Source organism: uncultured Sphingomonas sp., from assembly GCF_913777625.1.
In the GTDB taxonomy this organism is placed as follows: Bacteria; Pseudomonadota; Alphaproteobacteria; order Sphingomonadales; family Sphingomonadaceae; genus Sphingomonas.
Map to the genome: position 1 here is coordinate 1 of NZ_CAJYTI010000022.1, position 56,007 is coordinate 56,007.

Below are 56,007 nucleotides of genomic sequence, written 5' to 3' on the forward strand. Positions count from 1 at the left end.
CTAGGGCCTGTCTGCATTTAGCGGAGCCAGATCCTGGCGCATGCGAGATGGACGAATCCCATGAAGGCGGAGATCGTCTTCTCGCAGCGCAGGGCAATGCGGCGGAAGCGTTTGAGTTTGTTGAAGAAGCACTCGATCTGGTGGCGCTCTTTGTAGAGCTGCCAGTCGATTGTCGGCTTTCGGGTCCGGCTGGAATTGGCCTTGATCTGCGCCGTTGCGCCGAGATCATCGGCAATGAAGATGCGCAGCGGATCGGCATCATAGGCAGCATCTGCGATGACGTGACCAATGCCACGCAGGCCTTTCAAGAGATCGTGCGCCTGTGGAGCGGCGCCACGTTGCCCCGGCGTCGGGTGGATACGGATCGGCAGTCCGATGGCATCGACGGCCGCGTGTAGCTTGGTCGTCAGTCCGCCACGCGAACGGCCGATTGCGGTAGCTTCAGCCCCCCTTTTGCGCCGCTTGCGTCGGCGTGAACCTTCGAGATCGTGCTGTCGATCAGGACATATTCGAAGTCCGGCGTGTCGGCCATCGCATGGAACAGCTTCTCCCAAACGCCAGCGTGCGACCAACGGCGGAACCGCGCATGGACCCCGCTCCATTTGCCGAACACCTCCGGCAGATCACGCCAGCGCGCTGCATTGCCCGCCATCCACAAAATGGCATCCACGAACAGCCAATTATCGACCCCGCTGCGCCCACGCAGCCCATCCCGCCCAGGAAGATGTTCCGCAATCCGCTCCCTTTGCTCGTCCGTCAGCGTGCGTCTGCTCATGACCTGGCTCCTTCACCAGCCTTGAATCAGAACGCACCGGTCATGGGAATCCTCAAATGCAGACACAGCCTAGGCGGTCAGCACGCGGTCGTCGAACAAGCCGAAGGCCAGGGTGGAGGCATAGAACGTCACCGCACGGTCGCGCGGCATGGTGCTTGCCCATTTGCGCATGTCGAACGCGGCATTCTGCAAGGCCATCACCGCCTGGCTCGCAACCAGAGGGTCGATCGGGCGGATCGTGCCTTCGGCGATGCCGTCGGAGAGCATGCCGGCAAAGCGACGGGCGATCCGGTTCGAGCGATCGAGCATGGTGTTGCGCACCGCCACCGGCAGGCCCGACAGCGCCGTGGTGCGCAGCAGCGGCCCGCGCTCGGAAAACTGATAGTCGAGCAGCGTCGCGATGGTGCTTTCCAGCCGCGCCCATTGGGTGCCGGCATGGCGCTCCGCCAGGCGCTGGGCATCGGCGAGAATGTCGAAGCTGCGCTTGTAACAGGCGATCACCAGATCGTCCTTGGCGTCCAGATGGTGGTAGAAGCTGCCCTTGGTGACGTTCAGTTCCGATGCGATCCGCTGCACCGAGGCGCCGCGATAGCCGAGTTCGTTGATCAATCGGGTGGCCGCCAGCAGGAAGGCCTCGCGGCCGGGCTCCGGTTCCTCATGGACAAGGTCGAACAGCGCCGGCGCCCAGCGCTGCCCGGGGGCCGCAATGCCATGGCGGAACACATCCATCAGCCGCGCCTCGACGCGCGGATATTCGTCGATCTCGTAGCGCGACATCCAGGCGTTCAGCCAGAAGCTGTTCTCCAGCAGCACATGGGCGCGCGCGCCGCGCAGATCGGTCTCGGCGCGGCTGCCCTCATTGCCCCACAGGCTGCGGGTCTTGCGGAAGATGTTGCGCCACCCGGCAAGCAGCTTGCCCTTGAGCGGCTCCTCCATCGCCCGCAGGTCCGAAAGGATCGCGACCGCCTGCTCCTCGCCGCGTCCGATCCGGGCCAGCCGCTCCATGTTGATCGCCAGGAAGCGTGCGACGCGCGCCTCCGGCGTCGGTTCGGCAAGCGCCTGGTCGAGGATGGCATCGAGCCAGGCCAGCGTCTGCTCGAACGCGGCTGCGGCCAGATCTTCCTTGCGCTTGAAATAATAGGTGACCGAGGTGGTGTTGAGCCCCACCCGCCGTGCGACGTCGGCGAAGGTCATGCCCTTCGCGCTCTGTTCGTTGATCGCGGCGGCGGCGGCGGCCAGGATGGCGTCGCGCTTGGCCTGGAACCGCTTCGTGTTGGTGGTCTCGATCGGGGTGGGCGATTGCATGGCGCGAGCTTAGCCGTTTCCGCCCCGCGCCAAAACGATTTTTTGAAGCTGGCGTGTGGTCAATTTGCTTCGGCGCGGGCCTTTACCGAATATCGGGTACGGTATAGGCTCGCCCCAACGACAAGCAGGAGAGCGATGCCATGGACTTCACGCTGAACGCGCGCGAGACCCATTACCGCGATCGGGTGAAGGCCTTTATCGACGCTGAGATCCGTCCGCGCGAGGGCGACTATCGCGCTGCGGCGGCAGCCGCGGACCGCTGGTCGGTCAACCCGGTGCTGGAGGACGTGAAGAGCCGCGCCAAGGCTGCGGGCTTGTGGAATTTCTTCATGCCGCCGCATTCCGGCCAGTCCCATGTCGACGACAGCTTCGTGTTCGAGGGCGAGCAACTCACCAATCTGGAATATGCGCTGTGCGCCGAGGAAATGGGCCGGGTTGGCTGGGCGTCGGAGGTATTCAACTGTTCGGCGCCCGACACCGGCAACATGGAGGTGCTGCACCGTTACGGCACGCGGGCGCAGAAGGATGCGTGGCTGGCGCCGCTGATGCGAGGCGAGATCCGATCCGCCTTCCTGATGACCGAGCCGGCGGTCGCCTCGTCGGACGCCACCAATATCGAGACGCGGATCGAACGCGACGGCGATCATTATGTGATCAACGGCCGGAAATGGTGGTCCTCCGGCGCGGGCGATCCGCGGTGCAAGATCGCCATCCTGATGGGCAAGACCGATGTCGGTGCCGCCAAACACGCCCAGCAAAGCATGATCCTGGTGCCGCTGGACACTCCCGGCGTCACCATCGAGCGCATGCTTTCGGTTTTCGGGTATGATCATGCACCGCATGGCCATGCCGAGATCGTGCTTCGCGACGTGCGGGTGCCGGCGAACCATCTGCTGCTCGGCGAAGGGCGCGGGTTCGAGATCGCGCAAGGGCGTCTGGGGCCGGGGCGCATCCATCACTGCATGCGCACGATCGGGGTCGCGGAAGAAGCGATCGCCGCCATGGCGAAGCGCCTCGTTGCGCGGGTCGCATTCGGCAAGCGCATCGCCGATCACTCGATCTGGGAGCAGCGTATCGCCCGCGCCCGGATCGACATCGAGATGACCCGGCTGCTCTGCCTCAAGGCCGCCGACATGATGGACAAGGCCGGCAACAAGGCGGCGCAGCTCGAGATCGCGATGATCAAGGTGCAGGCGCCGGCGATGGCGCTGCAGATCCTCGACGACGCGATCCAGGCGCATGGCGGGGCAGGGGTGAGCGACGATTTCGACCTCGCGCACAACTGGGGCAGCGTGCGCACGCTGCGGCTGGCCGACGGACCGGACGAGGTCCATGCCCGCGCCATCGCCCGCGCCGAATTCGGCAAATATGCCGCACAGAAGAGCGACCGGGCCAGTTCCGGCGATCTCGGCGTCAGCCGGTAAGGCGCGGGCACATGAAAGCCGCCGTCCTGTTCGAGGCCAAGACGCCGCTCCAGATCGAGGAGGTGCAGGTTTCCAAGCCGGGCCCCCGCGAAGTGCTGATCCGCACTGCGGCGGTAGGGGTCTGCCGGTCCGACCTTCATTTCGTCGACGGTGCCTTCTCGCATCCGGTGCCGACCGTGCCGGGCCATGAAGCGGCAGGCATTGTCGAGGCCGTTGGCTCGGACGTGGCCCGGCTGCGTCCCGGCGACCATGTCATCACCTTCCTCACTGCCTTTTGCGGGTCGTGCGAAATGTGCGTGAGCGGCCGCCCCTCGTTGTGCATCGATCCCTCGACGCGGCGGCCGGCGGATGCCGAACCGCGACTGAAGCTCGCCAGCGGTGCGCCGCTCGCGCCGTTCCTCAATCTCTCCGCCTTTGCCGAGATGATGCTGGTGCACGAAAATGCCTGCGTTGCGATCAACAAGGACATGCCGCTCGACCGTGCCGCGCTGCTCGGCTGCGCGGTGATCACCGGCGCGGGAGCGGTCTTCAACGACAGTCGCGTGCGCCCTGGCGAAAGCGTGGCGGTGATCGGGGCAGGCGGCATCGGGCTGGCGGCAATCAATGCCGCGAAGATCGCCGGTGCGGGGCAGATCCTCGCGCTCGACCCGGTCGAGGAAAAGCGTGCGCTGGCGAAGAAGATGGGGGCCACCCACGTCTTCGATCCCGCGGCGGAAAACATCGTCAAGCAGGTGCTCGCGCTGACCGATGGCGGCGTGCATTACGCGATCGAGGCCGTTGGGCGTCCCGCCACCGCCGAGCTCGCCTGGCAGATCCTGCGCCGGGGAGGCACCGCCACGATCCTCGGCATGATCGCGCCGGGTCAGAGCGTCACCCTGCCGGGCCCCAGCTTCCTTACCGGCAAGAAGATCCAGGGGTCACTGCTCGGCAGCACGCGTTTCCCAATCGACATGCCACGGCTGGTCCAGCTCTATCTCGACGGGGTGCTCGATCTCGACACGTTGGTCGCCGAGCGGATCGGCCTGCCGCAGGTGAACGATGCGCTGGAGAAGCTGCGCCAAGGCACCAGCGTCCGCTCGGTGATCGCGTTCGCATGAGCGACCTGGATGAAATCCGCCTCGCCGCCTGGGGCGCCGCGAACGTCCCCGGTTTTGCTGGACCGCTAACCGTGGCAAAGTTCCCAGGCGGACAGAGCAACCCAACCTATCGTGTTGATTCTAGATCCGGAAGCTATGTGCTTCGGCGCAAGCCCTTCGGGACGATCCTGCCCTCGGCCCATGCGGTGGAGCGCGAATATCGGCTGATCGCCGCGCTGCACCCGGCGGGCTTTCCGGTCGCACGGCCCTATGCGCTGTGCGAGGACCGCCAGGTGATCGGCGCGCCTTTCTACCTGATGGAAATGGTCGAGGGGCGCACGCTGTGGGACGGCTCGCTGCCCGGCATGTCGCCGCCGGAGCGGACCGCCATCTACCACGCGATCGTCGACACGCTCGCCGCGTTGCACCGCATCGATCCGGAGACGGTCGGGTTGGGCGACTATGGCAAGCCCGGCAATTATTTCGCCCGCCAGGTCGAGCGCTGGACCCGCCAGTACCGCGCCAGCCAGACCGACGATCTGCCCGAGATGGAACGGCTGATCGAATTCCTGCCGCGCACCGTGCCCCCGCAGACGCGCACCAGCATCGTCCATGGCGACTATCGGATCGACAACATGATCTTCGCGGCCGACCGGCCCGAGGTGCTGGCGGTGCTCGACTGGGAGTTGTCGACGCTCGGCGATCCGCTGGCGGACTTCTCCTATTTCCTGATGAACTGGGTGACCGAACCCGAGGGGCGCTCGGGCGTCAAAGGCCTGGCGGGGCCGGCGACGGGGATCCCGACGATCGAGGAGATGGTCGCCCGCTACTGTGCCGCCACCGGATCCGACGGCGTGCCGGATCTCGACTGGTACTTCGCGTACAACCTGTTCCGCCTCACCGGCATCGTCCAGGGTATCAAGAAGCGGATGATCGACGGCAATGCCTCGAGCGCGCAGGCGGCGGCGACCGTCGAGCGGCTGCCGGGGCTGGCGTCGGCGGCGTGGCATTTCGCACAAAGGGCAGGGGCATGAACTTCGCGGGCAAGGTAGCGGTGGTGACCGGCGCTGCCTCGGGCATCGGCCGGGCTACGGTCCGCGCCTTTGCGGCGGCCGGGGCGCAGGTGGTCGCGGCGGATCGCTCGGCTACGGTTACCGATACGATCACCGGGCTGCCGGACGCGCTGGCGGTGGAGATGGACGCGGGCGACGAGAGCGACGTCCAGCGGCTGGTAGAGGGCGCGTGCGCCCATTTTGGCGGCATCGATATCTTCTACGCCAACGCCGGGATCAGCGGCGGCACGGCAGGCATTTTCGACGCAGATATAGCGCTTTGGACCGAAGTCCTGCGGGTCAATCTGATCGGGACGGCGCTTGCGATCAAGCACGCCGCGCCACGCATCGTCGCGCGCGGCGGCGGCGCGATCCTGTGCACTGCGAGCGTCGCCGGGCTGCGATCGGGGGCGGGGGGCACGCCCTATTCGGCTTCCAAGGCCGGGGTGATCAACCTGGTGCAGACCGCAGCGCAGCAGCTCGCTACGTCCGGCGTGCGGGTCAACGCGATCTGCCCGGGCCTGATCGAGACCGGCATGACGCAACGCGCCTTCGACTATGCACGCGAGCGAGGCAAGGAAGACAAGCTCGGCCATCTCAATCCCTTGCGTCGCGCCGGTCGACCGGAAGAAATCGCGCAGGTGGCGCTGTTCCTCGCCTCCGACGCGGCAAGCTATGTCAACGGGCAGGCCATCGCGGTGGACGGCGGGCTTTCTGCCAGCCATCCGGTCACGCGTCAGGAATTCGGCCGCGCGGCCTTCTGATCCTTCGCTGTTTTTCGCTTCCACGCTTGTCTTGTCCCTCCCGTACAGGCAAGGTGGTAGCGCTAACGTGAATGGGATCGGGAGAGGTACATGCGAACGGCTGTTGCGACGCTCGCCTTGGCGGGCGCGCTATTGGGCGCCACGTCGGCACCAGCGCAGGACCGCACGATCCGGATCGATGCCACCAAGCCGCTGGGACCCGTCGATCGCTTCTTCGATCTGTCGATCGGCTCGGATTTTCCCGGCACCTTGGCGCGGCCGGATAGCCAGGCGCAGCTTGCGACCGCCGTGCCCGAACTCGGGTTCCGCTATATCCGCTTCCACGCCATCTTCCACGACGTGCTGAAGACGGTGCAGCGGCAGGGCGACAGGATCGTCTATGACTGGTCGGGCATCGACAAACTCTATGACGACCTGCTCGCCAAGAAGATCAAGCCGTTCGTCGAACTGGGCTTCACGCCGGAGGCGCTGAAGACGTCGGACAACAGCATCTTCTACTGGAAGGGCAACACCTCGCACCCGCAACTGGAGGGCTGGCGCACCCTGATCGACGCCTTCGCCCGCCACCTGCTCCAGCGCTATGGCCAGCAGGAAGTGCGCAGCTGGTATTTCGAGGTGTGGAACGAACCGAACCTCGATGGCTTCTGGGAAAAGGCGGACCAAAGGGCCTATTTCGAGCTGTACGACGTCACCGCCCGCACGCTGAAGGCAGTGGACCCGGCACTGCGCGTTGGCGGGCCGTCGACCGCAGGGGCCGCCTGGGTGCCGGAATTCCTCGCGCATGTCGCCGCGAGCAAGGCGCCGGTCGATTTCGTGACCACGCACACCTACGGCGTCGACGGCGGCTTTCTCGACGAAAAGGGGCAGCAGGACACCAAGCTTTCGGCCAGCAAGGACGCGATCATCGGCGACGTGCTGAAGGTCCGCAAGGAAATCGCCGCCTCCGCCTTTCCCGCGCTGCCGCTCTATTTTACCGAGTGGAGCACCAGCTACACCCCGCGCGACGCGGTGCACGACAGCTATGTCAGTGCGCCGTATATCCTCACCAAGCTGAAGGGCGTGGCCGGGGCGGTGCAGGGCATGAGCTACTGGACCTATACCGACCTGTTCGAGGAGCCGGGGCCGCCGCCCACGCCCTTCCATGGCGGCTTCGGGCTGATGAACCGTGAGGGCATCCGCAAGCCCGCCTGGTTCGCCTACAAATATCTGAACGCCGTGCGCGGCCAGGCGCTCGCCACGGGCGACGGCTACAGCCTGGCCGCAAAGGATGGCAACAGCGTGGTGGCGCTGGTGTGGGACTGGCACCAGCCCGAACAGAAGGTCAGCAATCGGCCCTTCTACACCCGGATCGTACCCGCCAAGGCCGAGGCACCCGCCGAACTTACGGTGACGGGTCTGGTGCCGGGCAGCTATCGGCTGCGCGTGCAGCGCACCGGCTACCGCCATAACGATGCCTATTCGGCCTATCTCGATCTCGGCATGCCTAAGGCGCTCTCGACTGCGCAGATCGCGCAACTCCAGGCGCTCACGCGGGATGTGCCGGAGGAGACGAAGGTCACGGTTGGCCGTACCGGTCGACTCTCCTACCGCCTGCCGCTGAACACGAACGACATCGCATTGGTGACGATTTCGCCCGCACGTTGAGGAAAGCTTAGGCGGGCAGGGCTAGGATAGCCCCCTTGATGTCTGACCAATCCTGCCAGACTTGACAGAAGTGGCTGGATTGGTCAGGCCGGTTGCAACGCTCAGCCTCGCAGGGATAGCTCCATGAAGATCGTTTCGGCCAAGGTTATCGTAACCTGCCCCGGCCGCAATTTTGTAACCCTGAAGATCCATACCGACCAGGGCGTGTACGGCATCGGCGACGGCACGCTGAACGGCCGTGAGCTTTCGGTCGTTTCCTATCTCGAGGATCACGTGATCCCCTGCCTGATCGGCATGGATCCGCGCCGGATCGAGGACATCTGGCAGTATCTCTATCGCGGGGCCTATTGGCGTCGCGGCCCGGTGACGATGCGCGCGATCGCGGCCGTCGACATGGCGTTGTGGGACATCAAGGGCAAGATGGCCGGCATGCCGGTGTACCAGCTGCTCGGTGGCCGCAGCCGCGACGGCGTGATGGTCTATGGTCATGCCAATGGCAGCGACATCGACGAGACCGTCGATGCCGTCGGCCAGTATATCGACATGGGCTACAAGGCGATCCGCGCCCAGACCGGCGTGCCGGGCATCAAGGATGCGTACGGCGTCGGCCGCGGCAAGCTCTATTACGAACCCGCCGATGCGGCGCTGCCTTCGGTCACCGGCTGGGATACCCGCAAGGCGCTCAACTATGTGCCCAAGCTGTTCGAGAAGCTGCGCGCCACCTATGGCTTCGACCATCATCTGCTGCACGACGGCCACCACCGCTACACGCCGCAGGAAGCCGCCAACCTCGGCAAGATGCTCGAGCCCTATCAGCTCTTCTGGCTGGAGGACGTGACCCCGGCCGAGAACCAGGAGGCGTTCAAGCTGATCCGCCAGCACACCGTCACGCCGCTGGCGGTGGGCGAGATCTTCAACACGATCTGGGACGCCAAGGACCTGATCCAGAACCAGCTGATCGACTATCTGCGCGCGACGGTGGTCGGCGCCGGCGGCCTGACCCATCTGCGTCGCCTCGCCGATCTGGCCAGCCTCTACCAGATCCGCACCGGCTGCCATGGTGCGACCGATCTGTCGCCGGTGACGATGGGCTGCGCGCTGCACTTCGACACCTGGGTCCCGAATTTCGGCATCCAGGAATATATGCGCCATTCCGAAGAGACCGATGCGGTGTTCCCGCACGATTACCATTTCGACAAGGGCTATCTGTTCTGCGGTGAGGCGCCGGGCCACGGTGTCGACATCGACGAGGATCTGGCGGCAAAATATCCGTACAAGCCGGCCTATCTGCCGGTCGCCCGCCTCGAAGACGGGACGATGTGGAACTGGTGATCCGCGACGGGGCGGCCCTGGCCGCCCCGCTCATCGAAAAAAAAGGCGGCCATGGAATGCCATGGCCGCCTTTCTTGTTTCTGATGGCGAAGGTTCAGTCCTTCCACGCCCACCAGAGCTGGGCCGGCGGGATGTTCCACCATTCCATCTCGTGTTCGATATGGTCCCAGTGCGGGGTCAGGAAGTTCCGGACGTTCGGGTTGTACTGGTAGACCAGGAACGCGCCGCCGGGCCGCAGGATCTCGCGGGTCGCCTGGGCGATCGCGTCGCCCACGCCGTCGGGCAACGTCGAGAAGGGCAGGCCCGAAGCGATATAATCGGCCTGCGCGAAGCCATTGTCGCGCACGATCTTCTGCACATCGGCCGCCGAGCCGAGCACCGCGACGAAACGCGGATCGTCGATCGACTGGCGCAGATAGCGGATGAAATCGGGGTTGGTGTCGATCACGATCAGCTTGCCGTCGGGCGCGAGGCGCTCGAGGATCGGGCGGCTGAAGGTGCCGACGCCCGGGCCATATTCGACGAACAATTTGGTGTTCGCCCAGTCGACCTTGCTCAGCATCCGGCGAATCAGACGGCCCGAGGACTGGGCGACCGCACCGACCATCACCGGGCGCTTGAGGAACTGCTGCAGGAAGAACATCGTCGGCGAGGGCACACCGGCGGGGCGGCTGCGGCGGGTGCTGCGGCGCTTGGCGGTGGCGGTCGAAGGGGGCATGGGCTTCCTTACGAAAATATTACGCTTCAGAGACATCGCCTGCGCAAAATCTTTCCAACATGCAAGCGATGGCGTCGCAAATCGGTCCCGATCCTGGCCAGGAGACAACGCGGCGCGGCGGCTTTGTTGCCCTGTACCCCGGCTGTTCGCACGATACTCTAGGAAAAGCGCGGTCGGGCGGCTACACCTGTACGCATGACATCGCTCGATAAGCCCCCGGTCGGTACCTCGACGGTGAAGTGGCGTTTTCCCGATATCCACCCCGAAGGCCGCAAATATGTGCTGATCGCCGCAGCGATCGCGCTGGCAAGCCTTTGGGTATGGGACGTCCTCACCTGGCCGCTGCTGTTCCTGACGCTGGGCGTCGCTGCCTTTTTCCGCGATCCCGTCCGGGTGACGCCGGTCGTGGAAGGCGCGCTTGTTTCCCCTGCTGATGGCCTCGTCACGATGATCCAGCGCGTGCCGCTGCCGCCGGAACTGACGGGCCCGCACGCGCTCGGCAACGCACCGATGGTCCGCGTGTCGATTTTCATGAGCGTGTTCGACGTCCATGTGAACCGCACGCCGATTACCGGTACGATCCGCCACGTCATCTATATCTCGGGCAAGTTCCTCAACGCCGACCTCGACAAGGCGAGCGAAGAAAATGAGCGCCAGCACCTCGTCGTCGAGGATCGCGACGGGCTGCGCATCGGCTTCACTCAGATCGCCGGCCTGGTTGCGCGCCGCATCGTCGCCTTCGTCAAGCCGGGCGACATGGTCGTTGCCGGCCAGCGCATCGGCCTCATTCGCTTCGGCAGCCGCGTCGACATCTTCCTGCCCGAGGAATATGGCGCGCAGGTCGTTCTCGGCCAACGCACCATCGCCGGCGAGACGATCATCGCCCGCCGCAACGTCGCAAGTGCAACCGGGGTGGCGCAATGAGCGACGAAACCCCGCGCGTCCGGCGCGGGCTGGCCCGGCGCTCTGCTCAGGGGCGTCCGCCGGGGCGCCGCCCGGGGCTCCCTCGCGGCATTCCGCTGCGCGCCGTGCTGCCGAACGCTGTCACTGCGCTCGCCCTGTGCTCGGGCCTCACCGGCATCCGTTTCGCGATCCTCGGCAACTGGGAAGCCGCGGTACTGATGGTGCTCGCCGCGGCGGTCCTCGACGGGATCGACGGGCGCATTGCCCGCCTGGTTCGCGCCGAGAGCCGTTTCGGTGCGGAACTCGACAGCCTGTCGGACGCCATTTCGTTCGGCGTCGCGCCGGCGCTGATTCTGTACCTCTGGTCGCTTCAGTCCCTCGGCCGATTTGGCTGGCTGGTCGCACTCCTCCACGCGCTCTTCTGCGCACTGCGGCTCGCGCGCTTCAACGCGCAGATCGACCTTGCCGAACAGCCACACAAATCTGCCGGTTTCCTCACAGGCGTGCCAGCCCCTGCCGGGGCCGCGCTGGCGCTGACGCCGCTCTATCTCTGGCTATGGACCGGCGAACCGCTGACCCGCGCACCGATAGCGATCGCGATTTGGACGGCGTTCATCGCCGTGCTGATGGTCTCCAGCGTCGCGACCTTCGGTCCCAAAATCCGGCTGCGCCAAAATGTCCGCTTCGAAGCGATCGCCGTGCTGGTCGCGCTGGCGGCTGCGCTGGTCTCGGCCCCCTGGACGACGCTGGCGATCGTGGCGATCGCCTACCTCGCCAGCATCCCGTTCAGCATCCGCGCCTATCGCCGGATCAGGCGACTGCGCACTGCGGACGAAGACGCGGCATCCGTGCCGGAGCAGACCGCACCCTGACCCGCGACAGCCGCGGCGAGGGGGCGGGAAGTGCTACCGGCCCTGCCACGCCGAACAATTCGGCAAAGCGATGCAACTGCGGACGAATGCTTGCATACAGCGTCCAGCATGCGGCCGCAAACGCGGCGCTGAACAGAAGAAAGACAGCGAATCCAGTCATTACCCGGCTCCTGATCTTCAACGCCGATCCCAGCGGAACCCAAGACCCTCGAACCGCCGAGAGTCCTGCCTGTTCCATCAATCGCGTTCTGATCGCTGTATGTTCCATTCATGTTCCGCCGTCAAGCGATGTTCTGATAATGTTCCAGCTTGTGCCGGGGCGCGCAATCGACTAAGCGGCCCGCCTCAACCCCGCATGGGAAGCATCATAACCCGGTGTTCGGAGCCTCTCCGAATTCCCGCTTCCCAGAGGACCAACCGGAAGGAGTTATCCCTATGGCGGCACCTGTCGTCTCCATGCAGCAGCTGCTCGAGTCGGGCGCACACTTCGGTCACCAGACCCACCGCTGGAACCCGAAGATGAAGCCCTACATCTTCGGTGAGCGCAACGGCGTTCACATCATCGACCTGTCGCAGACCGTTCCGCTTTTCGCACGCGCGCTCGAGTTCGTTAGCTCGACCGTCGCCGCCGGCGGCAAGGTGCTGTTCGTCGGTACCAAGCGCCAGGCGCAGGAGCCGATCGCCGAGGCAGCGCGTCGTGCGGGCCAGCACTTCGTCAACCACCGCTGGCTGGGCGGCATGCTCACCAACTGGAAGACCATCAGCAACTCGATCAAGCGCCTCAAGACGCTCGAAGAGCAGCTGTCGGGCGACACGCACGGCCTCACCAAGAAGGAAGTGCTCCAGCTCACCCGCGAGCGCGACAAGCTCGAGCTCTCGCTCGGCGGCATCCGCGACATGGGCGGCATCCCCGACATCATGTTCGTGATCGACGCGAACAAGGAAGAGCTGGCGATCAAGGAAGCCAACACGCTCGGCATCCCCGTCGTCGCCGTGCTCGACTCGAACGTTTCGCCGGACGGCATCGCGTTCCCGGTTCCGGGCAACGACGACGCCAGCCGTGCCATCCGCCTTTACTGCGAAGCCATTGCCATCGCCGCGACCCGCGGCGGCCGCGAGGCGCTGATGCAGCAGGGCTATGACTTCGGTGCTGCCGAGCAGCCGCCGGTCGAGGAAGCCGTCGAAGGCTGATCGCCCGCGTCATCGAACCGTAATCGGGGCGGGGCAGGGCAACGCGCACTGCTCCGCCCGACTTTTAACTGAGGAATAGAGACATGGCCGAGATCACTGCAGCCGCCGTCAAGGAACTCCGCGAAAAGAGCGGCGCCGGCATGATGGATTGCAAGAAGGCGCTCTCCGAGACCAACGGTGACATGGAAGCCGCGGCCGACTGGCTGCGCGCCAAGGGCCTCGCCGCTGCCGCCAAGAAGTCGAGCCGCACCGCCGCCGAAGGCCTGGTCGGCCTGGCGGTTGCCGGCACCAAGGGTGTCGCCGTCGAGGTGAACTCGCAGACCGACTTCGTCGCCAAGAACGAGATCTTCCAGAACTTCGTCCGCGAGACCACCACCCTGGCGCTGGAAGCCGGCGACGACATCACGACCATCAAGGGCGCGAAGATGGAGTCGGGCCAGACCGTCGACGAGACGCTGACCGCCAACATCGCCACGATCGGCGAGAACCAGGTGCTGCGTCGCGCCAAGAAGGTCGAAGTCGCCAAGGGCGCGGTGATCCCGTACGTCCACAATGCGGCGGCCCCGGGCCTCGGCAAGATCGGCGTTCTCGTCGCGCTGGAATCGGAAGCCGGTGTCGACGTGCTCGAGCCGCTCGGCAAGCAGCTGGCTATGCACATCGCCGCCGCCTTCCCGCTGGCGCTCGACGAGAGCGGCCTGGACCAGGACGTGCTCGCCCGCGAGCGTGCGATCGCGGCCGAGAAGGCCTCCGAGAGCGGCAAGCCGGCCGAGATCATCGAGAAGATGGTCGACGGCGCGGTGAAGAAGTTCGCCAAGGAAAACGCCCTGCTCAGCCAGCTGTTCGTGATGGACGGCAAGACCCCGGTGTCCGACGTCATCGCCAAGGCGGCGAAGGATTCGGGCTCGGCGATCGTGCTGAAGGACTATGTCCGCTTCCAGCTCGGCGAAGGCATCGAGAAGGAAGAGAGCGACTTCGCTGCCGAAGTGGCGGCGACGGCCGGTCTCACCAAGTAATCAGGCGCGCCGGGAAGGGCCGTTTCGGCGGCCTTTCTCCGGCATCCCCGCTTGTTCGCGCGGCGCGGCTCCTCTAGGGTCCGCGCCGCTTCGCTGTCCGCTTCTCAAGATTTCAGGAACCCCATGACTGCTCCGACCTTCCGCCGCATCCTTCTCAAGCTGTCGGGGGAGGTCCTGATGGGCCAGGGCCAGTTCGGCATCGATCCGGAGACCTGCGAGCGCGTCGCGCTCGAGGTGAAGGAGGCCAAGGAAAGCGGCCTGGAAATCTGCATGACCGTCGGCGGCGGCAACATCTTCCGCGGCATTGCGGGCGCGGCGCAGGGCTTCGACCGCGCCAGCGCCGATTACATGGGCATGCTCGCCACCGTGATGAACGCGCTCGCCATGCAGAACGCGCTGGAGAAGGTGGGCGTCGAGACCCGCGTCCAGTCCGCCATCCCGATGGCCAGCGTCTGCGAGCCCTATATCCGCCGCCGCGCCGAGCGGCACATGGAGAAGGGCCGCGTCGTGCTGTTCGCGGCCGGCACCGGCCTGCCGTTCTTCACCACCGACACGACGGCGGCGCTGCGGGCGGCCGAGATGAAGTGCGATGCGCTGTTCAAGGGCACCTCGGTCGACGGCGTGTACGATGCCGATCCCAAGAAGGTGCCGACCGCGACGCGCTACGAGACGCTCAGCTACGACCGCGTCCTCGCCGACAATCTGAAGGTGATGGACGCCTCTGCCGTCGCGCTGTGCCGCGACAACCATATTCCGATCGTGGTGTTCAACATCCGCGGCGAGGGCAATCTCGCCTCGGTGCTCCGGGGCGAGGGGACTTCCACCATCGTCCAGGATGCGAACGCCGCGTAACCCGTACCACAAGCTTCAAGGAGAGCCGAAATGGCCGCTTACGACAAGGCAGACCTCGAGCGCCGCATGGCCGGCGCAGTGGAATCGCTCAAGCACGATCTGACCGGTCTGCGCACCGGCCGCGCCTCGACCACCTTGCTCGATCCGGTTACCGTCGAGGTCTATGGCTCGCACATGCCGATCACCCAGGTGGCGACCGTCTCGGCCCCCGAGCCGCGCCTGCTTTCGGTGCAGGTGTGGGACAAGTCGAACGTCGGCCCGGTCGACAAGGCGATCCGCTCGGCCGGTCTCGGCCTCAACCCGATCGTCGATGGCCAGACCCTCCGCCTGCCGATCCCGGACCTGACCGAGGAGCGCCGCAAGGAACTCGCCAAGCTGGCGAACCAGTATGCGGAAAAGGCCCGCATCGCCGCACGCAACGTGCGCCGCGACGGCATGGACAGCCTGAAGACCGACGAGAAGAAGGGCGTGTTCGGCGAGGACGAGCGCAAGCGCCACGAAACCGACGTCCAGAAGCTGACCGACGCGACGATCGCCGATATCGACGCGGCGGCGGCGGCCAAGGAAAAGGAAATCCTGGGCAAGTGATCCGCCCCGGGGTTTCTGGTGCGGCCGGAAGGGCAGGGCGCGGTGGCCGTTAAGCTGGCTTCCGCTTCGGGCGGCGAGACGCCGCCGCCCCGCCATGTCGCGATCATCATGGACGGAAACGGCCGCTGGGCGAAGAAGCGGCTGCTGCCACGCATCGCCGGGCATCGGCAGGGCGTGGAGGCAGTCCGCCGTGTCGCGCGCGCGGCCCGCACGCTCGGCATCGAGGTGCTGACGCTCTACGCCTTCTCGTCCGAGAACTGGCGACGCCCCGAGGAGGAAGTCGGCGCGCTGATGGGACTGCTGCGGCAGTTCCTGGCGAGCGAACTCGACGAGCTGATCGCCGAGGGCGTGCAGCTCAAGGTGATCGGAGACTGGCGCAGCCTCTCGCCCGATCTCGTGGCGATGATCGAGGGCGCGGTTGCGCGTACGGCCGGCAACCCGGGGCCGACGTTGGTGATCGCGCTCAATTATGGCGCGCAGGCGGAAATCCTCGCAGCGACCCGGCGGCTCGCCGAGCAGGTGCGCGACGGCACGCTCGATCCCGCCGCGATCGACGAGGCCTGCTTCGACGGCGAGCTCGAGACGGCGGGGCTGCCGCCGCTCGACCTGCTGATCCGCACCTCGGGTGAGCAGCGGCTTTCCAATTTCCTGCTGTGGCAGGCTGCCTATGCCGAGCTGCTGTTCGTCGACACGCTCTGGCCGGATTTCGACGAAAAGACCCTCGCCGACGCACTCTGCGCGTTCGGGCGGCGGCAACGCCGGTTCGGTGGCCTGTGAGCAAGAATTCCGACCTCCCCAAACGCGCCGTGGTGGGCCTAGCCCTGATCGGGCTGGCACTTGCCGCCTTATGGGCCGGCGGCTGGGGGTTCTGGCTGGTCATCACCGTGATGGCGGTGCTGATGATCGGCGAGTGGACGCTGCTCGCCGGCGACACGGCCAAACGCCGGTTTTCCCAATATGTGCTGATGGTGCCGCTGGCGATCCTGAGCCCCGGGGCTGCGGGACCTGGTTTCCTCGCGCTCGGCCTGGTGTTCGGCGCCTTCTTCTTCGTCGCGATCGTGACGCGGAGCGGCAAGCTGGGTCTCGGCCAGATCTATGTCGGACTGCCGGTGCTTGCGCTGCTGCTGCTGCGGGATCACCCGCAGGGCTTTGCCGCGACCCTTTGGACGATGGCGATCGTCTGGGTATGCGACAGCGGCGCCTATTTTGCCGGGCGCGCGATCGGTGGTCCGAAGCTGGCGCCGGGCATCAGCCCCAACAAGACCTGGGCGGGCTTCATCGGCGGCCTGGTCGCGTCCGTCGGCTTTACCGCCGCGTTCGTCGCGCTGGCGCCGGGTGTAGCGATCGGGTGGTGGATGGTGCTCGTCTCGCCGATCGTCGCCGTCGCGTCGCAGGTCGGCGATCTTTATGAAAGCCATTTGAAGCGCGTGGCGGGCGTGAAGGATTCGGGCACGCTGCTGCCGGGCCATGGTGGTATCCTCGACCGGCTCGACGGCCTCGTCTTTGCCGCGCCGGTCGCGGCCCTGTTTTTTGCGGTCCATCATCAGGTGGCGCTGGGAGGTTTCTGGTGGTGAAGCGCGTTACGGTGCTGGGGGCGACCGGATCGGTCGGCACCTCGACGCTCGACCTGATCGAACGCAACGCCGATGCATTCGAAGTCGTGGCGCTGACTGCCAATTGCGATGTCGAGAAGCTTGCGGCCGCGGCGATCCGTACCCGCGCGCGCTACGCGGTGGTTGCCGACGAAACCTGCCTGCCGGCCCTGCGCGAGCGCCTTGCCGGAAGCGGCACCGAGGCGCTGGGCGGGGCGCATGCGGTGTGCGACGTCGCGCGAATGGGCTCCGACTGGACGATGGCGGCGATCGTCGGCACCGCCGGCCTCAAGCCGGTGATGGCAGCGCTCGAAGGCGGCGGGACGGTCGCGCTCGCCAACAAGGAGTCGCTGGTCTCGGCGGGCGAGGTGATGATGGCGGCCGCCCGCGCGCACGGCACCACGCTGCTGCCGGTCGACTCGGAGCACAATGCGGTGTTCCAGTGCCTCGATCGCACCGCGCCCAAGGGCGTGCGCCGGATCATCCTCACGGCGAGCGGCGGCCCGTTCCGCGCAACGCCGAAGGAAGCGATGCGCGGCATCACGCCGGCGCAGGCGGTGGCGCACCCCAACTGGTCGATGGGTGCGAAGATCTCGGTCGATTCGGCGACGATGATGAACAAGGGTCTTGAGCTGATCGAGGCCTTCCACCTGTTCCCCGTTGCCGCCGAGCAGCTGACGGTGCTGGTGCACGCCCAGTCGGTGGTCCACTCGATGGTCGAATATGTCGACGGCTCGGTGCTGGCGCAGCTCGGCACGCCCGACATGCGCACGCCGATCGCCTATGCGCTGGCCTGGCCCGAGCGGATGGAGACGCCCTGCGCGCCGCTGGACCTTGCCGCAGTAGGCCGGCTCGACTTCGAAAATCCCGATCTCGATCGCTTCCCGGCGCTGGCGCTGGCGATCGAGGCGCTGAAGGCGGGCGGTGCGCGCCCGGCGATCCTCAACGCCGCCAACGAAGTCGCGGTCGCGGCCTTTCTTGCCGGGCGGATCGGATTTCTTGAAATTGCCGCAATCTCTGCCGATACGCTTAGCCGCTATGACCCGGCCGCTCCGGAAACGCTCGACGCCGTGCTGGCAATCGACGAAGAGGCGCGGACTTTTGCGGCTGAGCGAGTGAAGGACTGCGTCGCTTGATCCAATCCCCCGGCATCCTGCTCACCATTCTGGCGTTCGCGCTGGTGATCGGGCCGCTCGTGTTTCTGCACGAGCTGGGACATTATCTGGCCGGCCGCCTCTTCGGGGTGAAGGCCGAGGAGTTCTCGATCGGCTTCGGCCGCGAGATCGCCGGCATCACCGATCGCCGCGGCACGCGCTGGAAGTTCAGCCTGTTGCCGCTGGGCGGCTATGTCCGCTTCGCTGGCGACATGAACCCGGCGAGCCAGCCCTCGCCCGAGTGGCTGCAGCTGCCAGCGAGCGAGCGCGCCAAGACCTTCCAGGCCAAGCCGCTTTGGCAGCGCGCGATCATTGTCGCGGCGGGTCCGATCGCCAACTTCGTGGTGGCGATCGTCATCCTCTCTGCCTTCGCCTTCATGTTCGGCGAGAACCGCACGCCGTCGGTGGTGGGAACGGTGCTTCCGGGCAGCGCCGCTGCGCACGCAGGCCTGCAGCCGGGCGACCGCATCACCGGGCTCGATGGACGCTCTGTCGCGACCTACGCCGATCTCGCGCAGTTCACGCAGTTGCGGCCAAACGAGCAGGTACGCGTCGATTTCATTCGTGGCGGCGCCGCGCGCAGCGTCGACGCGACGATCGGCACCCGGCTGGAGCGCGATCGCTTCGGCAACGAGTTTCGCATCGGCCAGCTCGGCATCGGCGCCGCGGGATCGGTCCAGGTACCGGTAAGCCTGATCGAGGCGCCGCTGGTCGGTCTGCGCAACACCGCCGACATCGTCCGCATGACGGTGGACGGGCTGGGACAGATCATAACCGGCCGTCGTTCCGTTGCGGAACTCGGCGGTCCGCTGAAGATCGCGCAGGTCTCGGGCGAACGACTTTCCATGGGGCCGATCGAGTTCGCGTTCCTGATCGCGCTCGTCTCTATTAATCTGGGATTCATCAACCTGTTGCCAGTCCCGGTGCTGGATGGTGGTCATCTCCTGTTCTACGCCGTGGAAGCGGTCCGCCGGCGCCCGGTGGAGCCGCAGGTGATGGAATGGGCGTTCCGGGGCGGCATGCTCGCGATCCTCGCGCTGATGCTGTTCGTGACGCTCAACGATTTGGGTGCATTCGGTGTGTGGAGACATCTGGCCGGCTTGATCGGCTGAGGGGGTTCGTGCAGGGCGGCAAGGTGCCGCGCGCGTTCCGGTAATATTTGGATTCCGACTGGGGTGGGATGGTGACTGCGATCAAGGCAAGCAATTTGGGCGCGCGGGCGACGGCTACGCTGTTGGCAGGGACGATCCTGTCGGGCGTGGTAGCGCCGGCAGAGGCGCAGACCGCGGCCAAGCCCGCGGCGCCGGCGACCCAGCCTCAGGCTGCGCCGGCACCGGCGACTCCGGCAGTGGTCCGGACGATCAAGTCGCTGCGAGTGGAAGGCTCGCAGCGCATCGAGCCGGAAACGGTGCTCAGCTACACCCGCCTGCGGGTGGGTGACAGCTACACCAACGAGACGGTCGACCAGGCGATCCGCGATCTCTACGCGTCCGAACTGCTCGCCGACGTGCAGATCGAGGGCGTCGAGACCGGCAATCTGGTGATCCGCATCCGCGAGAACCCGGTGATCAACCGCGTCGTCTTCGAAGGCAACAAGCGGCTGAAGCAGGACAAGATCGACAAGGAGATCAAGCTCAAGCCGCGCCAGATCTTCACGCGCACCGCGGTGCGTGCGGACATTGCGCGGATCATCGAGCTGTATCGCCGCCAGGGCCGATTCGCCGCGCGCATCGAGCCGAAGATGGTCAGTCTCGACCAGAACCGCGTCGACGTCATCTTCGAGATCCACGAGGGTGCGAAGTCGAAGGTCCGCCAGATCAACATCATCGGCAACGAGGTGTTCGGCGACAAGAAGCTGCGCGCGCAGATGGCCACCAAGGTCGCAAGCTTCTCGCACTTCCTCAGCTCGAACACGTCGTACGACCAGGATCGCCTGGCCTATGACCAGCAGAAGCTGCGCCAGTTCTACCTGACCAACGGCTATGCCGACTTCCGCGTGATCTCGGCGGTGGCCGAGCTGACGCCGGACAAGAAGGACTTCATCATCACCTACGTGGTGGAGGAAGGCCCGCGCTACAAATTCGGCCCGGTGACGGTCGACAGTGCGATCCGCGACTTCGACGACAAGAAGCTCGCCGCCGCGCTGCCGATCAAGGAAGGCCAGTGGTACAACGCCAAGACGGTTGAAGACACGATCGAGCAGTTGAGCGAGACCGCCGGCCTGTTCGGCTACGCCTTTGCCGATGTTCGCCCCGATTATCAGCGCAACAAGGATGCGCTGACGATGACGATCAACTTCCACATCGGCGAGGCGAACCGCACCTATATCGAGCGCGTCGACATCACCGGCAACCGCCAGACGCAGGACAAGGTGATCCGCCGCGAACTTCGCGTCGCGGAAGGCGATGCGTTCAACACTTTCCTGGTCAAGCGCTCGCAGGACCGCATCAACAGCCTCGGCTATTTCCAGGACAAGTTCGAGATCGAGCGCAAGGAAGGCTCCGCCCCCGACCGCATCGTGCTCGGCGCGAACGTGGAAGAGAAGCCGAACGGCGAGCTGACGCTGTCCGCCGGTTTCTCGAGCCTCGAGCGCTTCATCCTCCAGGCCTCGATCCGCCAGCGCAATTTCCGCGGCATGGGCCAGACGGCGAGCATCTCGGCCGATTATTCGAGCTATTCGAAGTCGGTCGAACTGGGCTTCACCGAGCCCTATCTGTTCGACAGCAACATCGCGCTGGGTGCCACGATCTTCCGCCGCGACTATAACGCGTTCAACTATCTCGGCACCAACCGAAACACCACCTATCGCCAGGTCTCGACCGGCTTCCAGCTGGTGGCGGGCCTGCCGCTCACCGAATATTGGACGTTGTCCGGGCGCTATTATCTGGCCAAGGACAATGTGACGCTCGATCAGAGCACCTTCTATACCAACGGCAAGTGCGATCCGTTCAAGGCCGGCCGCTATTATTGCGAAGCGGTGGGCAATCGCCTGACCTCGCTGGTCGGCATGTCGCTGATCTACGACAGCCTCAACAGCCGCCTGCGGCCGACGCGCGGCCATCGTGTGTCGCTGGGCGTCGACGTGGCGGGTCTGGGCGGTGACGTCCGGTATGTCCGCGGCAAGATCGACGGCGCCAAATATTGGGGCCTCGGCAGCGGCTTCGTCTTCTCGCTGACCGGCGAGGGCGGGGTGATCAAGAGCCTCGATGGCAGCGAGATCCGCATCACCGATCGCTTCTATCTGGGCGAGCCGCAGTTCCGCGGCTTCGACATTCGCGGTGTCGGCCCGCGCGTGCAGCGCTATTATTACAACGGCACGCCGACCAACGATCCGCAGACGAATACCCAGCTGCTCAACACGGCGAAGGACCAGATCGTCGACGACGCGCTGGGCGGCAAGGCCTATTACCTGACCAAGGCGGAGCTCGAGCTCCCGCTGGGCTCCGGGGCAGCCGAGCTGGGTCTGCGGCCGTCGATCTACGTCATGGCCGGCTCGCTCTTCTCGATCCGCCGGCCGTCGACGAACACCTATTTCGAGCAGGCAAAGTCGGGGAACACCCTGCTGTACAACAAGGATGGATCGCCGACGCTGCTGCCGCTCAACACGCCAGTCTTCGATTCGTCGGGCAATGCGATCTACACCGTCAGCAGCGGTACCAATCAGGGCCTGTCGACGACGTGCAACATCGGCTACGCTGCCACCGCGGGCGCGCCGTGTGTGGGCACCTCCGTCAATGCGCAGGCGGTGACGACGACGCAGCCATTCTACGAAATCTATCGTGGCAGCACGGCGTCGCCGCGCATCTCCGTGGGCTTCGGCGTGAACTGGAATTCGCCGTTCGGTCCGCTGCGGATCGACGTCGCAAAGGCACTCGTCAGCCAGCCGGGTGACGACAAGAAGCTTGTTACTTTCAACGTAGGGACTCAGTTCTAATGATGAAGCACCGTGTTCTCGCAGCGGCCCTTGCCGCTTCGGCGGCGTTCGTCGCGGCCGTGCCGGCCTCGGCGCAGGTTGCCGGTATCGCCACCGTCAACACGATGGAGGTGATCACCAAGGCCAAGGCGTTCACCACGGCCGAAACCCAGCTCGACACCACGTTCAAGCCGGTGCGCGATCAGATCCAGGCCCGTCAGGCCAAGTTCCAGGCCGACGCGCGCGCGCTGATCTCGACGATCGACACGAACAAGGACGGCCAGGTTTCGGAAGCCGAGGAGCAGGCTGCAGCCGCGCGCAAGGATCCGAACTACACCCAGCTGATGACCCTGCAGAACCAGGCGAACGAGGACATCCAGAAGCTGCAGCTTCCGTCGATCGTCGCGGAGCTGTTCGCGTTCGAGAAGATCCTGCAGCTGTATGATGCGGCCCAGATTTCGGTCGTCAACGCCCGCAAGGTCAACGTCATCCTGTCGCCGGAGGCGATCGTCTACGCGCCCGACGCGGTCGACATCAGCGACGCGATCGTCGCCGAGATCGACAAGACGCCGACCGTCTCGATCACCCCGCCGGCCAACTGGCAGCCGCAGCAGCGCACCGTGCAGTTCCAGCAGCAGGTGACCGAGCTGAAGCGTCGCGCCTATCAGCTCGCCGCCGCACGCCAGCAGCAGCAACAGCAGCAGGGCGCCGCTGCGGCCCCGGGTGCGACCGCTCCGGCAGCCCGTCCGGCAGCCGGCACCAAGCCGGCCAAGCCCGAACCGCGGTGAGCGGGGAAGCCCAGGGGGGCAGCAACATCGGTCCGCTCGATATCGGGCGGGTGATGGCAGCGCTGCCCCACCGCTTTCCGATGCTGCTGGTCGACCGTGTCGAGGAGCTGATCCTCGACCAGTCGATCGTGGCGGTGAAGGCGGTGACGATCAACGAGTCCTTCTTCCAGGGCCATTTCCCCGGCCGCCCGATCATGCCGGGCGTGCTCACCGTCGAGGCACTCGCCCAGGCGGCGGGCGTGCTGGCGGTGGAGTCGCTGGGGCTCGCCGGCTCGGGCAAGCTCGTCTACTTCATGGCGATCGACAACGTGAAGTTCCGCAAGCCGGTGGAGCCGGGCGTGCTGCTCAAGCTCCATGTCGAATTCGTGCAGAAGCGCTCGCGGGTCTGCAAGTTCGCGGGCAAGGCGCTGATCGACGGCGAACTGGCGGCCGAATGCGAATTCACCGCGATGATCGCCGATCCGCCCAGCGCCTGAGCGGGGCAGGGGCCGCACCATGGACGCACTGACCTGGTTCGGCCTGTTCGCGGTGACGGCGATGCTGGTCACCTATGCGCTGGAGGCGCGCTCGACCGGGTGGGTGCTCGGCTTTGCCGGGGCCTGCCTGCTCGGCTCGGCCTATGGCTTCCTCCAGGGGGCCTGGCCGTTCGGGCTGGTCGAGGCGGTCTGGTCGCTGGTCGCACTCCGCCGATGGTGGGGATTGCGGCAATAAACTTGCGTCGATGCCTGGGCTCTGCTAGGCGCGCGCGTCCGCTGCCGGTCGGAAACCGGCGGCTTTCATGCAAGGAATTCGCTGTGAAGCAGAACACCCATCCCGATTACCACTTCATCAAGGTGCAGATGACCGACGGCACCGTGTTCGAGACCCGCTCCACTTGGGGCAAGGAAGGCGACACGATGCAGCTCGACATCGATCCGCTGGCGCACCCGGCCTGGACCGGCGGCTCGCAGCGCCTGCTCGATCAGGGTGGCCAGGTCGCGCGCTTCAACAAGCGCTTCGGCGGTCTCACGCTCGGCAAGAAGTAAGCGCGCGCGCCGGGCGGTTCCGCCCGGCAGCCGCCTCGAAAGGGCTCCCCCGCATCCCTGCGGCGGGAGCCTTTTTCGTGGGCGCTGCTGCGCGGCACGGACCGGCTATACGGGGTTGAGGGCGAGTGTGATCGCCTGCGTCGGATCCTTCCGCGAATAGTCCCAGGTACGGCCGGTGGACCGCCCGGCGGCTGCCTGTACTTCGTCGGCGATGTGGAGCAGCGGCAGGACCCCGCCGCTCGGGGCGCGCTGGAAGCGCATGTTCACCGCAGCTGGCGGGGTTACGACGCCGTACGGGGACCAGGAGTTGACGATGTGCACGATCAGCGTATTCGCGCGCGTCGTCGCCACGCTCGGCGTCGTCGGATTGACGCCCCCGGCATAGGACAGCTTCGGGAAGACCGCGACGGCATTGGCCGCGATGGGTAGCGCGGGATCGACGCCACGATACGCCAGCATGGCCCAGTTCCAAGCGCGGGTAGGCGCGGTGGTGCAGGTCTGCTTTCCCGCCCAGGTGCCGGAAGCGGCGGCGGCAACATCGGCCGCCCCCGCAATCTTCCAGTAAATCACCAAATCGGTCTGATTTCCCGTCGCCGCATTGTTGCGATAGCGGTTCAACTTCGTCCAGGCTCCGCCATAGGCGTCGGTCGGCAAGGCAAAGCCATGGTCGACATCGGCGCCGCTCGCATCCAGCCCGTGGACGAACAACAGCATCAGATCGCCCGCCGCCAGGGTGTTGCCGCCCAGATGCACGGGCAGGCCGGCGGTGGCAGGATTGGGAAGATTGGCATGTGGGTCGCGGCCGGAGTCGGCGGTCCAGACCAGGCCGGCCCGTCCTGCCTGCAGCCCGGAAGGCCCGAAGCCGGCATTGGCAAGATAGGGTGCCGTTCCGATCACCGTCAGGTTGCCCTTGCTGCCCGCGATGCCCTTGTTGACGAGGAACGACGTGCGGTCGCCATGCCAGAAGAACTGCGGCTGAAATCCCAGCGGTACGGCGCCAGTGGTACCGTAGTCGACGGGACCGGCATTGTAGAACCGGGCGACGATCGCCGGGTCGATGTCACAAAAGTCGCCGCTGGGCGCACGGACGATCGAGGTCGTGATGTCGAGCAGGACCTGCCCATAATCGGCGGACCCGCCGTTGATGGCGATGTAATTGTCGCCCCAATAGTTGAACTGCCAACCCTTGGCGGAATTGATTTTGGGAAAGAACGGGTTGGCAAGCGTGCCGATCTCTCTGCCGGCATAGAGAATTTTCTGGTTCACGCCGTTGATATAGAGCGCCTGGCGCTTGGCGCCCGCCGCGCCGCGGCCGTCCCAGGCGAACAGATAATGGACCCAGGCGCTGTTCTGGTTCGCGATCGCGCTATAGGCGACGTTTTCCCAGCTATGGTTGGTCTTTCCCGCGCCGGCGACCGACCCGGCGTCCGCAAGGTTCAGACGCAAGCTGCCGCGCGTCGTTGAGCGGTCCTTGGCGGCGTTGTCGATGATGATGTTGAGCCCAGCCGAGCCCTCGCTATTGCCCCCCGCGTCGCTGCTGTCATTGCCCATGATCATGGCGATCGTCTCGGCATAATTCGTGCCGGTCAGCGCGTCGGCGGTGTCGCTGCTGGTCGAGCAGCGCAGCCAAAACGAAAGGACGCCGTGGGGCGTCTCCGTCACGCCCAGTGCGCCGCTCGTCCGCAAGCCGCCCCACCGGCTGAGCGATACGGATGCATCCAGTCGAAAGCTGCCGCTTGGATTCGCTAACATGGCATTGCTTGCCGGGGCAGCGGGCAGGGGCGGCGGCACGGAATCGACCAAGGGACTCGGCGCAGGGTCCGTCGCGCCCTCCGGCGCGGCCCTGTCCGAGGTTAGAAGCGTCGCGGCAGCGGCCAGCGAAATGGCAGTCGCCGCTACCTCCATGCCGTCGAGGACGGCATGGCTTTCGATATCCCCGTCCGGGGTCGGTGGGTCGACATCAGGCATGTCCGCAAGTCTCCTTGCCCTGGGGAATGGGATACGCGGTCGGCAAAGCTTCTGCGCCGAAACTGTCGTGCGCCACGCGAACTGTACCCGAAATGAGCGATTTGGTTCCGGGCTCCCGCCGCGCGACCTTGCCCGGAAGGGCGAGGGTTGCTGGCGGAGAGGGTGGGATTCGAACCCACGGTGAGCTTGCACCCACGGCGGTTTTCAAGACCGCTGCCTTAAACCACTCGGCCACCTCTCCGCGCGGCACAGCGCCTAATCGCAGTTGGCGCCGGGATCAATCCACCTCCGCCCGAACCTTCGCCACCCTTTCAGCCTCACGCCGGGCCGGCCAAATGGCGAATGCTGGTGAACGCGCGACCGTCTCCGTTGCGTGGCGGGAGACGGTCTTCGCCCGAGCCAACCGCCTTGTCGAAGCCGCGGCGCCGTTGCCGATGTTTTCTGTTGGTCGACGCTGGTCAGCGCTTTCGTCGCGTTCGCTGCGGGGCAGCCCTTCCGATCGGCGCGGTGCTGTGCAACAGCGCGGGGCATGCCGCGTCTCTGTTTGTTTCCTGCAAGGGTTGCCGCCCTGCTCGTCGCCACCGCCGTTCCGTTTGCGCCTGCCGCGGCACAGGATGCGACGGGCTTCCAAGCCTATCTGCCGACGCTTTCGGCCCAGGCCGCGGCCGCCGGCGTAAGCCGGCGGACGATCGACGCGGTGATCCCGACCCTGGTGTACAATCCGCGCGTCGTGGAGCTCGACCGGCAGCAACCGGAGAGCAGCCCCAACGCGCCGGTGCCGCCCTTTGCGCCCTATCGCTTGCGCCATGTCGACGCCGATCGTATCGCCCGCGGCCGTGTCGCCTATCAGCGTGCCCGGGGTAGGCTGGCGGCCATCGAGCAGCAGACCGGCGTTCCCGAATCGATCATGGTGGCGATCTGGGGACACGAGACCAATTATGGGCGGGTGATGGGCGGCTTCGATCTGCCGCGCGCGCTCGCCAGCCTTGCCTATGAAGGCCGGCGCCGGGCGCTGTTCACCGACGAGTTCATCGCCACCCTCAAGATGATTGATCGCGGCGTGCCGCGCGAGAAGCTGGTCGGCAGCTGGGCGGGAGCATTCGGCGGACCGCAATTCCTGCCCAGCGTCTATCTCCGCCTCGCCCGTGACGGCGACGGCGACGGCATGGCCGACATCTGGACCAGCGATGCCGATACGCTCGCCTCGATCGGCGCCTATTTCGTCGACGCCGGCTGGCGCCGCGGGCAGCCTTGGGGCTTTGCCGTCTCGGTTCCCGCTACCCTCGATCGCCGACTGATCGCCAGCCGCACCACCAGCCCGCGCTGCTCGCGCGTGCACAGCCGCCAGAGCCAGTGGAAGACGATGGCGGAGTGGCGGGCGCTCGGCGTGGTGCCGCAGTCGCGGGCCTGGCCCGCCGACGACGTGCTGGCGACGCTGATCGAACCCGACGGGCAGGGCGCCACCGCCTATTTGCTGACCGGGAATTACCGGGTGATCCTCGACTATAATTGCTCGAATTTTTACGCTTTGTCGGTAGGCCTCTTGGCCGATGCAGTGGAACGCTAGACCTTTCGCGCTTGCCCTCGCGCTGTTTGCCGCAACGAACGCTCATGCGCAGGACGCCGATCCGGCCGCCTCGGCAAGTGGGCCGCACGGCACCTCGCAGCTCCAGCCCGGGGATGGCCGCTATGATGCGGTCGGCTATGCGGCCGTGCTGCGGTTCGGTGCCGCCGCTTTGGCGATCAGCCCCAATCTGCCGGTCGAAAGCTATGCCGAGGTGACCGCGCTCGACAGCGGCCGCACGATCCTGGTCCGCATTGCCGAGACGGCCGAGGCGCAGGGGGCGATCGCTGGGATCTCCGAAGGTGCGGCCAGCCAGCTCGGCGTTTCGGCCGATCGGCTGGTGGCGGTGCGGATCCGTGCCGTGCACCCCTCGACCGAGGACCAGGCCGCGCTGCGCAGCGCCGGTGCAGCACAGCCCCGCATCGATTCGCCGCCGGCCTTGCTGCGCGCGCTGCGCCTGCAGCTCCCGCCGACGACGATTGTTTCGAACGCTCCCTTGCCGCCGCCACCCTCGCCGCCGGTGCAACCCGATCCGATCGTCGACGTCATCCCGCATCCGGCCGCGAGCCCCGTCGCGGCGCCGAAGCCTCGGCTCGCTGCCAAGCCCACGCCCGCGAAGCCGGGCCAGGGCCGCTATCTGGTGCAAGTTGCCGCACTTTCTTCGTCGGAGCGCGCGACTGCGCTTGCCCAAAAGCTACAGGGCTTCGTAAAGGCAGGAGGCGGGCTCTACCGCGTCCAGCTCGGCCCCTTCGCCACGAAGGAGGCGGCCGAGCGGGCACGGGCAGGGGCCGTTCGGGCCGGGTTTGGAGATGCGCGCCTCGCTTCGGTCCGATAGGGGTTATTTTCGCGTTCTGGACCGATCATCATGAAGAAGCTCGCCGCCGTCTCGTTCCTGGCGCTCGCCATCGCCGCACCGCTGCAGGCCGCCGGCCCGGATTTCCCGACGCCCGCACCGATCGCCTATATGGAAGACATGTCTTCCGGCGCGGTGCTGTTCGCCAAGGACGCCGATCGCCGCATGCCGCCGGCCTCGATGGCGAAGATGATGACGGTCTATGTCGCATTCGACCTGATCAAGAAGGGCGAGCTCAAGCTCGACCAGAAGATCGAGGTGCGGCCCGAGACCTGGAAGAAGTGGCACTCGCAGGGCTCGACCATGTTCCTCGGCGTTGGCGAGCAGCCGACCGTGGCGGACCTGCTCAAGGGCATCGTCACGCTTTCGGGCAACGACGCCTGCGTCGTGCTGGCGGAAGGCATTGCCGGCACCGAGGAAGGCTTCGTCAACCTGATGAACGATCGGGCCAAGAAGATCGGCCTGACCAACAGCCATTTCGGCACGTCGAACGGCTGGCCCGATGAAGGCCGCACCTATGTGACTGCGCGCGACCTGGCGCACCTCGCGGCGGCCACGATCCGCGACTTCCCCGATCTCTACAAGTCCTTCTATTCGCTGCCGAGCTTCAAATGGGGCAAGACCCTGGGCGCCGGCGCGGACATCGAGCAGGGCAATCGCGACCCGCTGCTCGGCAAGGTGCCGGGTGCCGACGGCCTCAAGACCGGCCACACCGAAGAGGCGGGCTATGGCTTCACCGGCTCGGCCGAGCAGAATGGCCGCCGCCTGGTGATGGTGCTGGCCGGGGTCAACAGCTACAGCGCCCGCGCCGACGAGTCCGTGCGCTTCATGCGCTGGGGCTTCGCCGCGTGGAGCACCAAGCCGGTGGTCAAGAAGGACCGCACCGTCGGCACGGTCGACGTGCAGGGCGGCACCGCCAACAAGGTCGCCGTGGTCGCACCGCGCGACCTCAACATCACGCTGCCCTCGGGCCTGAGCCCGAAGCTCGCTGGCAAGATCGTCTATCAGGGCCCGGTCAAGGCCGGCTTCCACAAGGGCGACCATATCGCCGACCTGATCATCGAAGGCGAAGGCATGCCGCAACAGGTGCTGCCGCTGGTCGCTGCCGACGACGTCGGCCAGGCCGGGTTCTTCGGCCGCGCCTGGGCCGGGCTGATGTCGCTGCTCCACCTGGCCTGATCCAATTGACCTCGGCCCTGATCGGCAACCAACCGGCGCGTGACGCGCTCGCCGCTGCCATGGCGAGCGGCGCGTTGCACCATGCCTGGCTGATCGCCGGGCCGGAGGGCGTGGGGAAGGGCGCCTTTGCCCGCATCGCCGCCGCGCGGATGCTGGCGGAGGCGTCCGAGCCCGATCGGCTGGTGCCCGGCTGGGACGTGCCGGAGACGACCCGCACCGCCAGCCTGCTCGCGGCGGGCAGCCATCCGGACTTCAAGATCCTCGCGCGGCTGCCCAAGGATGCGGACAAGCCCGATGAGGCGCTCGCCCGCTCGATCACCATCGCGCAGGTACGCAGCCTCCAGCCGCTGTTCGCGACCAAGCCGTCGCTGAGCCCGCGCCGGGTGGTCCTGATCGACGCGATCGACGATCTCGAGCGCGCCGGTGCCAATGCGCTGCTCAAGAACCTCGAGGAGCCGCCGGCAGGGACGATCTTCCTGCTGGTGAGCCATGCGCCGGGGCGGCTGCTGCCGACCATCCGCTCGCGCTGCCGGCTGCTCCGCTTCGAGCCGCTGAGCGATGCGGAGACGACCACCGTCCTCCGCCGCCAGATCCCGGAAGCCAGCGAGATCGAGATCGCCGCGCTCGGGGAGGCGGCAGAAGGCTCGCCGGGTCGGGCGATGCGCTTCGCCGGGCTCGACCTGTCCGCGCTGGAGGCGGACATGGCGCAGCTCGCCGAGCACGGCGATCCGGACAATGCCTTGCGCACCCGGCTCGGCCGCCAGCTCGGCGCAAAGGCCGCCCAGCCGCGCTACGAAGCCTTTCTGGAGCGCACGCCGAGCTTCATCGCCGGGCGCGCCAAGCGGCTGGAGGGAGAGGCACTGCGCTCCGCCCTCGACGCCTATGCCGCCGCACGCGAGCTTGCCGGCGCGGCGCTGGGCCTGTCGCTGGATGCTACCGCCACGGTGTTCGAAATGAGCGGCATCCTCGCCCGGCTCGCCCGGCGCTGAAGAATGGCAACCGCTTTTGGCCAAAGAACCCCGTCATCCCCGCGGAGGCGGGGATCCACTCGCGCTGCAGGTGCGGCTCTTTCCCCAGGCGTCCAGGCCAATGGATTCCCGCCTTCGCGGGAATGACAATGGGGTGTCGGGGGGGGCAGCATCCCCTTTGACCCTTCGAGCGTCGACCGTACAGGTTGCCCGTTGCTGCGCCGCATCCTAAAGCGGCGGGCATGGCTGACCCCTTCTACATCACCACCGCGATCCACTATCCCAACGGCAAGCCGCATATCGGCCATGCCTATGAGATGATCGCCGCCGACGCGATCGCCCGCTTCCAGCGCCAGCAGGGTCGCGACGTGTTCTTCCAGACCGGCACCGACGAGCATGGCCTCAAGATGGTGCAGACCGCGCGCGCCCGCGACATGACAGCGCGCGAGCTTGCCGATGAAATGTCGAACCATTTCCGCGTGATGGCGGATAAACTAGACATTTCGTGCGATCGTTTCATCCGCACCTCCGAGGCCGATCACTACCGCGCCAGCCAGGCGATCTGGGAAAAGATGGCAGCCAAGGGCGACCTGTATCTCGATCGCTACGAGGGCTGGTACTCGGTCCGCGACGAAGCCTTCTACGAGGAGAAGGAACTGCAGGAGGGGGAAGGGGGCCAGAAGCTCTCGCCCCAGGGCACGCCGGTGGAATGGACCAAGGAGGAGACCTGGTTCTTCCGCCTGTCCAACTACCAGCAGCCGCTGCTCGATTTCTACGCGGCCAACCCCGACTTCATCCGCCCGGAGTCGCGCCGCAATGAGGTGCTGCGCTTCGTCGAGGGCGGGCTCGTCGATCTCTCGGTCAGCCGCACCAGCTTCGACTGGGGCGTGCCGGTCCCGGGCTCGCCCGGCCATGTGATGTATGTGTGGGTCGACGCGCTGACCAACTATCTGACCGGCGCCGGCTTCCCCGACGATGCCGAACGGCTGGCACGCTACTGGCCGGCCGATCTGCACCTGATCGGCAAGGACATCGTCCGCTTCCACACCGTCTATTGGCCGGCCTTCCTGATGTCCGCGGACATCGCGCTGCCGAAACAGGTGTTCGGCCACGGCTTCCTGCTCAACCGCGGGGAAAAGATGTCCAAGTCGGTCGGCAATGTCGTCGATCCGATGGCACTGGCCGAAACCTACGGCGTCGACGCGCTGCGCTATTTCCTGCTGCGCGACGTCAGCTTCGGCCATGACGGCACGTTCAGCGACGAGGCGATCGTCACGCGCGCCAATGCCGATCTGTCGAACAGCTTCGGCAATCTGGCGCAGCGCACGCTGAGCTTCATCGCCAAGAATTGCGAAGGCGCGGTCCAGGCCGGTCGCGCCGACGAGGCCGATGCGGCACTGCTGGCGGAAGTCGACACCGCCTGCGCCGCCTTCACCCGTGCCTTCCAGGATCTGGCGCTGAGCCAGGGCGTTGAGGCCTGGATGACCGGCGTGTTCGCCTGCAACCAGTATATCGACGCGCAGGCCCCCTGGACGCTCCGTAAGACCGATCCCGAGCGAATGCACGCGGTGCTCGGCACGCTGCTCAAGGCGATCCGTCGCCTGGTCGTCACCATCGAACCGGTCGTGCCGACCTCGGCTGCCAAGCTGCTCGCGCAGCTCGGTCCCGAAGGCGATGCGGCCTTCAAGATCGCAGCCCCGACTCCCATCTTTCCGCGACTTGAACTGCAAACTTCCGAGGACGCATGAAGCTCGCCGACAGCCATTGCCATCTGATCTACAAGGGGCTCGGCGAGCAGCAACCCGAGGTGCTAGCGCGTGCCCGCGAGGCAGGCGTGGTGGCGATGCTCAACATCTCGACGCGCGAGAACGAGTGGGACCAGGTGATCGCCGTCGCCGAGCGCGAGGCCGATGTGTGGGCGAGTGTTGGCATCCACCCGCACGAGGCGGATACGCACCCTCATGTCGATACCGCCAAGCTGGTCGAGCGCGCGCAGCATCCGCGCGTCGTCGGTATCGGCGAGAGCGGGCTCGACTATTATTACGACCATAGCGACCGCGACCGCCAGCGGGCGAGCTTCCGCGCCCATCTCGCGGCTGCACGCGAGACCCAGTTGCCGATCATCGTCCACACCCGCGAAGCCGAGGAGGACACGGCGGAAATCCTGCGCGAGGAAATGGGGAAGGGGGCCTTCCCCGGCGTGATCCACTGCTTCACCGCGAGCAAGGCCTTTGGCGAAATCGCGCTGGAACTCGGTTTCTACATATCGATTTCCGGTATCGTGACGTTCAAGAACGCCAGGGATCTGCAGGAAACCGCCGCCGCGCTGCCGCTCGATCGGCTGCTGATCGAAACCGATGCACCGTTCCTCGCGCCGGTGCCGCACCGGGGCAGGACGGGCGAGCCTGCCTTCGTCGCGGACACCTGCCGCTTCCTCGCCCAGCTGCGCGGCGAGGATCCGGAGATGCTGGCGGAGGCAACCCGCGCCAATTTCCACAAGCTCTTCGCCAAGACATGGGCGTGACCGGGCAGGGGAGCCGCCCATGCTGAGCATCCGGATCCTCGGATCGGGCACCTCTTCCGGCGTTCCCCGCATCGGCCCCGATTGGGGCGCGTGTGACCCCGCGGAACCTCGCAATCGCCGCACCCGCGCCTCGGTGCTGGTCCGCAGCGACATCACGACGATCTTGGTCGATACCAGCCCGGACATGCGCGAGCAGTTGATCGCGGCCGGGATGTCGGATGTCGATGCCGTCCTCTGGACGCACGACCATGCCGATCATTGCCACGGAATCGACGATCTCCGCCAGGTGATGCACGCCCGCAGCGGTGATCCGGTGCGCGGTCTGGCGCGACCGTTCACCTTCGAACAGCTTGGCAAGCGTTTTCCATACATCTTCGAAGGACGTGGAACATTCTACCCGCCCGTGGTGGCGCTGGAGGCGATGCCGGATCGCTTCATCATCGGTGACATCACGGTCCATATAGCCGATCAGCCGCATGGCGGCATCACCTCCGCCGGCCTACGGTTCGAACACGGCGGCAACAGTATCGGCTATGCCACGGATTTCCATGAAATGACGCCTGCGATGCGGGCGCTCTACACCGGCCTGGACATCTGGGTGGTCGACGCACTTCGCCGCGCGCCACACCCGACGCATCCGGACCTGGCCTCGGTGCTCGGCTGGATCGAGGAACTCCGCCCGGGGCGTTCAGCGCTGGTCCATATGGATCATTCCATGGATTATGCGACCCTCGTCTCCGAACTGCCCACCGGCGTCGAGCCAGGCTATGACGGGCTGGAGCTGCACGCGTGAACGGTTTCCAAGGTGTCAACCTGGTATGGATGATCGGTGCGCTGGTGCTGGTCGTCAGCGCGCTGTCGGTACGCCGGATCGGCTTCGGGCTCTTGGTGCGGACCGTGCTCGCCTGGGCGGCGATCATATTGCTGGTGCTGCTGGCCGTTGGTCATCGCTACGAGCTGGCAGCGGCATGGTCCTCGCTGAACGCCGGGCTTGGCCTGGAAGACCAGCGTGTCGAGGGCGGCACGGTCCGCATCCGGATGAGCCCGGACGGCCATTTCTGGGCACTGGTGCGTCTGAACGGGATCGAGCGCCCCATGCTGATCGACAGCGGCGCGACCATCACGGCCATCTCCGAACAGACTGCCGGCAAATCCAAGGTGCAGGCCTCGGACGGACTGCCGGCGATCATCGAGACGGCCAATGGCAACGTCGCAGCGCATCGCGGCCGGATCGAGACGCTGGCGCTCGGGCCGCTGAAGATGCACGACCTCGGTGTCGTGGTTTCGCCGAACTTCGGCGACCTGGACGTGCTGGGAATGAACTTCCTGTCACGGCTGCACAGCTGGCGCGTCGAGGGAAATGTGCTGGTGCTGGAGCCTAAGGCGCCAACGTCGCCCGAGTGAGGGACGCGAGATCGCGAAACGCGAAACCATCGCCGCAGCTTTACATAATGTATATTATCGACATTTGGCCACGGTGCGCAGGCTACGCCCTTTCGTGGCCCGGCGCCTGTCCGTGCGGTTACCCCTCGACCAGCTGACCGGCTGGCGGCACGCGGACGATGAAATGCCCCTTCACGCCTTGCGGCCACTGGCCAAAGGGCACGCGGCCATGCTCGCTGGCGGCGTAATGGACGGCATAGTCGAGGATCGCCTGCGCGGCGTCCGCATCCGGCGTGAAGCGGCCGAGGACATAGCCGACCTTGCCCGGCGCGCGCAGATGCACCGCGCAATGCTCGTTGCACGCGAACAGGCACGGCATCTGCTGGATGGCAATGCCCGCATAGCGCGGCTCCGCATCGCGGCACGCGGAGAGCGCCTCGACCAGCAGCGCGCCGCCGCGCCGCCCTTGCCCGTCCTCGCGGACCTCGGCGGAGAAGCGGCACGTGTTGCATACGACGATCGCAGGGCCGTCTTCGACCGGGGTCAGCATCGGGAAGTCTCCTTGGAAATCAACGGTAGAACAGCCGTTCAGCAAGCGCCTCGCGTGCCTGCCAGCCACGGCGTTCGAGTTCGGGAATGTCGGACGGTTCGGCGGGATAGCCGAGGCACAGCAGCCCGATCAGCGTCCAGTCCGGCGGCACGGCCAGCAGCGGGACTATCGCCGCGGGTTCGAGGATCGACACCCAGCCGAGCCCGATCCCGCGCACACGCGCCGCAAGCCACAGCGTGTGGATCGCGGTGACGCAGGAATAGCGGAGCATCTCGGGCATGGTGGCAATGCCGAGGCCGTGGCCCGCCTCGGGCCGCTCGTCGCAGAAGACCGCGAGCAGCTCGGGCGCCGCGCGGATGCCGTGGAGCTTGAGCGCGCGATAGGCCTGTGCCGCCTCCCCCACATAGCGGTCGGCAGCCTGCGCATTGGCCGCGTCAACATGGGCTGCGATCGCAGCGCGACACTCAGCCGAGCGCACGCGAACGATCCGCCAAGGCTGCGCATTGCCGACCGACGGCGCCAGCATCGCGGTTTCCAGCACTGCCGCGAGATCCACCTCGGCGATCGGGCGATCGGCGAAATGGCGGACATCCCGGCGCCAGCGCAGCAGCATGTCAAACTGCGCCTGAAAACCGGCATCGAAGACGGGCGGCGCGCTCAGAACTCGATCCCCTTCTGCGCCTTCACACCCGATCGGAACGGGTGCTTGACCTGGGTCATCTCGGTGACCAGATCGGCCGCCTCGATCAGTGCGTCGGGCGCGTTGCGGCCGGTGGCGATGACATGCTGCATCGGCGGGCGGGCGGCGAAGATCGCCAGCACTTCGTCCAGCGGCAGATAGTCGTAGCGCAGCACGATGTTGAGCTCGTCGGCCAGCACCATGTCGTAGGACGGATCGGCGATCATCCGCTTCACCTCCTCCCAGGCGGTGCGGGTGACGGCGATGTCGCGGGCGCGGTCCTGCGTGTCCCAGGTGAAGCCCTCCCCCATCGGCTTGAACTCGACCTGCTCGGGGAAGGCATCGAACACCGCCTTCTCGCCGGTCAGCATCGCGCCCTTGATGAACTGGACCACGCCCACCTTCATCCCGTGCCCGATCGCGCGGACGACCATGCCCATCGCGGCGCTGCTCTTGCCCTTGCCCTTGCCGGTATGGACGATGAGCAGCCCCTTCTCCTCGGTCTTGGTCTCCATCATCGTGGCGCGGGCGGCCTGGATCTTGCGCATCTTCTCGGCATGCGCGGCGTCGTCGCGGGTCATTGCGGGTCCTTTCGAAGCAGGTAGACGTCCATGATCCAGCCGTGGCGGGCGCGGAGCGCGGCGCGGGTGGCGACGATGCGCGGCCCCGCCTCGACCAGCGGCCCTCGATCGAGCGCCTGCTGGGGCATGCCGAGATATGCGCCCCACCAGATGGAGAGCCCGGCAGGGTCGAGTGCCTCGAAGGCGCAGCCGCCGTCGAGCATCACCACAAGCGTCTCGGCACCGACAGGCCAGCCCTGCGCGCGGAGCCGCCGGCCGGTGGTGATCGTCACCGGGCCCGCGAGCGGGTTGAGCGGGATGGCGTGGGCGGCGGTGAGCGCCTGGATGCTGGTGATGCCGGGGACGACCCGCACGCCCATGTCCGGCAATCGGGTGGCGATCCGCAGCGTGCTGTCGTAGAGTGAAGGATCGCCCCAGACGAGCAGTGCGACGGCACCACCGCCGGGGAGATGTGCATCGATCGTCGCGCGCCAGGTGGCGGCGATGGCGTCGTGCCAGGCGTGCACCGCGTGCAGATAGTCGCCCTCCCCCGCCCGCACCGGCATATCGAATTCGGCGATCGGAACATCCTGGGTGAGCACCGCCGCGCAGATCGTCCGGCGCAGATCGGCCAGATCGACGGCATTCTCCTTCCTCGGCACCAGGATGAGGTCGGCGCCGTTCAGCGCGCGGATTGCCTCCCCGGTCAGATGCTCGGGATTGCCGGTGCCGATGCCGATCAGGTGCAGCTGGATCATACCGCGGCCGCGATCAGGTGGAAGAAGCTGCCGGTCACCCGCCCGCGAACCGATCCGGTCTCGGCAACGGCACTGCCCTCGGCATCGGTCACTGCGGCGAGCGGTGCGTCGGTCTGGGAGACGATCGTCGCGTAGTGGAACTCGTGCCCGGCCAGTTCGGCACCAGCCGGAATGCCCGCGATCGGCGTCGCCAGCGTCGCGCGGCGATAGCCGAGATGCATGCGGCGCTGGGCGTGGCTGGTGACGAGGCCGAGCAGCCCCGCCATCCGGTGCGTCTCCCCGCTCTTGTCGACCAGCGCCTCGCCCAGCACCATATAGCCGCCGCACTCGCCGTGCACCGGGCGGGTTTCGGCATGGCGGCGCAAGCCTGCGAGGAACGTGCCGGCCGCGGCGATCGTGCCGGCATGCAGCTCGGGATAGCCGCCCGGCAGCCAGACCAGCTCCGCGCCCGCATCCGGCGCCGCGTCCGCCAGCGGGGAGAAGGGCAGGATCTCGGCACCCACCTGCCGCCAGCCTTCGAGCAGATGGGGGTAGAGGAAGGAGAAAGCGGCGTCCTGCGCGATGGCGATGCGCTGCGCCGGCGGTGCGGGGAGACGGCCGCCGCCATTAGCCAAGGGATTGCCGACCGCGGCAAGGCGGAGCGCGGCGAGATCGACATGGGCGCGCACGAACGCCGCATAGTCGGCGATCCGCTGGTCGAGATCGGGATGCTCGACTGCCTGGACAAGCCCGAGATGCCGTTCGGGCAGCACCAGGTCCGCGCGGCGCGGCAAGGCGCCGAGCACCGGGATCCCCGCCGCTTCCATGCCGGCGCGCACCAGCCTTTCATGGCGGGGACTGGCCACCCGGTTGAGGATCACGCCCGCGAACGGCAGCGCCGGGTCCAGCCGGGCGAAACCGAGCGCGGTTGCCGCCGCAGACTGCGCCTGTCCCGAGACGTCGACGACCAGCACTACCGGCCAGCCCTTGCGCCGCGCGAGATCGGCGGTGGCACCGGTACCCGCCGCGCCGGCCGAGGCGACGCCGTCGAACAACCCCATCGACCCCTCTGCCAGGATCAGATCGGCCCCCTGCCCGCGCCTCGTGATCGCCTCGAGCAGCCCCTCGTTCATCGCCCAGCTGTCGAGGTTGAACGAGGGGCGCCCGCAGGCCGCGCGGTGGAACGCCGGATCGATATAGTCCGGGCCGTTCTTGAACGGCTGCACGGCCACGCCGTCCTCTGCCAACGCGCGCAGCAGGCCGAGCATCACGGTGGTCTTGCCGGTTCCCGAGGCGGGCGCGGCGATGATCAGCCCGGGCGGGATCATTCGGCGGACTCTGCAAAGCGCGAGCCGGCACTTTGCGGACGGAAGCGGCGGTCATAGCCGGGGGCGTAGAGGCTGCTCTCGCCGAAATGCTCGGCACCGAGGACCCGGCCGACGAGGATCAGCGCGGTCCGCTCCATGCTGCCCGCGACCGCCGCTTCGATGGTGCCGAGCGTGGCGCGGACGATGCGTTCGTCGGGCCAGCTCGCCCGCCACACCACCGCGACCGGACAATCGGCGCCGTACGCCGGCAACAGATCGGCGACGACCGTCGCAAGGTTGTGGATCGACAGGTGGATCGCCAGCGTCGCGCCGCTGGCGGCGAAGGTGGTCAGGCTTTCCCGCTCCGGCATGCGGCTGGCGCGGCCGGGGGTGCGGGTCAGCACCAGCGACTGGCCGAGCTCGGGCAGCGTCAGCTCCGCCTCCAGCGCCGCCGCCGCCGCCGCGAAGGCGGGCACACCCGGCGTGACGGTGAACGGGATATCGAGCGCGCGCAACCGCCGCAGCTGCTCGCCCATCGCCGACCAGACCGAGAGATCGCCCGAATGCAGCCGCGCGACATCCTGACCCGCAGCATGCGCCGTCACGATCTCGGCGAGGATCGCATCGAGGTCCATCGGCGCGGTGTTCACGATGCGGGCGCCGGGCGGGCAATGCGCGAGGATCGCCTCCGGGATCAGCGAGCCGGCATAGAGGCAGACCGGGCTCGCGGCGATCAGGTCGCGACCGCGCAGGGTCAGCAGGTCGGGCGCGCCGGGGCCGGCGCCGATGAAATGGACGGTCATGCTTGGGGTCCTTCGGCGATGGCGCAGGTGGCCATCCGATCGGGGGAAATGCAGCGCGCGACGAGGAGCCGGGCGCCCGGTCCAGCCGCAGCCAGGGCGGCGGCTTCGGCGACGCTGCCGGTGCCGCGCGCGGCCAGGCTGGCCACCGAGCGCGTGGGAGTGACGATCGCGCCCAGCTCAGGGGTCGCGATCGTCCGCAGCCCGAGCCCGCCGAGCAGCGGCAGCTTGTCCGGCACGCTCGCGACGTGGGTGACGCCCGGCGCACCGGCCTGCGCCAGGGCGAGTGCCGCGCGCAGCGAGTCGAGAGTCGCGCCAGAGCGATAGCCGAAGCCGGCAACGATCATCGCACGACGCTCCACTGCACCACCGGATAGCGCGCCTTCCAGCCGTGCCGGTTGCCGAGCGGCACCGCGTCGGCCAGTTCGATGCGCAGCAGACTGCCGCCGACGCGGCACTGCCATTGCGCGAGCAGGGCCTCGGACTCGAGCGTCACCGCGTTGGCGACGAGCCGGGCGCCGGCGGGCAACCGCGCCCAAAGCGCCTCCAGCAGTGCCTTCGAAAGCCCGCCGCCGACAAACACGGCGTCGGGCGCGCCTTCCGGCAGCAGGTCCGGCGCGCGCCCCGTGTGCACCTCCAGCCGATCCGCACCGAGCGTGGCGGCATTGGTACGGGCACGATCGGCGCGTGCCGGATCAGCCTCGATCGCCACGGCGCGGTTGGCGGGATGGGCAAGCAGCCACTCGATTCCGATCGACCCCGAGCCCGCGCCAATGTCCCACAGCAACTCCCCGGGGCGCGGCGCCAGCGCCGACAGAGTAAGCGCGCGGACGGGCTGCTTGGTCAGCTGACCATCGGAGGCGAACCACGCATCCGCACGGCCGCTGCTGGCGGGCAGCACCTGCCCCTCGCCCCGAACCTCGACCCCGACCGCCACCGGGTGGGCGACGTCCTGCAGCCCATAGACACCAGCCTCGATGTGGCGAACGCGCTCGCGCGCCCCCCCCAGGGCTTCGAGAACGTGCAGCATCGAGCGGCCGAAGCCCGTCTCGACCAGATACCGGGCCAGGTCCGCGGCGGCGGCACCGTCGCGCACCAGCACCAGCAGCCGCTGCCCGGGGGCAAGATGCGGGCGCAGACGCGAAAGCGGCGCGGCATGCAGCCCGAGGCACAGCGTCTCCTCCAACGCCCAGCCGAGCCGCGCGGCTGCCAGCCCAAAGCTGGAAGGTGCGGGATGCGCAATCCATTCGTCGGAAGCCAGGTGCCGCGTCACGCTGGTGCCCGCACCGAACCAGAACGGATCCCCCGACACGAGCAGCACCACGCGTCGCCCCCGCTCGGCCAGTAGCAGCGGGATGCCCTCGGCAAAGGGCACTGGCCATTCCACCGCTTCGCACCTAAGCCCCGGCAACAGCGCAAGGTGGCGGCGTGCGCCCATCACCCGCTCGGCCGCATCGAGTGCCGCGCGGGCGGCGACGGACAGTCCGTCGGCACCGTCTTCACCGATCCCGAGGATCGTCAACCAGGGGGAGTCAGCCATGCCGAACGTCCTGCTGCTCGGCGGCACCACCGAAGCGAGCGCGCTGGCGCGGCTGCTGGCGGCGCGCGGCATACCGGCGACGCTCAGCTACGCGGGCCGCACCGAAAACCCCCGTCCCCAGCCGGTCTCCGTGCGGGTCGGCGGCTTTGGCGGGATCGAGGGGCTCGCCGCCTATCTGCGGGAACACCGGATCACCCATCTGGTGGACGCCACCCATCCCTTTGCCGCGACGATGAGCGGCAATGCGGTCGCGGCGGCCGCCCTGGCAGGCGTGCCACTGCTCGCCCTCACTCGCGCCGCCTGGATGCCCAGGCCGGACGACCGCTGGCAGCACGTCGCCGATATCGAGGCTGCCGTCGATGCGCTCGCAGGCCCGGCCCGACGCATCCTGCTGGCGCTCGGGCGGGTGCACGTCGAGGCCTTCGCGGCGCAACCCCAGCACCGCTATGTCCTGCGCTTCGTGGATATGCCCGCCATACCGCCGGCGCTCCCGGATCACCATCTCGTCGTCGATCGCGGGCCCTTCACGCCCGAGGGTGACCGGGCGCTGATGGAAGCGCACAGCATCGACCTGGTCGTCTGCAAGAACGCCGGTGGCAGCGGGGCCGAGGCCAAGCTGATCGCCGCGCGCGCGCTGGGCGTGCCGGTCCTGATGATCGACCGGCCGATACTGCCGCCCCGCGAGGAGGTGACCGATCCGCAGGCCGTGCTCGACTGGCTGGATCATGCGCCCGTCTCCGCGAAGCGCGGGGTGTAGAGGATCGGGCGGCCCGCACGCGGGATCAGCCGCGTCGTGCTGGATCCGAGGATCACCATCGTCCGCATGTCGGCCATCTCGGGCCGCGCCTCGCCGAGCGGCACGATGCGCAACGCTTCCTCCGGCGTGGACACGGCGCGGGCGAACAGGATCGGGCGCGCCGGGCCGCAGCATTCGAGCAACAGCGCCAGCACTCGGGCAAAGCCCTCCGGCCGCATCTTGGAGCGCGGATTGTAGAAGGCCATGGCGAAATCGGCCTCGGCCGCGAGGCGCAGGCGCTTCTCGATCAGCGCCCAGGGCTTGAGATTGTCGGATAGGTTGATCGCGCAGAAATCATGGCCGAGCGGCGCCCCTGCCCGGGCGCTCGCCGCCAGCATGGCGGTGATGCCGGGGAGAACACGGATGTCGAGGTCGCGCCAGGCGACAGGCCCCGCCTCCAGCGCCTCGAACACCGCCGCCGCCATCGCGAACACCCCCGGATCGCCCGAAGAGACGACGACGACGCGCCGCCCCCGCGCCGCCAGATCCAGTGCCAGCGCGGCGCGATCCAGCTCGACGCGATTGTCCGAGGCATGCAGGGTCAGGCCCTCGCGCGGCGCGATGCGTGCCACATAGGGGATATAGCCGATCACGTCGGTTGCCTCGGCCAGCGCCTGGCTGACCTCGGGCGTGACCAGGGCCTCGTCGCCGGGTCCCAACCCGGCAATGGCGAGCCAGCCGCTCACGGCCGCCGCCCCCGGCCGTGGATCAGGAGGATCGAGAAATAGGGGGTGACGCTCGTCGCGTCCGCCAGCGGCGTTACCCGCTGCTCGGGCATGGCGGCGTGTTCGACGAGCCAGGCTTCGCCCTCGCGGCCCGCTTCGGCCACCGCGCGGCGGAGCTTGGCGAGGTTGCGGCCGATCTTCATCACCACCAGCGCATCGGTGTCGCGGATGCGGCGGACCAGTTCTTCTTGCGGCAGCGTCGCCATCGCGATGGTGAGGACGTCGTCGCCCCAGGTGATCGGCTGGCCGGTGGCGTTCCACGCCCCTGCCATGCCGGTGATCCCCGGAACCACGGCCACCGGCACCTGCCCCGACAGCCGCGAATGCAAGTGCATAAACGAGCCGTAGAAGAACGGGTCCCCCTCGCACAGCACCACCACGTCTTCGCCGGCACGGGCCAGCGCCAGCAGGCGTTCGGTGCAGTCCGCGTAGAAAGCGGAAAGGCAGGCATTGTAGCGCGGATCGCTGACCGGGATTTCGGTGGTCACCGGATATTCCATCGGCAGCTCGACGGCATCGGCGCGCAGCATCCCCTCGGCGATGCGTCGCGCCTGTCCCGGGCGGCCCGCCTTGCGGAAATAGGCGACATGGGCAGCGCCGCGCACCAAGCGATCGGCCCGGACGCTGAGCAAATCGGGCGCGCCGGGGCCGAGGCCGACGCCGTGGATCGTCCCCATGCTCATTCGGCGCGGCTCGCCAGTGCGTTTACCGCAGCGACCGTGATCGCGCTGCCGCCCAGCCGCCCCTCGACGATGCAGCACGGCACCGGCGGTGCCGCCCACAGTGCCGCCTTCGACTCCATCGCGCCGACGAACCCCACCGGGCAGCCGATGATCGCCGCCGGGCGCGGGCAATGCGGATCCTCCAGCATGTTGAGCAGGTGGAACAGCGCGGTCGGCGCATTGCCGATCGCGACCAGCGCGCCGGCAAGGTGCGGGCGCCAGCGCTCCAGCGCGGCGGCGGAGCGCGTATTCGCCATTGCCTGCGCCAGTGCCGGCACCTGCGGATCGTGCAGGGTGCACAGGACCGGATTGTTGGCCGGCAAGCGCGCCCGCGTGATCCCTTCGGATACCATGCGGGCATCGCAAAGGATCGGCGCACCGTCCGCCAATGCGCCGCGCGCCACCTGCGCGAACCCGGGCGAAAAGCGAATATGCCGCGCCAGCTCCACCATCCCGGCGGCATGGATCATGCGGACCGCCACCGGCTCCTCCTCCGCGAAGAAGCGGGCGAGATCGGCTTCGGCGCGGATCGTTGCGAAGGACTGGCGATAGATGGCGGCGCCATCGGTTTCGTAGCTATGCGGCATCTGTGGATCCGAAGAGGGAAAGCAGCGCGTCTGCGCTGAGCCCGGCATGCAGCGCGGGCGCATCGGCGCGGGCATCGAAGGCAAGGTCGTAGCGGCGGTCGCGGCCGGTGACGGTCACCTCGCTCGGCAGGGCACGCGCGCAGCCCTTGGCGCAGCCCGACACGTGCAGCCGGCCCGACACCCAGGGTGCGAGCCGGCGCGCCAGATCGCGCGTCTCCACCTGCCCTTGCGGACAGGCCGGCGCGCCGACACAGGCATCGGTCCGCAGTAGCGGACTGGCAGGATCGGCGATCAACGCCGGGTCGGTCGGCAGCACGTCTTCGACGAGCAGCGAACGCCATGGCGTCACGCGTACGGCGGAAAAGGGATGATCGAGCAGGCGCGCGATGGCGCCGGCATCGATCTGACCAAATGCCAACCCCACGACGCCGCCCAAAGGATGCCCCCCGGGACGCATCGACGGTGCGGCGGCTGCAGGCACCCGGTCCCCGGCGGCGAATGCCGGGAGCGCCTCGGCGTGCCGCCGCATCCGCCCCACAGCGACACCACCACTGGCCACGAACCACTGCGCGAGCGCCACCAGGGCTTCGGCTTCCCGGCCATGTTCCACCGGGGCACCGCGCGCGCGCCCGTCGGCACGCAGGAGCACCTCGCCGGCACGCCCCCGCTCGATGCGGAAATCCCCCGGCGCGTCGGCGAGCAGCGGCGCGGGGCCAGCGTCGATCACGAAGCCCATCTTGCCCGGCAGCGCCGGCAGGTCGCCGAGCCGCGCCAGCATGTCGGTGGCGATGCGGTGCGTGTCGTCGCCCGGCAGCCATTCGGGGGCAACCAGCAGGGTACGGCGCTTCTCCGCCTCGGGATCGGCATCGACCAGATCGAGCGCGATCAGCCGCTCCAGCAGCGCCGGCCAACCGGCTTCGGAAACGCCGCGCAGTTGCAGATTGGCGCGGCTGGTCAGATCGATCAGGCCGTTCCCATAGGCGGCAGCCGCCTCCCCCAATGCGGCGAGCTGCGCGCGCGTCAGCCGGCCGAGCCGCGGCTTCACCCGCACCAGCAGGCCGTCGCCCGCGACCATCGGCCGCCAGGCATCGGGGCACCAGCCACGGATCGCGAACCCGGTCATGCGGTGCCTCCCAGAGCGGCGAGGATCGAGTTGCGCCGCGTCGCCCACAGCCCTGCCGCGTGCAGCGCCTCGAAGCGCGCCTCCATCGCCGCGAGTGCCGCCGAGTTGGCCGCGGCGAGGAAGGCCCGCACCTCGGGCTGGCCCAGCGTCGCGTCATGATACAGGTCGAACAGCTGCGGCGGCACCGCGCCCGCCAGATGGGCGAAGGCCCCGAGATGGTCGAGCGTCGCCGCGATCTCGGCCGCGCCGCGGAAACCGTGCCGCATCATCCCCGCAATCCAGCCGGGATTGGCCGCACGCGCGCGTACCACGCGGGCAAGCTCCTCGGTCAGCGGCCGGGCGACGGCCCGCGCAGGATCGCGGGCATCGAGATGGTAGAGTGCCGCCTCCCCGCCTGCCAGCGCCTTGGCGGCGGCGAAACCCGCTTCGTGCGCGGCATAGTCGGCAGCGAGAAGCAGGTCGGTCTCGGCGAGGTCCTGGAGATGGACGAAGGCGTCGGCGGCAGCCACGCGGGCGCGAATACCCTCCGCATCGGCTTGCGCCTCGCGGCCATCAAAAGCGTGGTCGGACGCGGCCAGCCAGGCCTCCCCCGCCGCCTGCCGCGCCGCGTCCGTATAGGTCTCGGCTGCGGCGCCCATGCCGAGGCCGTAGCTGCCGGGCTGTGGCCCATAGACACGAGCGCCCGGCGCCTGCCTAGCGAAAGGGTTCCAGTCGGCCGGCTCGTCCCGTGCCGCCAGTGCACGCACCGCCTGGCCGAACAGCTGCGGCAGGGTCGGGAAGGCATCGCGGAACAGGCCGGATATCCGTAGCGTCACATCGATGCGCGGGCGGTCGAGCATGGCGAGCGGCAGGATCTCGACGCCGGTCACCCGCTCCGAGGCGCTGTCCCAGATGGGCGCCGCGCCGAGCAGATGCAGCGCCATCGCGAATTCCTCGCCGGCGGTGCGCATCGTCGCCGATCCCCACAGATCGACCACCAGCCCCTTGGGATAGTCGCCCTGGTCCTGGAGGTGGCGGCGGATCAGTTCGTCGGCCAGCACGATGCCCTGCGCATGGGCCGCGCGCGACGGCACCGCGCGCGGATCGATGGTGTAGAGGTTGCGCCCCGTCGGCAGCACGTCGCTGCGTCCGCGGAACGGCGAGCCGGACGGCCCCGCCGGCACGCGCCTGCCCGCCAGCCCGGCAAGCAGCCCCTCCCGCTCTGCCGCCCCGCACGCGCCGCGCCCGAAGACGTGGAGGCCGTCGCCGAACTGGCCCTCCTTCACGTCGCAGACGAAGCGATCGATGCGCGTGATCACCTCGGCGGTGCTGGTAGCCGTATCGAGCCCCAGTTCCGCCTCGAGCCCCACCGCGCGCGCCTCGTCGCGGATCGCCGCCTGGAGCCGGTCGCGGCGGGCGGGATCGAGGCCGACGGCATTGGAAAACTCGTCGAGCAGCGCCTCGATCCGGCCGAGCCCGGCGCCGGTACCGGCCGTCTTCAAGGGCGGCGGCAGATGGCCGATGGTGACCGCACCGGTCCGTCGCTTGGCCTGGGCCGCTTCGCCCGGATCGTTGACGATGAACGGGTAGAGGATCGGCAGGCCGCCGGTCAGCGCCTCGGGCCAGCAGCGATCGGAGAGCGCCACCGCCTTGCCGGGCAGCCACTCCAGCGTGCCATGGGCGCCGATATGGACGAGCGCGTCGACCGCCTGCGCCCGCAGCCAGAGGTAGAAGGCGACATAGGCGTGGCGCGGCACCCGGGCGGTATCGTGATAGCTGTCTTCCCGCGTGGCGGGATCGCCCCGCTCGGGCTGGAGCGCGATCACCAGGCGACCCGCGCGGATTGCCGGGAAGTGGAAGCTGTCGTCCTGGGCCAGCGCATCCGCCACGGGCGCGCCCCAGGCCGCGTCCAGATCGCGGCACAGCGCTTCCGGCAGGCTGCCGAGCGCCTGTCGATACTCCGCCAGCGACCAGCAACACCGGGCCGTTTGCAGCCGGCCAGCAAGATCCGTCACCGTCTCGCCCAGATCGGCGGCGATGGCTTCGGCGGAGGCCAGCGCATCCAGCCCGACGGCATGGGCGAGCTGCCAGTCCTTGCCCGGATAGGTCGAGAGGACGAGCGCGACCTGCTGCTCGGCGCGTGGCTTCGCGGCGAGCGCGATCCAGCCGGCGACGCGATCGACGATGGCGGCGATGCGCGCGGGCTCGGGCTGGTGGACGGTGCGCGCAAAGCCCAGCGCCGCGTCGCGCGCCTCAGCCTGCTTGAAGCTGGCGACGCCCGCGAAGATACGGCCGTCAATTTCCGGCAGCACGACGTGCATCGCAAGATCGGCCGGCGACAGGCCGCGATCCGAACCGGCCCAGGCATCGCGCGAGGCGGTTGCGAGCGCGAGCTGGAACACCGGCGCGCCAGCGGCGTCGAGCGGCGAGTGCCCGGCGTCGTCGCGGGCGGAAAAGGCGGTGGCATTGACGATCGCGGCGGGGGCGAGGTCGCGGACCCAGGCCTCCACCTGTGCGCGGGCATCGGGCGCCTTGAGCGAGGGCACGAAGATCGACAGCGTGTCGAAGCCCTTGCGCTCGAACGCTTCATGGAGCGCTTTGAACGGATCGATGTCGCGGGCGGCGAGATAGGAACGATAGAAGACGATCACCACCAGCGGGCGGCCGGTGCGGGTCCAGCCCTGCCATTCTGCATCCCCACTCCCACCGTCATCCCCGCGGAGGCGGGGATCCATTTGCCAGGACGCGGGAGGCAGGGTCCGATAGGTTCCCACCAATGGGTCCCCGCCTCCGCGGGGATGACGGGTGTAGGGTAGGAACGCGCCATGTTCCGGATGCCACAGACCGAAGCTGGGGAGCGGGGTGTAGAGGGCAGCGGCGTCACCGCCGATCCCCGCCGCCCTCGCCAGCACCCCCAGCGCCGCCCGTGCCGCCTCGGCACCGCCGGCGTCGCATAGCTCGGCAAGCGCCCGCAGCACCGGTGCCGCCACCGTCGACGCCGCATCGAGCCGCGCATCCGGTCGGCCATCCGCGGGCAGCACCGCGAGCGCGATCCCCCGCGCGCGTGCCAGCGCCTCCACCTGCTGGAGGCCATAGCTCCAATAGGGCATGCCGCCGATCAGCCGGATCAATATGCCCTTGGCGCCGGACAGCGTCCGCTCGACATAGGTGTCGACCGACAGCGGGTGCGTCAGCGCCGCCAGGTCGGCCAGCCTCAGCGACGGCAGCACATCCCTGCCGACCTGCCACGCCGCCGCGAACGCACCGAGGTCGCTGTCGGAGAAGGACAGCACCACCAGGTCCGCGGGCGCCTGCCCGAGGTCCTGGGGCACGGCGTTCTCCTCGAGCCCGTGCGTTTCGCGGAACAGGACGTGCATTGCGCGCGCTGCCTCAGCCGTTCAGCACCGCGCGGAAAGCGTCGGGGTTCACATCGTCATGCTCGGCGATCGCGACCAGCGCGGTGCCGCGGGGTTCGCCCGGGCGCCAGGGCCGGTCATACTGGTGTCGCACGCGGCTCCCCACCGCCTGGACCAGCAGCCGCATGGGCTTGCCGGCCACGGCCGCATAGCCCTTGACCCGCAGCACCTTGTGCTCGCGCGCCAGCTGCTCGATCCGGGCGACCAGATCGGCCGGATCGGCGATCTCGCCGAAGGTCACGACGGTGCTGTCGAAATCCTCATGCTCGTGGTCGTCGGCGCCGTCATGGTGCGAGGGCCGCGCGGCGAGGTCGTCCTCGGCGGCGGCGCCCAACCCCAGGATCACGCGCGGGTCGATCGCACCTTCGCGGATCTCCACGACCGGCACCGGGCGCGGCGCCTCGGCGGCGATGACCGCGCGGGCGGCGGCAACGCCCTCGGGACCCGCAAGATCGACCTTGGTGAGCAGCACCATGTCGGCGCAGGCGAGCTGGTCCTCGAACACTTCGGCGAGCGGCGTCTCATGGTCGATGCCCGGATCGGCCGCGCGCTGCGCCTCCAGCGCGACGAGGTCGGGGGCGAACCGGCCCTCGGCGACGGCTTCGGCATCGGCCAGCGCCAGCACGCCGTCGACGGTGATGCGACTGCGGATCGCTGGCCAGTCGAACGCCTTTAGCAGCGGCTTGGGCAGCGCGAGGCCCGAGGTCTCGATCAGGACATGGTCGGGGCGCGGATCGAGCGCCAGCAGCCGCTCGACCGTGGGGATGAAGTCGTCGGCGACCGTGCAGCAAATGCAGCCATTGGCCAGCTCGACGATGTTCTCCGCCGGGCAATCGGGGATCACGCAGGACTTGAGGATCTCGCCGTCGACGCCCAGCGTGCCGAACTCGTTAACGACCACCGCGAGGCGGCGCCCCCCGGCGTTCTGGATCAGGTGGCGGATCAGCGTGGTCTTGCCGGCGCCGAGAAAGCCGGTGACGATGGTGACGGGGACCTTGGCAAGGTCGGTCATGGTATCTTCCCCCCGCGCCGGAGCGAACGAGGCGGGGGCTTGCCGGACAAGCGTCCAGCCGGCGCGCGACGACGGGCGGGCGCGAAGGACGCCCGACACCGCGCGACCGTGCAGCCCCAGCCGCACAGCTTCGTCGCTCGAACGGAAGCAGATACCGTGCCGCGGCCATCCCCTGGACCAAGGCAAGAGCGACCGTTGCGCCGGCAGGTCTCCTGGCTTGCGGGTCACGGCACGCTGCACGCCTTCCCAGGCCGCATCGGCCCAGTGGCTGCCCCTCAGGCGGGGCCAGTGCATCGCGCTATCCGCTCACAGTTGCAGGGACAGCCGCGGATTTGGGGGAGGCCCCCGCACCACATTCCCGATTAAGCCCGTTCTACCGGGCACCGGCGCGATCTTCGAAGGCAAGCCTTCGCCCTTCGCTCTAGCCGCGCACCTCGATCTCGTCCAGTCTCTGCCAGCGATAGATGGCGAAGCTGACCAGCCAGCAGGCGACGAACAGGCCGATGATCGCGAAGCCGAGGCCGTTGAAATGGGCGCCCAGATCCGCCGCAAGGCCGAAGGCGCCGCCCGACCAGCCCATCTTGTCGCCGATCAGCGCCAGCGTTTCGATCCCGCCGATCACGATCGCGACGAGCGCCGAGATCAGCGTAATCGTGACGTTGTAGTAAAGCTTGCGGATCGGCTTCACGAACGCCCATTGATAGGCGCCCAGCATCACCACGCCGTCGAGGGTGTCGACCAGCGCCATGCCCGCCGCGAACAGCGCCGGCAGCACCAGCAGCGTGCCGAGCGAGACGCCATGGGCCGCCTGCCCCGCCGACATGCCGAGGATCGCCACCTCGGTGGCGGTATCGAAGCCGAGGCCGAACAGGAAGCCGAGCGGCGCCATGTGCCAGCTCCTGCTCACCAGCCGGAACATCGGCCCGAACAGCTTCGACAGCGGCCCGCGCGCGGTGAGCAGCAGGTTCAGGTCGTCCTCGACATAGGCGCCGCCGGCGCGGACGTGCTGGAAGGTCTTCCATACCGACCGCAGGATGATCAGGTTCATGCCCGCGATGGCGAACAGGAACAGCGCCGACACGCAGGTCGCGACCACGCCGCCCAGTTCCTTGAGCGCCCCCATCCCGGCCAGCGCGCTGGTGGTGAGCGCGATGCCGGTAGAGGCGATGGCGATGATCCCGGAATGGCCGATCGCGAACCATAGCCCGGTGGTGATCGGCCGCTGGCCGTCGTTCATCAGCTTGCGGGTAACGTTGTCGATCGCCGCGATGTGATCGGCGTCGACGGCATGACGCAGGCCCAGCCCCCAGGCGAGCAGCGCGGTGCCGAGCATCAGCGGCTGGGCGTGGAACAGGGCCAGAGCCCAGCCCCAGGCGGCGAGATTGGCGGCGATCAGCCCGGCAAACAGCAAGGCGATGCGGACACGCAAGGCGAGGATGGACAAGCAACGGCACTCCGGCGTCGGGCGACCTGGCAGGGGCCCACCGCGAGCGGCCGGCCACACGCCCCGGCCGGACGCTTCCCAAGCGACCGGGCCACGCGACCACGAGCGGCCCCCGCCGCTTCGTTCGTCGCTCAAACGGAGTACACCGTGCCGCGGCCATCCCCTGGGCCAGGGCAAGAGCGACCGGACGCCGGCAGGTCTCCTGGCTTGCGGGTCACTGCGCGCTGCACGCCTTCCCAGGCCCCAGGGCCCAGTGGCTGCCCCTCGCAAGGAGGCCAGTGCATCGCGCTATCCGCTCACAGTTGCAGGGACAGCCGCGGATTTGGGAAGTCGCCTTCCCGCACCGCATTCCCGATTAAGCCCCGCCAAGGGCACCGGCGCGATCGGCCCCCTGCCTAGGCGATGCGCGAGAGCGGATCAACGGGCCTGTCGGGGCTTCACCAGGGCCGCACCGCCAATGCCGCCGCTTCGGCTGCGCACGCCTCGCCGCCCGGGCGCGGCGCTGTCGATCGCAGCGCCGCCACTTCCGCGCGTGCCGCCTCCACATCCCGCCGGAAGGCGGGCGCCGCATGGAGCGCGGCGAACACCACCGCGCCGGCCATGTACCCGGCCTCGATCGCGCTCTTGCTGTGCGATCCGCAGATCGCCCGGCTTTCGCCGTAGGCCCGGCCGCGGGCGAGGATCGCGGTCGCGCGGTCCGGCATCACTTCGGCGAGGATCAGCGCCTCCATCCAGCCATTGGCGGTGTGCCCCGAGGGATAATCGCCATTCCCGGCGAGATGGGCGGTCTTGGCCTCGCAGATATTGCCCTCGGTACGCAGATAGGGGCGCGGCACTTGATAGGCGGCCTTGACCGTGCTGACCACCGGGCCGGTGCCCGCACGATCCAGCAGGCGTGCCAGCACAGGCGCGCGCTTCGCGTCGAGCACCAGCCCCATGGCGCAGGCGTTGCGGCGAAGTGGATCGTTGGTCACGTCGTCGGTCGCGATTCGCCAGCGCGGGCTTCCCTCGAGCTTGCGGGTATCGCGAAAGATCTTGAGGTCGAGCGCGGCGGCCGCGCTGTCCATGGCGGGGGGCGGCGGCACGATCGCCATGCCGTCGGGATACTGGTCCGGCGCCAGATAGGGGCCGCTGTCGCTCGCCTGCGGTGCGGCAAGCATCAGGGCGGCGGCAGCGGCGATGGCGACGCGGATCATGCCGAGAATTCCTTCCAGAGGCGGCAGCCAGGCGACACGGGGCAGACCCGTATCCGTTTCGCGCGCGGCCCTAGCATCCGCCGCCCCTGCGTTGCTACGTAGTTTTACAGGCGATGCCGTTATGCCCGGCGCAAGGCGCGCTCTGTCATCCATGCAACAACGTGCAAAGGTGGCGATACGCGTGGACATTTCGCTTCAGAACAACATTTTGGAGCTGGTCGCGAAAGGCGCCGACCTTGCATCGGTCACCGATCGGCTGTGCAGGGAAGTCGAACAGCGCGCGCCCGAGGTCCGCTGCTCGGTGATGCGGGTGGATGTGGCCGGGCGGATGATCCCCGTCGCCGGCCCCAGTCTGCCGGAACAGTATCTTCAGTCGCTGGAGGGGCTGATGATCGGGCCCAAGGTCGGGTCCTGCGGCGCGGCGGCCTATCATGGCCAGCCCTATGTCAGCACCGACATCGAAACCGACCCCAACTGGACCAAGTTCCTCGACCTCACCCGCCCGCTGGGGCTGCGTGCCTGCTGGTCCAGTCCCATCAAGAACGGCCGCAGCGAAGTGACCGGCGTGGTCGCCTTCTATTATGCGGTACCGCGGGGGCCGACCCCGCTCGAGCGGCGTATGGTCCAGGTCTGCCTCCATCTCTGTGCCATCGCGATCGAGCAGGATATCTGGCGCGCCAAGCAGGTGCGCCGCGCTCAGCTGGACGGCCTCACCGGCCTGCCCAACCGATCCGCCTTCACCACGTCGCTGAGCGATCTCGATTGCAGCGAACCCGGCGCCTGGGGCCTGATCCTGCTCGACCTCGACAATCTCAAGATCGTCAACGACACCTTCGGCCACATCGCCGGAGACGACCTGATCATCCACACCGCGCACCGGCTCGCCGAGGTGGCAGCGCCCGACCGGGCCTATCGCCTCGGCGGCGACGAGTTTGCCGTGCTGCTCCAGAGCCCGGAGGCGCTAGCCGCCCCTGCCGACACGGCGCGACGCCTGCTCACCGCGCTGGCGCAGCCGATCGAGGGGAGCGAACGCAACGTCCTGCCCCGCGCAACCGCCGGCGGCGCGCTAATCGGCGAAGGCGAAACCGCCGAACAGGTGCGCCTCAACGCGGATCTCGCGCTCTACCACGCCAAGGAAACCGCGCGCGGCAGCTTCGTGCGCTACTGGCCGGGCATCGCCAGCCGCATGGCGCGGCGGCTGGAGGCGATCCACGCGGTCGAGCGGGCGCTTTCCGAGGACCGGCTGCTTCCCCATTACCAGCCGGTGTTCGACCTGGTCACCGGCGAGGTCATTGGCTTCGAGGCACTTTGCCGGATGCGAGTGGGCGATCGGATCGCCTCCGCTGCCGAATTCTTCGAGGCGACCACGGACGGCAAGGTCGCCGGTGCGATCACCGCGCGGATGCTCGAGCGCGTTGCCCTCGATCTGCGCCGCTGGTGTGACCTCGGCATCGCCCCGCGCCACGTCGGCATGAACTTCTCGTCGAGCGACTTCCATGGCGGCCGCCTGCGCGAGGTGATCCCCGAAGTGCTCGGCCGCCACGGCGTACCGCTGCACCACCTGGCCCTCGAGATTACCGAGTCTGTCTATCTCGGCCAGGGCGACACGCAGGTCGCCGACACGCTGCGCTGGTTCCGCGACAGGGGCCTTGCGGTGGCGCTCGACGATTTCGGCACCGGCTATGCGTCACTCACCCACCTGCTGACCATGCCCGTCGATTATCTGAAGATCGACAAGACCTTCACCGACCAGCTGCTGCAAAGCAGCGCCAGCCGCGCCATCCTGGAGGGCGTGCTCCACATTGCGCGCGAGCTCGACATGGCGGTGATCGCCGAGGGCGTCGAAACGGAGCTGCAGGCAGAGCGGCTTCGCGGCATCGGCTGCGCCTATGGCCAGGGGCACCTGTTTTCACCGGCGGTCGATGTCGAGCGAGCCACCCAGATCCTGCGCGAGTCGCACGCGCTGCTGGCGAAGCGTGCTGCCACTGTCGCGGACGGCAAGCATCTCCACTAGCTACCGGCCTGTATCAACCTGAATGGATGTGGATGCATCCCCCCTTCGCCCTCTTCGCCATCAGCCGCATCCCCGCCGAAACGAAGGTTTCGCAACAGCGGGCAAGAGCGGAACCGCGCATCTGCAGGAGACGCCGGCTTCCGCCGGCATGACGACGGGTCGGCACCCGTCGCCCCCACAGCACGGTATCAGAGGTGCTTCTTGTCCAGCTTGCGGGCCAGCGTGCGGCGGTGCAGGCCCAACCGGCGCGCCGCTTCCGAGAGGTTGTAGTTGGTGTCCGCCAGGGTCTGGTGGATATGCTCCCATTCGAGCGTCTTGATCGAGGTGGGTCGCGCCTTCAGTTCGGTATCGACATCGCCGTCGACGCGGTCGAACGCGGCCTCGATGTCGTCGGTGTTCGCCGGCTTCATCAGATAGTTGGTGGCGCCCAGCTTCACCGCCTCCACCGCCGTACTGATGCTGGCAAAGCCGGTGAGTACGACGATCCGCATCGTCGGGTCGAGATCGTGGAGCTGCTTTACGCATACCAGTCCGGAGCTGCCGCCAAGCCGCAGATCGACCACTGCTCGCGTCGGCGCGAAGGCGCGCGCGGTCGCCTCTACGTCTTCCGGGCCGTTGAGCATCTCGACCATGTAGCCGCGCCGCTCGAACGACCGCGCCAAGGTCCGAGCGAATACGGCATCATCCTCGATGATCAACAACTTGTGCGCCGTCATTCGATCTTATCCTCGAGTGCGAGAGCCGCAACGGGTACGCGCAGCTGCACCTCGGCGCCACCGCCCTCGAGGTTCCGTGCGGTAAGCGTGCCGCCGAGCGTCCGCAGCACGTTATGCGCCAGGAACAGCCCGAGGCCAGCCCCCTGCCGGTCCTTGCTGCTGTTATAGGGGTCGCCGATGTGCGGCAGCACCGAGGCCGGAAAACCGCGGCCATCGTCGCGTACCGTCAGGACCAGCAGGTCGTCCGGCGCGCTGACCGACAGACGGATGCGCTCGGCGCCTGCCTCGACCGCATTGTCGAGAAGGTTGACGATCGACTGGCCGAGCGCGCGGTCGGCGACGATCGGCAGGTCGGTCGGCAGCCGATAGTCGAGCGTGACGCTGTCGTTGCGCGGCCAGTTCTCGATCAGCCCGGTGACGAAGCCGCGCAGCGTCGTGCGCTCGGGCGCTTCGCCGCTCACTTCGCCGGCGGCGAACAGAATGCCGGCGACGATCGCCTTGCAGCGGGCGACCTCGGCCTGCATGTCGGCCACCTCGGCGCTGAGCTGGGGGTCGCGGCGGATCTTGGCGTCGGACCGCCAGTCGCCCAGCGCCACCGAAATCGAAGCGAGCGGCGTGCCGAGTTCGTGCGCCGCGCCGCTGGCAAGCAGGCCCATGCGGACGATATGTTCTTCCTCCGCCGCGCGCTGGCGCAGTTCGGCCAGGCGGGCATCGCGGTCGCGCAAATTGCGGGCGATGCGGGTGACGAACTGCACGACGAGGGTCGCGATCAGCGTGTAGTTGAACCACAATGCAAAGACGAAAGGCCCGGCAAGGCTACTGCTCAGCGCCGCCGGCAGCGGCAGCGGGCGGTGGACGATGGCGAGGGCGGCAAAGGCGGTGCTGGTCAGCGCCACCAGCGCCCAGCTCGAACGGGTGTCGAGCAGCACAGCCCCCAGCACCACCTGCAGCAGATAGAGGGAGACGAAGGGGTTGGTCGCGCCGCCGCTCAGGTAAAGAAGTACCGTGAGACAGGCGACGTCGACCAGCAGCCCTGCCATGACCTGGCCGTTGGTCGCCGGCCGCAGCGCGCGGGCGGGAACCATCGCCAGGTTGAGCGTGACGAGCACACCTACGGTCGCCAGCATCGGAACCAGCGGCAGCCGTACCCCGAACACCAGATGGACGCCGAGGATCGTCGTCAGCTGCCCCAGCACCGCCAGCCAGCGGAGCTGGACCAGCAGCAGCAGGTTGCGGCGCGCGGCGTCGTCCGGCGTCCGCGCGGTCATGCCTCTCCGCGCCCGCGCCATGCCCGCCACGCGAACCAGGCGGTCAGCAGGGCGAGGCCGAACCAGGTCAGCGCATAGACGAGATGGTTGTTGGGAAAGCGCAGCACGGTCATGCCGCCGCGCGGCCAGCCATCGCCGCTGCGGTCGGCGTCGACGAAATAGGGAGCGACGGCGGGCAGCCCCTGCCCCATCGCCGCGACGTCGCGCGAATACCAGCGGTTTGCCGCCGGATCATTGGCGCGGAGAAAGCCGCCCTTGGGCTCGCTCAGGCGCAGCAGGCCGGTAACGGTGACGCTGGTGTCCGGCCCCCGCTCGCAATCCGGCAGCGTCTGGCCGTCGGGCAGGAACCCGCGATTGATGAAAAGAGTGAAGCCGCGATCGGTGACCAGCGGGGTCATGACCCATTTGCCGGGGCC

At 67.8% G+C, this 56,007-nt stretch carries 54 protein-coding genes, 1 tRNA gene and 2 riboswitches (1 of these 57 only partly in view); of the genes, 31 read left to right on the forward strand and 24 right to left on the reverse strand.

What is annotated here, in order from left to right:
• Positions 1-17 precede the first annotated feature (17 nt).
• Together QZ814_RS12535 and QZ814_RS12540 are read right to left on the reverse strand one after the other, a co-directional pair.
• Positions 18-775 (reverse strand): IS5 family transposase gene (locus QZ814_RS12535; protein WP_294332720.1). Its coding sequence is split into 2 segments (ribosomal slippage): positions 18-457 and positions 457-775, totalling 759 coding nucleotides; the frame shifts between segments, so codons are not numbered across the junction.
• Positions 776-844: 69 nt separating this feature from the next.
• Positions 845-2,080, reverse strand: a complete 1,236-nt coding sequence (locus QZ814_RS12540; protein WP_294332722.1) for a TetR/AcrR family transcriptional regulator — start codon at positions 2,078-2,080, stop codon at positions 845-847.
• A 140-nt stretch (positions 2,081-2,220) separates the two neighbouring features.
• Between QZ814_RS12540 and QZ814_RS12545 the strand changes: the two genes are divergently transcribed.
• The 6 genes from QZ814_RS12545 to manD all read left to right on the forward strand — a co-directional run bounded on the left by QZ814_RS12545 (position 2,221) and on the right by manD (position 9,372).
• Positions 2,221-3,504, forward strand: a complete 1,284-nt coding sequence (locus QZ814_RS12545; RefSeq protein WP_294332723.1) for an acyl-CoA dehydrogenase family protein — start codon at positions 2,221-2,223, stop codon at positions 3,502-3,504.
• Positions 3,505-3,515: 11 nt separating this feature from the next.
• Positions 3,516-4,601, forward strand: coding sequence for a Zn-dependent alcohol dehydrogenase (locus tag QZ814_RS12550; protein WP_294332725.1), 1,086 nt, complete (start codon positions 3,516-3,518; stop codon positions 4,599-4,601).
• A complete protein-coding gene (locus QZ814_RS12555) occupies positions 4,598-5,614 on the forward strand; it encodes a phosphotransferase family protein (protein WP_294332727.1) in 1,017 nt (338 codons plus the stop codon). Before QZ814_RS12550 ends, QZ814_RS12555 begins: the two co-directional genes overlap by 4 nt.
• Positions 5,611-6,396, forward strand: a complete 786-nt coding sequence (locus QZ814_RS12560) for an SDR family NAD(P)-dependent oxidoreductase (protein ID WP_294332728.1) — start codon at positions 5,611-5,613, stop codon at positions 6,394-6,396. The genes QZ814_RS12555 and QZ814_RS12560 overlap by 4 nt, the downstream gene beginning before the upstream one ends.
• A 90-nt stretch (positions 6,397-6,486) precedes the next feature.
• On the forward strand, positions 6,487-8,040 hold the full coding sequence (locus QZ814_RS12565; protein WP_294332730.1) for a beta-xylosidase: 1,554 nt from the start codon (positions 6,487-6,489) through the stop codon (positions 8,038-8,040).
• A 123-nt stretch (positions 8,041-8,163) separates the two neighbouring features.
• Positions 8,164-9,372, forward strand: a complete 1,209-nt coding sequence (manD, locus tag QZ814_RS12570) for a D-mannonate dehydratase ManD (RefSeq protein ID WP_294332732.1) — start codon at positions 8,164-8,166, stop codon at positions 9,370-9,372.
• A gap of 94 nt (positions 9,373-9,466) precedes the next feature.
• On the opposite strand, the gene QZ814_RS12575 is transcribed toward manD, so the two are convergent.
• The gene (locus QZ814_RS12575; RefSeq protein ID WP_294332733.1) at positions 9,467-10,090 is read right to left on the reverse strand and encodes a methyltransferase domain-containing protein; all 624 of its coding nucleotides are present in this window, start codon (positions 10,088-10,090) and stop codon (positions 9,467-9,469) included.
• Positions 10,091-10,285: 195 nt separating this feature from the next.
• Between QZ814_RS12575 and QZ814_RS12580 the strand changes: the two genes are divergently transcribed.
• The 15 genes from QZ814_RS12580 to rpmE all read left to right on the forward strand — a co-directional run bounded on the left by QZ814_RS12580 (position 10,286) and on the right by rpmE (position 23,981).
• Positions 10,286-11,014, forward strand: coding sequence for a phosphatidylserine decarboxylase (locus QZ814_RS12580; protein ID WP_294332736.1), 729 nt, complete (start codon positions 10,286-10,288; stop codon positions 11,012-11,014).
• On the forward strand, positions 11,011-11,865 hold the full coding sequence (pssA, locus tag QZ814_RS12585; RefSeq protein WP_294332738.1) for a CDP-diacylglycerol--serine O-phosphatidyltransferase: 855 nt from the start codon (positions 11,011-11,013) through the stop codon (positions 11,863-11,865). Before QZ814_RS12580 ends, pssA begins: the two co-directional genes overlap by 4 nt.
• Positions 11,866-12,300: 435 nt before the next feature.
• Complete coding sequence (gene rpsB / locus QZ814_RS12590) at positions 12,301-13,056, forward strand: 30S ribosomal protein S2 (protein WP_294332739.1); 756 nt, start codon at positions 12,301-12,303, stop codon at positions 13,054-13,056.
• Between the two features lie 83 nt (positions 13,057-13,139).
• Complete coding sequence (tsf, locus tag QZ814_RS12595) at positions 13,140-14,069, forward strand: translation elongation factor Ts (protein WP_294332741.1); 930 nt, start codon at positions 13,140-13,142, stop codon at positions 14,067-14,069.
• A 123-nt stretch (positions 14,070-14,192) separates the two neighbouring features.
• Positions 14,193-14,921, forward strand: a complete 729-nt coding sequence (gene pyrH / locus QZ814_RS12600) for a UMP kinase (protein WP_010544556.1) — start codon at positions 14,193-14,195, stop codon at positions 14,919-14,921.
• Between the two features lie 30 nt (positions 14,922-14,951).
• Positions 14,952-15,509, forward strand: coding sequence for a ribosome recycling factor (frr, locus tag QZ814_RS12605; protein WP_294332745.1), 558 nt, complete (start codon positions 14,952-14,954; stop codon positions 15,507-15,509).
• A 108-nt stretch (positions 15,510-15,617) separates the two neighbouring features.
• Positions 15,618-16,286, forward strand: coding sequence for a polyprenyl diphosphate synthase (gene uppS / locus QZ814_RS12610; protein WP_294332819.1), 669 nt, complete (start codon positions 15,618-15,620; stop codon positions 16,284-16,286).
• On the forward strand, positions 16,283-17,083 hold the full coding sequence (locus QZ814_RS12615) for a phosphatidate cytidylyltransferase (RefSeq protein WP_294332747.1): 801 nt from the start codon (positions 16,283-16,285) through the stop codon (positions 17,081-17,083). Before uppS ends, QZ814_RS12615 begins: the two co-directional genes overlap by 4 nt.
• Positions 17,080-18,237, forward strand: coding sequence for a 1-deoxy-D-xylulose-5-phosphate reductoisomerase (locus tag QZ814_RS12620; protein ID WP_294332820.1), 1,158 nt, complete (start codon positions 17,080-17,082; stop codon positions 18,235-18,237). Before QZ814_RS12615 ends, QZ814_RS12620 begins: the two co-directional genes overlap by 4 nt.
• Positions 18,234-19,367, forward strand: coding sequence for a M50 family metallopeptidase (locus QZ814_RS12625; RefSeq protein WP_294332749.1), 1,134 nt, complete (start codon positions 18,234-18,236; stop codon positions 19,365-19,367). Before QZ814_RS12620 ends, QZ814_RS12625 begins: the two co-directional genes overlap by 4 nt.
• Positions 19,368-19,435: 68 nt before the next feature.
• Positions 19,436-22,189 carry an outer membrane protein assembly factor BamA gene (gene bamA, locus QZ814_RS12630; protein ID WP_294332751.1) on the forward strand — a complete coding sequence of 918 codons (2,754 nt, stop codon included), beginning with the start codon at positions 19,436-19,438 and terminating at the stop codon, positions 22,187-22,189.
• A gap of 2 nt (positions 22,190-22,191) precedes the next feature.
• Positions 22,192-22,956 (forward strand): OmpH family outer membrane protein, encoded by a 765-nt coding sequence (locus QZ814_RS12635; protein ID WP_294332752.1) that lies wholly within the window; start codon positions 22,192-22,194, stop codon positions 22,954-22,956.
• Positions 22,953-23,432, forward strand: a complete 480-nt coding sequence (fabZ, locus tag QZ814_RS12640; protein ID WP_141985535.1) for a 3-hydroxyacyl-ACP dehydratase FabZ — start codon at positions 22,953-22,955, stop codon at positions 23,430-23,432. The genes QZ814_RS12635 and fabZ overlap by 4 nt, the downstream gene beginning before the upstream one ends.
• A gap of 19 nt (positions 23,433-23,451) precedes the next feature.
• Complete coding sequence (locus QZ814_RS12645; protein ID WP_294332755.1) at positions 23,452-23,667, forward strand: hypothetical protein; 216 nt, start codon at positions 23,452-23,454, stop codon at positions 23,665-23,667.
• A gap of 83 nt (positions 23,668-23,750) precedes the next feature.
• Positions 23,751-23,981 carry a 50S ribosomal protein L31 gene (gene rpmE, locus QZ814_RS12650; RefSeq protein WP_294332757.1) on the forward strand — a complete coding sequence of 77 codons (231 nt, stop codon included), beginning with the start codon at positions 23,751-23,753 and terminating at the stop codon, positions 23,979-23,981.
• Between the two features lie 105 nt (positions 23,982-24,086).
• Here rpmE and QZ814_RS12655 read toward each other — a convergent pair whose 3' ends face one another.
• Together QZ814_RS12655 and QZ814_RS12660 are read right to left on the reverse strand one after the other, a co-directional pair.
• Positions 24,087-25,949 carry a hypothetical protein gene (locus tag QZ814_RS12655; RefSeq protein WP_294332759.1) on the reverse strand — a complete coding sequence of 621 codons (1,863 nt, stop codon included), beginning with the start codon at positions 25,947-25,949 and terminating at the stop codon, positions 24,087-24,089.
• A 151-nt stretch (positions 25,950-26,100) separates the two neighbouring features.
• A tRNA-Ser gene (locus QZ814_RS12660) sits at positions 26,101-26,190 on the reverse strand.
• A 288-nt stretch (positions 26,191-26,478) separates the two neighbouring features.
• Here QZ814_RS12660 and QZ814_RS12665 point away from each other — a divergent pair.
• The 8 genes from QZ814_RS12665 to QZ814_RS12700 all read left to right on the forward strand — a co-directional run bounded on the left by QZ814_RS12665 (position 26,479) and on the right by QZ814_RS12700 (position 34,441).
• Positions 26,479-27,516 (forward strand): lytic murein transglycosylase, encoded by a 1,038-nt coding sequence (locus QZ814_RS12665; RefSeq protein ID WP_294332761.1) that lies wholly within the window; start codon positions 26,479-26,481, stop codon positions 27,514-27,516.
• Positions 27,500-28,348: an SPOR domain-containing protein gene (locus QZ814_RS12670; RefSeq protein ID WP_294332762.1), complete on the forward strand. Its 849-nt coding sequence runs from the start codon at positions 27,500-27,502 to the stop codon at positions 28,346-28,348. Before QZ814_RS12665 ends, QZ814_RS12670 begins: the two co-directional genes overlap by 17 nt.
• Positions 28,349-28,378: 30 nt before the next feature.
• Complete coding sequence (locus tag QZ814_RS12675; RefSeq protein ID WP_294332764.1) at positions 28,379-29,545, forward strand: D-alanyl-D-alanine carboxypeptidase family protein; 1,167 nt, start codon at positions 28,379-28,381, stop codon at positions 29,543-29,545.
• 5 nt (positions 29,546-29,550) lie between these two features.
• Positions 29,551-30,534 (forward strand): AAA family ATPase, encoded by a 984-nt coding sequence (locus tag QZ814_RS12680; RefSeq protein ID WP_294332766.1) that lies wholly within the window; start codon positions 29,551-29,553, stop codon positions 30,532-30,534.
• 221 nt (positions 30,535-30,755) lie between these two features.
• Positions 30,756-32,261: a methionine--tRNA ligase gene (gene metG / locus QZ814_RS12685; protein ID WP_294332768.1), complete on the forward strand. Its 1,506-nt coding sequence runs from the start codon at positions 30,756-30,758 to the stop codon at positions 32,259-32,261.
• Positions 32,258-33,037, forward strand: a complete 780-nt coding sequence (locus QZ814_RS12690) for a TatD family hydrolase (RefSeq protein WP_294332770.1) — start codon at positions 32,258-32,260, stop codon at positions 33,035-33,037. The genes metG and QZ814_RS12690 overlap by 4 nt, the downstream gene beginning before the upstream one ends.
• Before the next feature lie 19 nt (positions 33,038-33,056).
• The gene (locus tag QZ814_RS12695) at positions 33,057-33,830 is read left to right on the forward strand and encodes an MBL fold metallo-hydrolase (RefSeq protein WP_294332771.1); all 774 of its coding nucleotides are present in this window, start codon (positions 33,057-33,059) and stop codon (positions 33,828-33,830) included.
• Positions 33,827-34,441, forward strand: a complete 615-nt coding sequence (locus QZ814_RS12700; RefSeq protein WP_294332773.1) for a TIGR02281 family clan AA aspartic protease — start codon at positions 33,827-33,829, stop codon at positions 34,439-34,441. The genes QZ814_RS12695 and QZ814_RS12700 overlap by 4 nt, the downstream gene beginning before the upstream one ends.
• A 118-nt stretch (positions 34,442-34,559) precedes the next feature.
• Here QZ814_RS12700 and QZ814_RS12705 read toward each other — a convergent pair whose 3' ends face one another.
• Genes QZ814_RS12705 through cbiE form a run of 8 tightly spaced genes read right to left on the reverse strand, consistent with a single transcriptional unit; the run spans position 34,560 to position 40,593 of the window.
• A complete protein-coding gene (locus tag QZ814_RS12705) occupies positions 34,560-34,970 on the reverse strand; it encodes a DUF1636 domain-containing protein (protein ID WP_294332775.1) in 411 nt (136 codons plus the stop codon).
• A 19-nt stretch (positions 34,971-34,989) separates the two neighbouring features.
• Entirely contained in the window at positions 34,990-35,631 is a 642-nt protein-coding gene (gene bluB, locus QZ814_RS12710; RefSeq protein WP_294332821.1) for a 5,6-dimethylbenzimidazole synthase, read from the reverse strand.
• The gene (cobO, locus tag QZ814_RS12715; protein WP_294332777.1) at positions 35,628-36,230 is read right to left on the reverse strand and encodes a cob(I)yrinic acid a,c-diamide adenosyltransferase; all 603 of its coding nucleotides are present in this window, start codon (positions 36,228-36,230) and stop codon (positions 35,628-35,630) included. Before cobO ends, bluB begins: the two co-directional genes overlap by 4 nt.
• Positions 36,227-36,967 carry a precorrin-6A synthase (deacetylating) gene (gene cobF / locus QZ814_RS12720; RefSeq protein WP_294332778.1) on the reverse strand — a complete coding sequence of 247 codons (741 nt, stop codon included), beginning with the start codon at positions 36,965-36,967 and terminating at the stop codon, positions 36,227-36,229. Before cobF ends, cobO begins: the two co-directional genes overlap by 4 nt.
• Positions 36,964-38,274: a cobyrinate a,c-diamide synthase gene (locus QZ814_RS12725; protein ID WP_294332780.1), complete on the reverse strand. Its 1,311-nt coding sequence runs from the start codon at positions 38,272-38,274 to the stop codon at positions 36,964-36,966. Before QZ814_RS12725 ends, cobF begins: the two co-directional genes overlap by 4 nt.
• On the reverse strand, positions 38,271-39,056 hold the full coding sequence (cobM, locus tag QZ814_RS12730) for a precorrin-4 C(11)-methyltransferase (protein ID WP_294332782.1): 786 nt from the start codon (positions 39,054-39,056) through the stop codon (positions 38,271-38,273). The genes QZ814_RS12725 and cobM overlap by 4 nt, the downstream gene beginning before the upstream one ends.
• Positions 39,053-39,400, reverse strand: a complete 348-nt coding sequence (locus tag QZ814_RS12735; RefSeq protein WP_294332783.1) for a cobalamin biosynthesis protein — start codon at positions 39,398-39,400, stop codon at positions 39,053-39,055. The genes cobM and QZ814_RS12735 overlap by 4 nt, the downstream gene beginning before the upstream one ends.
• Positions 39,397-40,593 (reverse strand): precorrin-6y C5,15-methyltransferase (decarboxylating) subunit CbiE, encoded by a 1,197-nt coding sequence (gene cbiE, locus QZ814_RS12740; RefSeq protein ID WP_294332786.1) that lies wholly within the window; start codon positions 40,591-40,593, stop codon positions 39,397-39,399. Before cbiE ends, QZ814_RS12735 begins: the two co-directional genes overlap by 4 nt.
• On the opposite strand from cbiE, the gene QZ814_RS12745 reads away from it, so the two are divergent.
• The gene (locus QZ814_RS12745; protein WP_294332788.1) at positions 40,592-41,350 is read left to right on the forward strand and encodes a cobalt-precorrin-6A reductase; all 759 of its coding nucleotides are present in this window, start codon (positions 40,592-40,594) and stop codon (positions 41,348-41,350) included. The genes cbiE and QZ814_RS12745 overlap by 2 nt on opposite strands.
• Here QZ814_RS12745 and cobJ read toward each other — a convergent pair.
• The 8 genes from cobJ to QZ814_RS12785 form a co-directional block, all read right to left on the reverse strand.
• Entirely contained in the window at positions 41,317-42,075 is a 759-nt protein-coding gene (gene cobJ, locus QZ814_RS12750; protein WP_294332790.1) for a precorrin-3B C(17)-methyltransferase, read from the reverse strand. The genes QZ814_RS12745 and cobJ overlap by 34 nt on opposite strands.
• Positions 42,072-42,797, reverse strand: a complete 726-nt coding sequence (gene cobI / locus QZ814_RS12755; protein ID WP_294332792.1) for a precorrin-2 C(20)-methyltransferase — start codon at positions 42,795-42,797, stop codon at positions 42,072-42,074. Before cobI ends, cobJ begins: the two co-directional genes overlap by 4 nt.
• A complete protein-coding gene (locus QZ814_RS12760; protein ID WP_294332793.1) occupies positions 42,794-43,423 on the reverse strand; it encodes a precorrin-8X methylmutase in 630 nt (209 codons plus the stop codon). The genes cobI and QZ814_RS12760 overlap by 4 nt, the downstream gene beginning before the upstream one ends.
• Complete coding sequence (locus QZ814_RS12765; RefSeq protein WP_294332795.1) at positions 43,413-44,546, reverse strand: cobalamin biosynthesis protein CobG; 1,134 nt, start codon at positions 44,544-44,546, stop codon at positions 43,413-43,415. The genes QZ814_RS12760 and QZ814_RS12765 overlap by 11 nt, the downstream gene beginning before the upstream one ends.
• Positions 44,543-47,902 carry a cobaltochelatase subunit CobN gene (gene cobN, locus QZ814_RS12770; protein WP_294332797.1) on the reverse strand — a complete coding sequence of 1,120 codons (3,360 nt, stop codon included), beginning with the start codon at positions 47,900-47,902 and terminating at the stop codon, positions 44,543-44,545. The genes QZ814_RS12765 and cobN overlap by 4 nt, the downstream gene beginning before the upstream one ends.
• Before the next feature lie 13 nt (positions 47,903-47,915).
• Positions 47,916-48,953, reverse strand: coding sequence for a cobalamin biosynthesis protein CobW (cobW, locus tag QZ814_RS12775; RefSeq protein WP_294332800.1), 1,038 nt, complete (start codon positions 48,951-48,953; stop codon positions 47,916-47,918).
• A gap of 184 nt (positions 48,954-49,137) precedes the next feature.
• A riboswitch (cobalamin riboswitch) is annotated at positions 49,138-49,356 on the reverse strand.
• Positions 49,357-49,374: 18 nt separating this feature from the next.
• Positions 49,375-50,397: a HoxN/HupN/NixA family nickel/cobalt transporter gene (locus QZ814_RS12780; RefSeq protein ID WP_294332802.1), complete on the reverse strand. Its 1,023-nt coding sequence runs from the start codon at positions 50,395-50,397 to the stop codon at positions 49,375-49,377.
• A gap of 174 nt (positions 50,398-50,571) precedes the next feature.
• Positions 50,572-50,791, reverse strand: a riboswitch (cobalamin riboswitch).
• Positions 50,792-50,834: 43 nt separating this feature from the next.
• Positions 50,835-51,593: a phosphatase PAP2 family protein gene (locus QZ814_RS12785; protein ID WP_294332805.1), complete on the reverse strand. Its 759-nt coding sequence runs from the start codon at positions 51,591-51,593 to the stop codon at positions 50,835-50,837.
• Between the two features lie 181 nt (positions 51,594-51,774).
• Between QZ814_RS12785 and QZ814_RS12790 the strand changes: the two genes are divergently transcribed.
• On the forward strand, positions 51,775-53,607 hold the full coding sequence (locus QZ814_RS12790) for an EAL domain-containing protein (protein WP_294332807.1): 1,833 nt from the start codon (positions 51,775-51,777) through the stop codon (positions 53,605-53,607).
• A gap of 188 nt (positions 53,608-53,795) precedes the next feature.
• Here the strand turns inward: QZ814_RS12790 and QZ814_RS12795 are convergent, their stop codons facing one another.
• The 3 genes in view from QZ814_RS12795 to QZ814_RS12805 are tightly spaced (each overlapping or abutting the next) and all read right to left on the reverse strand, a layout consistent with a single transcriptional unit that may run on beyond the window.
• Positions 53,796-54,323 carry a response regulator transcription factor gene (locus QZ814_RS12795; RefSeq protein ID WP_294332809.1) on the reverse strand — a complete coding sequence of 176 codons (528 nt, stop codon included), beginning with the start codon at positions 54,321-54,323 and terminating at the stop codon, positions 53,796-53,798.
• On the reverse strand, positions 54,320-55,591 hold the full coding sequence (locus tag QZ814_RS12800; RefSeq protein WP_294332812.1) for an ATP-binding protein: 1,272 nt from the start codon (positions 55,589-55,591) through the stop codon (positions 54,320-54,322). The genes QZ814_RS12795 and QZ814_RS12800 overlap by 4 nt, the downstream gene beginning before the upstream one ends.
• Positions 55,588-56,007, reverse strand: the 3' portion of a protein-coding gene (locus QZ814_RS12805) for an SURF1 family protein (protein WP_294332814.1). Its footprint extends 246 nt past the window's final position; only the last 420 of its 666 coding nucleotides appear in the window; the start codon falls outside the window, past its right edge — the gene reads right to left on this strand; it ends in the stop codon at positions 55,588-55,590. The genes QZ814_RS12800 and QZ814_RS12805 overlap by 4 nt, the downstream gene beginning before the upstream one ends.

What these genes read in the sequence shown, in the direction of transcription:
- QZ814_RS12540 (WP_294332722.1), bottom strand. Translation starts at nt 2,080, where the DNA reads ATGCAATCGCCCACCCCGATCGAGACCACCAACACGAAGCGGTTCCAG.
- QZ814_RS12545 (WP_294332723.1), top strand. Translation starts at nt 2,221, where the DNA reads ATGGACTTCACGCTGAACGCGCGCGAGACCCATTACCGCGATCGGGTG.
- QZ814_RS12550 (WP_294332725.1), top strand. Translation starts at nt 3,516, where the DNA reads ATGAAAGCCGCCGTCCTGTTCGAGGCCAAGACGCCGCTCCAGATCGAG.
- QZ814_RS12555 (WP_294332727.1), top strand. Translation starts at nt 4,598, where the DNA reads ATGAGCGACCTGGATGAAATCCGCCTCGCCGCCTGGGGCGCCGCGAAC.
- QZ814_RS12560 (WP_294332728.1), top strand. Translation starts at nt 5,611, where the DNA reads ATGAACTTCGCGGGCAAGGTAGCGGTGGTGACCGGCGCTGCCTCGGGC.
- QZ814_RS12565 (WP_294332730.1), top strand. Translation starts at nt 6,487, where the DNA reads ATGCGAACGGCTGTTGCGACGCTCGCCTTGGCGGGCGCGCTATTGGGC.
- manD (WP_294332732.1), top strand. Translation starts at nt 8,164, where the DNA reads ATGAAGATCGTTTCGGCCAAGGTTATCGTAACCTGCCCCGGCCGCAAT.
- QZ814_RS12575 (WP_294332733.1), bottom strand. Translation starts at nt 10,090, where the DNA reads ATGCCCCCTTCGACCGCCACCGCCAAGCGCCGCAGCACCCGCCGCAGC.
- QZ814_RS12580 (WP_294332736.1), top strand. Translation starts at nt 10,286, where the DNA reads ATGACATCGCTCGATAAGCCCCCGGTCGGTACCTCGACGGTGAAGTGG.
- pssA (WP_294332738.1), top strand. Translation starts at nt 11,011, where the DNA reads ATGAGCGACGAAACCCCGCGCGTCCGGCGCGGGCTGGCCCGGCGCTCT.
- rpsB (WP_294332739.1), top strand. Translation starts at nt 12,301, where the DNA reads ATGGCGGCACCTGTCGTCTCCATGCAGCAGCTGCTCGAGTCGGGCGCA.
- tsf (WP_294332741.1), top strand. Translation starts at nt 13,140, where the DNA reads ATGGCCGAGATCACTGCAGCCGCCGTCAAGGAACTCCGCGAAAAGAGC.
- pyrH (WP_010544556.1), top strand. Translation starts at nt 14,193, where the DNA reads ATGACTGCTCCGACCTTCCGCCGCATCCTTCTCAAGCTGTCGGGGGAG.
- frr (WP_294332745.1), top strand. Translation starts at nt 14,952, where the DNA reads ATGGCCGCTTACGACAAGGCAGACCTCGAGCGCCGCATGGCCGGCGCA.
- uppS (WP_294332819.1), top strand. Translation starts at nt 15,618, where the DNA reads ATGGACGGAAACGGCCGCTGGGCGAAGAAGCGGCTGCTGCCACGCATC.
- bamA (WP_294332751.1), top strand. Translation starts at nt 19,436, where the DNA reads ATGGTGACTGCGATCAAGGCAAGCAATTTGGGCGCGCGGGCGACGGCT.
- QZ814_RS12635 (WP_294332752.1), top strand. Translation starts at nt 22,192, where the DNA reads ATGAAGCACCGTGTTCTCGCAGCGGCCCTTGCCGCTTCGGCGGCGTTC.
- QZ814_RS12645 (WP_294332755.1), top strand. Translation starts at nt 23,452, where the DNA reads ATGGACGCACTGACCTGGTTCGGCCTGTTCGCGGTGACGGCGATGCTG.
- QZ814_RS12655 (WP_294332759.1), bottom strand. Translation starts at nt 25,949, where the DNA reads ATGCCTGATGTCGACCCACCGACCCCGGACGGGGATATCGAAAGCCAT.
- QZ814_RS12665 (WP_294332761.1), top strand. Translation starts at nt 26,479, where the DNA reads ATGCCGCGTCTCTGTTTGTTTCCTGCAAGGGTTGCCGCCCTGCTCGTC.
- QZ814_RS12670 (WP_294332762.1), top strand. Translation starts at nt 27,500, where the DNA reads ATGCAGTGGAACGCTAGACCTTTCGCGCTTGCCCTCGCGCTGTTTGCC.
- QZ814_RS12675 (WP_294332764.1), top strand. Translation starts at nt 28,379, where the DNA reads ATGAAGAAGCTCGCCGCCGTCTCGTTCCTGGCGCTCGCCATCGCCGCA.
- metG (WP_294332768.1), top strand. Translation starts at nt 30,756, where the DNA reads ATGGCTGACCCCTTCTACATCACCACCGCGATCCACTATCCCAACGGC.
- QZ814_RS12690 (WP_294332770.1), top strand. Translation starts at nt 32,258, where the DNA reads ATGAAGCTCGCCGACAGCCATTGCCATCTGATCTACAAGGGGCTCGGC.
- QZ814_RS12695 (WP_294332771.1), top strand. Translation starts at nt 33,057, where the DNA reads ATGCTGAGCATCCGGATCCTCGGATCGGGCACCTCTTCCGGCGTTCCC.
- QZ814_RS12705 (WP_294332775.1), bottom strand. Translation starts at nt 34,970, where the DNA reads ATGCTGACCCCGGTCGAAGACGGCCCTGCGATCGTCGTATGCAACACG.
- cobO (WP_294332777.1), bottom strand. Translation starts at nt 36,230, where the DNA reads ATGACCCGCGACGACGCCGCGCATGCCGAGAAGATGCGCAAGATCCAG.
- cobF (WP_294332778.1), bottom strand. Translation starts at nt 36,967, where the DNA reads ATGATCCAGCTGCACCTGATCGGCATCGGCACCGGCAATCCCGAGCAT.
- QZ814_RS12725 (WP_294332780.1), bottom strand. Translation starts at nt 38,274, where the DNA reads ATGATCCCGCCCGGGCTGATCATCGCCGCGCCCGCCTCGGGAACCGGC.
- cobM (WP_294332782.1), bottom strand. Translation starts at nt 39,056, where the DNA reads ATGACCGTCCATTTCATCGGCGCCGGCCCCGGCGCGCCCGACCTGCTG.
- QZ814_RS12735 (WP_294332783.1), bottom strand. Translation starts at nt 39,400, where the DNA reads ATGATCGTTGCCGGCTTCGGCTATCGCTCTGGCGCGACTCTCGACTCG.
- QZ814_RS12745 (WP_294332788.1), top strand. Translation starts at nt 40,592, where the DNA reads ATGCCGAACGTCCTGCTGCTCGGCGGCACCACCGAAGCGAGCGCGCTG.
- cbiE (WP_294332786.1), bottom strand. Translation starts at nt 40,593, where the DNA reads ATGGCTGACTCCCCCTGGTTGACGATCCTCGGGATCGGTGAAGACGGT.
- cobI (WP_294332792.1), bottom strand. Translation starts at nt 42,797, where the DNA reads ATGAGCATGGGGACGATCCACGGCGTCGGCCTCGGCCCCGGCGCGCCC.
- QZ814_RS12760 (WP_294332793.1), bottom strand. Translation starts at nt 43,423, where the DNA reads ATGCCGCATAGCTACGAAACCGATGGCGCCGCCATCTATCGCCAGTCC.
- QZ814_RS12765 (WP_294332795.1), bottom strand. Translation starts at nt 44,546, where the DNA reads ATGACCGGGTTCGCGATCCGTGGCTGGTGCCCCGATGCCTGGCGGCCG.
- cobN (WP_294332797.1), bottom strand. Translation starts at nt 47,902, where the DNA reads ATGCACGTCCTGTTCCGCGAAACGCACGGGCTCGAGGAGAACGCCGTG.
- cobW (WP_294332800.1), bottom strand. Translation starts at nt 48,953, where the DNA reads ATGACCGACCTTGCCAAGGTCCCCGTCACCATCGTCACCGGCTTTCTC.
- QZ814_RS12785 (WP_294332805.1), bottom strand. Translation starts at nt 51,593, where the DNA reads ATGATCCGCGTCGCCATCGCCGCTGCCGCCGCCCTGATGCTTGCCGCA.
- QZ814_RS12795 (WP_294332809.1), bottom strand. Translation starts at nt 54,323, where the DNA reads ATGACGGCGCACAAGTTGTTGATCATCGAGGATGATGCCGTATTCGCT.
- QZ814_RS12800 (WP_294332812.1), bottom strand. Translation starts at nt 55,591, where the DNA reads ATGACCGCGCGGACGCCGGACGACGCCGCGCGCCGCAACCTGCTGCTG.